59 protein-coding genes and 2 pseudogenes (1 of these 61 only partly in view) are annotated in these 53,040 nt (G+C 71.2%); 36 read left to right on the forward strand and 25 right to left on the reverse strand.

The annotated features are described in order from the left end of the window. From DY218_RS34265 to DY218_RS17385, 6 genes and pseudogenes are all read left to right on the forward strand, one after another. Positions 1–484 (forward strand): annotated as a pseudogene (locus tag DY218_RS34265) (hypothetical protein); the annotation flags it as partial. Next, positions 481–888 (forward strand): roadblock/LC7 domain-containing protein, encoded by a 408-nt coding sequence (locus tag DY218_RS17365; RefSeq protein ID WP_128556967.1) that lies wholly within the window; start codon positions 481–483, stop codon positions 886–888. The pseudogene DY218_RS34265 and the gene DY218_RS17365, both read left to right, overlap by 4 nt. Before the next feature lie 114 nt (positions 889–1,002). After that, entirely contained in the window at positions 1,003–2,226 is a 1,224-nt protein-coding gene (locus tag DY218_RS17370; RefSeq protein ID WP_407703642.1) for an ABC transporter substrate-binding protein, read from the forward strand. A gap of 5 nt (positions 2,227–2,231) precedes the next feature. Beyond that, positions 2,232–4,310, forward strand: a complete 2,079-nt coding sequence (locus DY218_RS17375; protein ID WP_128556968.1) for a branched-chain amino acid ABC transporter permease — start codon at positions 2,232–2,234, stop codon at positions 4,308–4,310. Further along, on the forward strand, positions 4,307–5,086 hold the full coding sequence (locus tag DY218_RS17380; protein ID WP_128556969.1) for an ABC transporter ATP-binding protein: 780 nt from the start codon (positions 4,307–4,309) through the stop codon (positions 5,084–5,086). Before DY218_RS17375 ends, DY218_RS17380 begins: the two co-directional genes overlap by 4 nt. Next, positions 5,086–5,811 carry an ABC transporter ATP-binding protein gene (locus DY218_RS17385; protein WP_128556970.1) on the forward strand — a complete coding sequence of 242 codons (726 nt, stop codon included), beginning with the start codon at positions 5,086–5,088 and terminating at the stop codon, positions 5,809–5,811. Before DY218_RS17380 ends, DY218_RS17385 begins: the two co-directional genes overlap by 1 nt. 92 nt (positions 5,812–5,903) lie before the next feature. Here the strand turns inward: DY218_RS17385 and DY218_RS17390 are convergent, their stop codons facing one another. The 4 genes from DY218_RS17390 to DY218_RS17405 form a co-directional block, all read right to left on the reverse strand. Then, positions 5,904–7,127: an FAD-dependent monooxygenase gene (locus DY218_RS17390; protein WP_128556971.1), complete on the reverse strand. Its 1,224-nt coding sequence runs from the start codon at positions 7,125–7,127 to the stop codon at positions 5,904–5,906. A 75-nt stretch (positions 7,128–7,202) separates the two neighbouring features. Then, complete coding sequence (locus tag DY218_RS17395; protein ID WP_128556972.1) at positions 7,203–8,180, reverse strand: S1C family serine protease; 978 nt, start codon at positions 8,178–8,180, stop codon at positions 7,203–7,205. A gap of 240 nt (positions 8,181–8,420) precedes the next feature. After that, positions 8,421–9,443 carry a LacI family DNA-binding transcriptional regulator gene (locus DY218_RS17400; protein ID WP_128556973.1) on the reverse strand — a complete coding sequence of 341 codons (1,023 nt, stop codon included), beginning with the start codon at positions 9,441–9,443 and terminating at the stop codon, positions 8,421–8,423. A gap of 183 nt (positions 9,444–9,626) precedes the next feature. Continuing rightward, positions 9,627–10,427, reverse strand: coding sequence for a winged helix-turn-helix transcriptional regulator (locus DY218_RS17405; protein WP_128556974.1), 801 nt, complete (start codon positions 10,425–10,427; stop codon positions 9,627–9,629). A 329-nt stretch (positions 10,428–10,756) separates the two neighbouring features. Here DY218_RS17405 and DY218_RS17410 point away from each other — a divergent pair, with 329 nt between their 5' ends. The 8 genes from DY218_RS17410 to DY218_RS17440 all read left to right on the forward strand — a co-directional run bounded on the left by DY218_RS17410 (position 10,757) and on the right by DY218_RS17440 (position 16,160). Further along, a complete protein-coding gene (locus DY218_RS17410; protein WP_128556975.1) occupies positions 10,757–11,635 on the forward strand; it encodes an alpha/beta hydrolase in 879 nt (292 codons plus the stop codon). A gap of 51 nt (positions 11,636–11,686) precedes the next feature. Further along, positions 11,687–11,941 (forward strand): MoaD/ThiS family protein, encoded by a 255-nt coding sequence (locus DY218_RS17415; protein WP_128556976.1) that lies wholly within the window; start codon positions 11,687–11,689, stop codon positions 11,939–11,941. A 10-nt stretch (positions 11,942–11,951) separates the two neighbouring features. Continuing rightward, positions 11,952–13,283 (forward strand): hypothetical protein, encoded by a 1,332-nt coding sequence (locus tag DY218_RS17420; protein ID WP_128556977.1) that lies wholly within the window; start codon positions 11,952–11,954, stop codon positions 13,281–13,283. Positions 13,284–13,399: 116 nt separating this feature from the next. Further along, positions 13,400–14,128: an LmeA family phospholipid-binding protein gene (locus tag DY218_RS17425; protein WP_128556978.1), complete on the forward strand. Its 729-nt coding sequence runs from the start codon at positions 13,400–13,402 to the stop codon at positions 14,126–14,128. A gap of 248 nt (positions 14,129–14,376) precedes the next feature. After that, entirely contained in the window at positions 14,377–14,457 is an 81-nt protein-coding gene (locus DY218_RS35875; protein WP_407703646.1) for a putative leader peptide, read from the forward strand. Positions 14,458–14,622: 165 nt separating this feature from the next. Beyond that, positions 14,623–15,459 carry a sulfurtransferase gene (locus DY218_RS17430; protein ID WP_128556979.1) on the forward strand — a complete coding sequence of 279 codons (837 nt, stop codon included), beginning with the start codon at positions 14,623–14,625 and terminating at the stop codon, positions 15,457–15,459. Positions 15,460–15,487: 28 nt separating this feature from the next. Further along, positions 15,488–15,778 (forward strand): DUF1416 domain-containing protein, encoded by a 291-nt coding sequence (locus tag DY218_RS17435; RefSeq protein WP_128556980.1) that lies wholly within the window; start codon positions 15,488–15,490, stop codon positions 15,776–15,778. A gap of 121 nt (positions 15,779–15,899) precedes the next feature. Continuing rightward, positions 15,900–16,160 carry a DUF3099 domain-containing protein gene (locus tag DY218_RS17440; RefSeq protein WP_128556981.1) on the forward strand — a complete coding sequence of 87 codons (261 nt, stop codon included), beginning with the start codon at positions 15,900–15,902 and terminating at the stop codon, positions 16,158–16,160. 12 nt (positions 16,161–16,172) lie between these two features. On the opposite strand, the gene DY218_RS17445 is transcribed toward DY218_RS17440, so the two are convergent. Together DY218_RS17445 and DY218_RS17450 are read right to left on the reverse strand one after the other, a co-directional pair. Continuing rightward, entirely contained in the window at positions 16,173–16,733 is a 561-nt protein-coding gene (locus tag DY218_RS17445) for a dihydrofolate reductase family protein (RefSeq protein ID WP_128556982.1), read from the reverse strand. A 121-nt stretch (positions 16,734–16,854) separates the two neighbouring features. Beyond that, positions 16,855–17,217, reverse strand: a complete 363-nt coding sequence (locus DY218_RS17450) for a DsrE family protein (RefSeq protein WP_128556983.1) — start codon at positions 17,215–17,217, stop codon at positions 16,855–16,857. Between the two features lie 286 nt (positions 17,218–17,503). Between DY218_RS17450 and DY218_RS17460 the strand changes: the two genes are divergently transcribed. The 3 genes from DY218_RS17460 to ygfZ all read left to right on the forward strand — a co-directional run bounded on the left by DY218_RS17460 (position 17,504) and on the right by ygfZ (position 19,620). Continuing rightward, positions 17,504–18,076, forward strand: coding sequence for an FABP family protein (locus DY218_RS17460; protein WP_128556984.1), 573 nt, complete (start codon positions 17,504–17,506; stop codon positions 18,074–18,076). 51 nt (positions 18,077–18,127) lie between these two features. Continuing rightward, positions 18,128–18,547, forward strand: a complete 420-nt coding sequence (locus tag DY218_RS17465) for a Fur family transcriptional regulator (protein ID WP_128556985.1) — start codon at positions 18,128–18,130, stop codon at positions 18,545–18,547. 86 nt (positions 18,548–18,633) lie between these two features. Then, positions 18,634–19,620, forward strand: coding sequence for a CAF17-like 4Fe-4S cluster assembly/insertion protein YgfZ (ygfZ, locus tag DY218_RS17470; RefSeq protein WP_128556986.1), 987 nt, complete (start codon positions 18,634–18,636; stop codon positions 19,618–19,620). A gap of 75 nt (positions 19,621–19,695) precedes the next feature. On the opposite strand, the gene dtd is transcribed toward ygfZ, so the two are convergent. After that, positions 19,696–20,121, reverse strand: coding sequence for a D-aminoacyl-tRNA deacylase (dtd, locus tag DY218_RS17475; RefSeq protein WP_128556987.1), 426 nt, complete (start codon positions 20,119–20,121; stop codon positions 19,696–19,698). A gap of 177 nt (positions 20,122–20,298) precedes the next feature. Here dtd and DY218_RS17480 point away from each other — a divergent pair, with 177 nt between their 5' ends. The 3 genes from DY218_RS17480 to DY218_RS17490 all read left to right on the forward strand — a co-directional run bounded on the left by DY218_RS17480 (position 20,299) and on the right by DY218_RS17490 (position 23,320). Beyond that, positions 20,299–20,910: an RsiG family protein gene (locus DY218_RS17480; protein WP_128556988.1), complete on the forward strand. Its 612-nt coding sequence runs from the start codon at positions 20,299–20,301 to the stop codon at positions 20,908–20,910. Positions 20,911–20,979: 69 nt separating this feature from the next. Then, positions 20,980–21,990, forward strand: a complete 1,011-nt coding sequence (locus DY218_RS17485; protein ID WP_128556989.1) for an asparaginase — start codon at positions 20,980–20,982, stop codon at positions 21,988–21,990. 73 nt (positions 21,991–22,063) lie between these two features. Further along, positions 22,064–23,320, forward strand: coding sequence for a GNAT family N-acetyltransferase (locus tag DY218_RS17490; protein WP_128556990.1), 1,257 nt, complete (start codon positions 22,064–22,066; stop codon positions 23,318–23,320). 46 nt (positions 23,321–23,366) lie between these two features. On the opposite strand, the gene DY218_RS17495 is transcribed toward DY218_RS17490, so the two are convergent. Then, on the reverse strand, positions 23,367–23,555 hold the full coding sequence (locus tag DY218_RS17495) for a hypothetical protein (RefSeq protein WP_128556991.1): 189 nt from the start codon (positions 23,553–23,555) through the stop codon (positions 23,367–23,369). A 283-nt stretch (positions 23,556–23,838) separates the two neighbouring features. On the opposite strand from DY218_RS17495, the gene DY218_RS17500 reads away from it, so the two are divergent. After that, positions 23,839–24,546, forward strand: a complete 708-nt coding sequence (locus tag DY218_RS17500; protein WP_233521660.1) for an HAD family hydrolase — start codon at positions 23,839–23,841, stop codon at positions 24,544–24,546. 284 nt (positions 24,547–24,830) lie between these two features. Beyond that, a complete protein-coding gene (locus DY218_RS17505; protein WP_128556993.1) occupies positions 24,831–25,751 on the forward strand; it encodes a GntR family transcriptional regulator in 921 nt (306 codons plus the stop codon). A gap of 56 nt (positions 25,752–25,807) precedes the next feature. Here DY218_RS17505 and DY218_RS17510 read toward each other — a convergent pair whose 3' ends face one another. Both DY218_RS17510 and DY218_RS17515 read right to left on the reverse strand, forming a co-directional pair. Further along, entirely contained in the window at positions 25,808–26,554 is a 747-nt protein-coding gene (locus DY218_RS17510) for an ABC transporter permease (protein WP_128556994.1), read from the reverse strand. Continuing rightward, entirely contained in the window at positions 26,544–27,518 is a 975-nt protein-coding gene (locus DY218_RS17515; RefSeq protein WP_128556995.1) for an ATP-binding cassette domain-containing protein, read from the reverse strand. The genes DY218_RS17510 and DY218_RS17515 overlap by 11 nt, the downstream gene beginning before the upstream one ends. 252 nt (positions 27,519–27,770) lie before the next feature. Between DY218_RS17515 and DY218_RS17520 the strand changes: the two genes are divergently transcribed. From DY218_RS17520 to DY218_RS17535, 4 genes are all read left to right on the forward strand, one after another. Next, positions 27,771–28,574, forward strand: a complete 804-nt coding sequence (locus tag DY218_RS17520) for a TetR/AcrR family transcriptional regulator (RefSeq protein ID WP_128556996.1) — start codon at positions 27,771–27,773, stop codon at positions 28,572–28,574. Positions 28,575–28,627: 53 nt separating this feature from the next. Beyond that, positions 28,628–29,194, forward strand: a complete 567-nt coding sequence (locus DY218_RS17525) for a YdeI/OmpD-associated family protein (protein WP_128556997.1) — start codon at positions 28,628–28,630, stop codon at positions 29,192–29,194. A 245-nt stretch (positions 29,195–29,439) separates the two neighbouring features. Then, positions 29,440–29,652 (forward strand): hypothetical protein, encoded by a 213-nt coding sequence (locus DY218_RS35205; protein ID WP_128556998.1) that lies wholly within the window; start codon positions 29,440–29,442, stop codon positions 29,650–29,652. Beyond that, entirely contained in the window at positions 29,642–30,124 is a 483-nt protein-coding gene (locus DY218_RS17535) for a GreA/GreB family elongation factor (RefSeq protein ID WP_128556999.1), read from the forward strand. Before DY218_RS35205 ends, DY218_RS17535 begins: the two co-directional genes overlap by 11 nt. 100 nt (positions 30,125–30,224) lie before the next feature. Here DY218_RS17535 and DY218_RS17540 read toward each other — a convergent pair whose 3' ends face one another. After that, positions 30,225–30,854 carry a TetR/AcrR family transcriptional regulator gene (locus DY218_RS17540; RefSeq protein ID WP_128557000.1) on the reverse strand — a complete coding sequence of 210 codons (630 nt, stop codon included), beginning with the start codon at positions 30,852–30,854 and terminating at the stop codon, positions 30,225–30,227. A 49-nt stretch (positions 30,855–30,903) separates the two neighbouring features. Between DY218_RS17540 and DY218_RS17545 the strand changes: the two genes are divergently transcribed. After that, positions 30,904–31,434, forward strand: a complete 531-nt coding sequence (locus DY218_RS17545) for a GNAT family N-acetyltransferase (RefSeq protein WP_233521661.1) — start codon at positions 30,904–30,906, stop codon at positions 31,432–31,434. A 116-nt stretch (positions 31,435–31,550) separates the two neighbouring features. Here the strand turns inward: DY218_RS17545 and DY218_RS17550 are convergent, their stop codons facing one another. Both DY218_RS17550 and DY218_RS17555 read right to left on the reverse strand, forming a co-directional pair. After that, positions 31,551–32,336, reverse strand: a complete 786-nt coding sequence (locus tag DY218_RS17550; RefSeq protein ID WP_128557001.1) for an SGNH/GDSL hydrolase family protein — start codon at positions 32,334–32,336, stop codon at positions 31,551–31,553. Continuing rightward, positions 32,323–32,937 (reverse strand): PadR family transcriptional regulator, encoded by a 615-nt coding sequence (locus DY218_RS17555; RefSeq protein WP_128557002.1) that lies wholly within the window; start codon positions 32,935–32,937, stop codon positions 32,323–32,325. The genes DY218_RS17550 and DY218_RS17555 overlap by 14 nt, the downstream gene beginning before the upstream one ends. 166 nt (positions 32,938–33,103) lie before the next feature. Here DY218_RS17555 and DY218_RS17560 point away from each other — a divergent pair, with 166 nt between their 5' ends. Next, entirely contained in the window at positions 33,104–33,550 is a 447-nt protein-coding gene (locus DY218_RS17560) for a nuclear transport factor 2 family protein (RefSeq protein ID WP_128557003.1), read from the forward strand. 5 nt (positions 33,551–33,555) lie between these two features. On the opposite strand, the gene DY218_RS17565 is transcribed toward DY218_RS17560, so the two are convergent. From DY218_RS17565 to DY218_RS17570, 3 genes and pseudogenes are all read right to left on the reverse strand, one after another. Beyond that, a complete protein-coding gene (locus DY218_RS17565) occupies positions 33,556–35,955 on the reverse strand; it encodes an ATP-binding cassette domain-containing protein (protein ID WP_128557019.1) in 2,400 nt (799 codons plus the stop codon). 237 nt (positions 35,956–36,192) lie between these two features. Beyond that, a pseudogene (locus DY218_RS35210) lies at positions 36,193–36,594 on the reverse strand (DUF6069 family protein); the annotation flags it as partial. After that, positions 36,591–37,220 carry a TetR/AcrR family transcriptional regulator gene (locus DY218_RS17570; protein ID WP_128557004.1) on the reverse strand — a complete coding sequence of 210 codons (630 nt, stop codon included), beginning with the start codon at positions 37,218–37,220 and terminating at the stop codon, positions 36,591–36,593. The gene DY218_RS17570 and the pseudogene DY218_RS35210, both read right to left, overlap by 4 nt. Positions 37,221–37,321: 101 nt before the next feature. Between DY218_RS17570 and DY218_RS17575 the strand changes: the two genes are divergently transcribed. Further along, a complete protein-coding gene (locus DY218_RS17575) occupies positions 37,322–38,185 on the forward strand; it encodes a class I SAM-dependent methyltransferase (protein ID WP_128557005.1) in 864 nt (287 codons plus the stop codon). A gap of 24 nt (positions 38,186–38,209) precedes the next feature. On the opposite strand, the gene DY218_RS17580 is transcribed toward DY218_RS17575, so the two are convergent. Together DY218_RS17580 and DY218_RS17585 are read right to left on the reverse strand one after the other, a co-directional pair. After that, positions 38,210–39,280, reverse strand: coding sequence for a protein phosphatase 2C domain-containing protein (locus DY218_RS17580; RefSeq protein WP_128557006.1), 1,071 nt, complete (start codon positions 39,278–39,280; stop codon positions 38,210–38,212). Between the two features lie 353 nt (positions 39,281–39,633). Next, positions 39,634–40,125, reverse strand: coding sequence for an NUDIX domain-containing protein (locus DY218_RS17585; RefSeq protein ID WP_128557020.1), 492 nt, complete (start codon positions 40,123–40,125; stop codon positions 39,634–39,636). A gap of 124 nt (positions 40,126–40,249) precedes the next feature. On the opposite strand from DY218_RS17585, the gene DY218_RS17590 reads away from it, so the two are divergent. Then, positions 40,250–40,621, forward strand: a complete 372-nt coding sequence (locus tag DY218_RS17590; protein ID WP_128557007.1) for a VOC family protein — start codon at positions 40,250–40,252, stop codon at positions 40,619–40,621. 33 nt (positions 40,622–40,654) lie between these two features. Here DY218_RS17590 and DY218_RS17595 read toward each other — a convergent pair whose 3' ends face one another. Both DY218_RS17595 and DY218_RS17600 read right to left on the reverse strand, forming a co-directional pair. Continuing rightward, entirely contained in the window at positions 40,655–41,188 is a 534-nt protein-coding gene (locus DY218_RS17595) for an SMI1/KNR4 family protein (protein ID WP_128557008.1), read from the reverse strand. Positions 41,189–41,294: 106 nt separating this feature from the next. Further along, a complete protein-coding gene (locus DY218_RS17600) occupies positions 41,295–41,993 on the reverse strand; it encodes a Clp protease N-terminal domain-containing protein (protein WP_233521662.1) in 699 nt (232 codons plus the stop codon). A gap of 246 nt (positions 41,994–42,239) precedes the next feature. Between DY218_RS17600 and DY218_RS17605 the strand changes: the two genes are divergently transcribed. The 3 genes from DY218_RS17605 (at position 42,240) to DY218_RS17615 (ending at position 43,988) form a co-directional block, all read left to right on the forward strand. Then, positions 42,240–42,767, forward strand: coding sequence for a helix-turn-helix domain-containing protein (locus DY218_RS17605; protein ID WP_128557009.1), 528 nt, complete (start codon positions 42,240–42,242; stop codon positions 42,765–42,767). A 17-nt stretch (positions 42,768–42,784) separates the two neighbouring features. After that, positions 42,785–43,417 (forward strand): hypothetical protein, encoded by a 633-nt coding sequence (locus tag DY218_RS17610; RefSeq protein ID WP_128557010.1) that lies wholly within the window; start codon positions 42,785–42,787, stop codon positions 43,415–43,417. A 241-nt stretch (positions 43,418–43,658) separates the two neighbouring features. Further along, positions 43,659–43,988, forward strand: a complete 330-nt coding sequence (locus tag DY218_RS17615) for a DUF2516 family protein (RefSeq protein WP_407703643.1) — start codon at positions 43,659–43,661, stop codon at positions 43,986–43,988. A gap of 202 nt (positions 43,989–44,190) precedes the next feature. Here the strand turns inward: DY218_RS17615 and DY218_RS17620 are convergent, their stop codons facing one another. The 3 genes from DY218_RS17620 to DY218_RS17630 form a co-directional block, all read right to left on the reverse strand. Then, positions 44,191–45,708, reverse strand: a complete 1,518-nt coding sequence (locus tag DY218_RS17620; protein WP_407703644.1) for a PP2C family protein-serine/threonine phosphatase — start codon at positions 45,706–45,708, stop codon at positions 44,191–44,193. A 208-nt stretch (positions 45,709–45,916) separates the two neighbouring features. Beyond that, the gene (locus DY218_RS17625) at positions 45,917–46,966 is read right to left on the reverse strand and encodes a C40 family peptidase (protein ID WP_128557024.1); all 1,050 of its coding nucleotides are present in this window, start codon (positions 46,964–46,966) and stop codon (positions 45,917–45,919) included. Positions 46,967–47,251: 285 nt separating this feature from the next. Further along, positions 47,252–48,037 (reverse strand): class I SAM-dependent methyltransferase, encoded by a 786-nt coding sequence (locus DY218_RS17630; RefSeq protein WP_128557011.1) that lies wholly within the window; start codon positions 48,035–48,037, stop codon positions 47,252–47,254. Between the two features lie 190 nt (positions 48,038–48,227). On the opposite strand from DY218_RS17630, the gene mshA reads away from it, so the two are divergent. Further along, positions 48,228–49,598 carry a D-inositol-3-phosphate glycosyltransferase gene (gene mshA, locus DY218_RS17635; RefSeq protein ID WP_233521663.1) on the forward strand — a complete coding sequence of 457 codons (1,371 nt, stop codon included), beginning with the start codon at positions 48,228–48,230 and terminating at the stop codon, positions 49,596–49,598. Then, positions 49,591–50,124, forward strand: coding sequence for a type III secretion system chaperone family protein (locus DY218_RS17640; protein ID WP_128557012.1), 534 nt, complete (start codon positions 49,591–49,593; stop codon positions 50,122–50,124). Before mshA ends, DY218_RS17640 begins: the two co-directional genes overlap by 8 nt. Before the next feature lie 22 nt (positions 50,125–50,146). On the opposite strand, the gene DY218_RS17645 is transcribed toward DY218_RS17640, so the two are convergent. Further along, positions 50,147–51,427, reverse strand: a complete 1,281-nt coding sequence (locus DY218_RS17645) for an MDR family MFS transporter (RefSeq protein WP_128557013.1) — start codon at positions 51,425–51,427, stop codon at positions 50,147–50,149. A 140-nt stretch (positions 51,428–51,567) separates the two neighbouring features. Here DY218_RS17645 and DY218_RS17650 point away from each other — a divergent pair, with 140 nt between their 5' ends. Beyond that, positions 51,568–52,329: a phosphoglyceromutase gene (locus DY218_RS17650; protein ID WP_128557014.1), complete on the forward strand. Its 762-nt coding sequence runs from the start codon at positions 51,568–51,570 to the stop codon at positions 52,327–52,329. A 432-nt stretch (positions 52,330–52,761) separates the two neighbouring features. Here DY218_RS17650 and DY218_RS17655 read toward each other — a convergent pair whose 3' ends face one another. Further along, positions 52,762–53,040, reverse strand: partial view of a TerD family protein gene (locus tag DY218_RS17655; protein ID WP_128557015.1) — the 3' end only. It continues 1,026 nt past the right edge of the window; the window shows 279 of its 1,305 coding nt (coding positions 1,027–1,305); its start codon lies off the right edge, out of view — the gene reads right to left on this strand; the stop codon is at positions 52,762–52,764.

Below are 53,040 nucleotides of genomic sequence, written 5' to 3' on the forward strand. Positions count from 1 at the left end.
GGGTGCGCGCCTCGGCGCCGCACTGCAGCCGCTGAGCAGCTACGCGCCGGGCAGGCCTGCGCCCGGGCGCGCACGGCCCGACGACGAGCCCGCCCCGGACGACCGGGCCCCGGCCGAGCACTCCCGGGACCACGACGAGGCGGACCGCACCCTGGTGACGACCGCACCCCCACCCGCCCCCGACCGGCGCATCCCGGCGAAGCCGCAGGTCGCAGGGGTCAGCGCCGCTGGGCTTCCGGTACGCAAGCGCCGCAACCCGGCCGAAGGAACCACCCCGGGCCGGCCCGAGCCCCGACGCCCCGCAGCCCCCGCGAAGAAGGCGCCCACCCGCCGCGACTCGCGCCAGGTGTCCGACGTACTGGCCGCCTACGCCCAGGGGATCAGCAGGAGCGCCGACAACCGCGGCCCCGACGCCACGGCCGCCAAGGGGCGCACCCCAAGGATCGCACCGGCCGACGACACGACACAACGGAGCACGTCATGACCACCCCACCGACGGCCAGTTCACTGAGCTGGCTGCTGAGCGACTTCGCTCGCCGCACCCCGGAAGTCACCCAGGTGATCGCCATCTCCGTGGACGGGCTCGCGCTCGCCTACGCCGGTCTGGAGCGCGACGACGCCGACCGGCTCGCGGCCATCGCGTCGGGCGTGGTCAATCTGCTCTCCGGCGCGGCCCAGCAGCTCGGCAGCGACCCCGTCGAGCACAGCCTGACCGCGATGGAGGGCGGCTATCTGTTCTCCATGGCGGTCTCCAGCGGCGCCTCGCTGCTCGTCGCCACCACCAGGGACGCGGACATCGGCGAGGTCAGCTACATGATGTCCGAGCTGATCAACCAGGTCGGCGACGCGCTCACCCCCGAGGCCCGCGACGCGACGCCGACCTCGTGACAGCGACGCCGACCTCGTGACCGCGCCGCGGTCCTCGCGCCCGGCGCAGCCCCCGCGCCCGGCCCCCGTCATCCCGGACAAGTCCCCCTTCTAGCCCTCGAGTTGGAGCACTTCGTGACAGTCAGTACCGCACGCATACGGCCGGCCGCCCTGCCCGGAAGACACCGGGCCGTCGGCGCCACCGCACTGACGCTCGCCCTGGTCGGGGTCAGTGCCTGCGGCGGCGGAGGGGGCGCGGGAAGCGGTGGCGACGACACCGTCAGCATCGGCTTCCTCGCCTCCCTGTCGGGCACCTACAAGCCCGTCGGCACCGACATGCGCAAGGGCTTCGAGCTCTACCTGGACACGCACGGCAACAAGCTCGGCGGCAAGAAGGTCAAGCTGACCGTCGGCGACGAGGGCGACGGCCCGCCCACCGCCGTACCGGCCGCCACCAAGCTGCTCAAGAAGGACAAGGTCGACGTGCTCACCGGCATCGTCGCCAACGGCTCGTACAACGCCGTCCTGCCGCTGGTGAAGAAGGCCAAGGTCCCGCTGGTCTCCACCGGCGGCCGCCCCGAGGTCAAGGACCTCGACGGCCTCTGGCACACCTCGTTCCTCTCCGACGAGCCGGGCGCCGCCATCGCCCCGTACGTCAAGAAGCAGGTCGACGGCCCGGTCTACGCGATCGGTCCGGACTACCAGGGCGGATACGACGAACTCCGCGGCTTCACCGAGACGTTCAAGAAGGAGGGCGGCAAGCTCGCCAACCCGGACGGCAAGACCACCTGGACGCCGTTCCCCAAGACCACCAACTTCCTGCCGTACTTCTCGAAGATCGCCAAGACCGACGCCAAGGCGGTCTACTGCTTCTACGCCGGCAAGGCGGCGATCGACTTCGCCAAGCAGTACGCCCAGTCCGACGTCTCGCACCTGCCGCTGTACTCCGCGTTCCTCACCGAGGGCAGCGTCCTCGACGCCCAGGGCAAGGCGGCCAAGGACATCTACTCGGTGATGAACTACGCGGCCGACCTGGACAACGAGGCCAACCGGAAGTTCACCGCCGACTGGACGGCCAAGCACGACAGCCAGCCCACCACGTACTCGATGTCCGGCTACGACGCCGCCGCCGTCCTCGACAAGGCGATCACGAGCCTCGACAAGGACGGCAAGGACATCACCCCGGACAACATCAACAAGGCCATCGACGGCCTCGGCCAGATCGAAAGCCCGCGCGGCACCTGGGAGTTCACCAAGGACCACGCGCCGGTGCAGAAGTGGTACCTGCGCCAGGTCCGGCCCGACGGCAAGAAGCTCACCAACGTCATGGTCCAGGACCTGGCCACGCTCGGAGGCTGACACCCTTGCCGGTCCTCGACGCCCATCTGGTGCCCGCGATCGACGGCGTGGCCTACGGGCTGCTGCTCTTCGTCGTCGCCGCGGGCCTCAGCCTCGCCTTCGGCACGGCCGGGGTGCTCAATCTGTCGCACGGTGCGCTCTACGCCATCGGGGCCTATCTGGGCGCCGAGTTGAGCGACGGCACCTGGGGCGGGCTGCTGCTCGGCCTGGTCGTGGGCACCGCCGCGGCCTGCGCCGCGGGCGTACTGCTCGCCGCGGCCACCGCACCGCTGGCCGGACGCGGGCATCTCGCACAGGCGCTGCTGACCTTCGGGCTCGCGCTGGTGGTGGGCGACCTCCTGGTGGAGATCTTCGGGGCCGACGAACTGCCGGTGCACGTGCCCGGTGCGCTCGACGCCTCGGTCTCGGTGCTCGGACACCGCTATCCCGCGTACCGCCTCACCTTCATCGGCATGGCCGTGGCCCTCGCGCTCGCCGGCACCTGGGTGCTGACCCGCACCCGGGCGGGCGCCGCGGTCCGCGCCTCCGCCGACGACCCGCAGATGCTCGCGGCGACCGGCATCAACCCGCGGGCCGTGCACACCGGCGTGCTCGCCGCGGCCGGTGCGCTCGCGGGAGCGGCCGGTGTGCTCGGTGCGCCGATCATCGGGCCGGGACCCGACGCCCCCGACACCGTCCTGATGCTGTCCCTGGTCATCGTGGTGCTCGGCGGGCTCCGTTCGCTGTGGGGCGTGCTGCTCGCGGCGATCGGCGTCGGACAGGTGCAGACCCTCGGGGTGTCGGTGGCACCGGACTTGGCGCCCTATCTGCTCTTCGCGTCGATGGCCGCGGTGCTCGTACTGCGCCGGGGCGGGGCGATGGCCGCGGAGGGCGGCGCCGGACCGGAACTCGGGGGCGGTGACCGGTCGGTGTCGCTGCGCCGGGTGCGCGACCGGATCGGTGCGGGCGTCGCACGGGCCGGTGCGGTGCTGCGGCCGGTCGCGGGGCGGCGCGGGGCGCAGGTCCGTGCGGTGCGGCGGATCCTGCCGTACGCGGTGCTGGTCGGGCTGCTCGCCGCCGTGCCGTCGCTGCTCGACGCGTACAGCGTCTCGCTCGTCGGGTACGGGCTCGCGCTCGGCCTGGTCGCGGTGAGCGTCACCGTGCTGACCGGCTATGCCGGGCTGCCGACCCTCGGCCAGACCGCGCCGTTCGCCGTCGGTGCCTACACCACGGCGCTGCTCGCCGACGAGGGCATCACCGTCGGGCCGCTCCAGGTGCTGCTCGCGGCACTCGCGGCGGCCGTCTTCGCGCTGGTCACCGGGCCCGCGGTGATCCGGGCCCGGGGCACCACGGTGCTGATGATCACGCTCGCCGTCGGTGAACTCACCAGCACCGTCATCGGCCAGGCCAAATCCCTCACCGGCGGCACCGACGGCCTCTACGGCTTCCCGTCGACCGAGCCCTTCTGGGGCAGCGAGCCGCTGGCCGACGAACGCAGCGCCTACGTCTACGTGTTGACCGTCGCCGCCCTCGCCGTCGCCGCGACCTGGCTGTTCCTGCGCTCGTCCGCCGGGAGACTGCTCACCGGCACCCGGGGCGCGGAGGAGCGGATGCGCGCCTCCGGCCACCCGGTGGCCCGGTATCTGATGGTCGCGTACGTCGGTGCGGGCGCCCTCGCGGGCATCGGCGGCGCGCTGCTCGTCACCGTGCAGGAGTACGTCTCGCCGGCCGACGCGGGCTTCGAGATCGCCGCGCTCGCGCTGCTCGCGGTGGTCATCGGCGGGGCCACCTCGGTGGTGGGCACGCTGTTCGGCGTCGGCCTCATCGTCGTCACCCGGGACTGGCTGGCCGGCATCTGGCCCGGTCACGGCCAGTTGCTGCTCGGCATCCTGTTCGTACTCGCCGTGTATCTCCTGCCGCGCGGCCTCGCGGGACTGCGGCTGCCGCGTGCGCCGGGCGCCGCGGACGGTCCGTCGGGCGACACTCCGTACGGCCGGCCTCCGGCGCAGCGCACGGCGGGCGCAGGCGCGACAGAGAAGACGGGCGGCGCCGCGACCGAGGAGCAGGACGACGCGAAGGACCGGACGATCGAGGCCACTTCATGACCCCCACTCCGTCCGCGCCCGCGGACCGCGCGCCCGCGGACCCCGTGCTCGCGCTCACCGGCCTCACCCGCCGCTACGGCAGCCTCACCGCGCTCGACGACGTCGGCCTCACCCTCGGCGCCGGCGCACGGCACGCCGTCATCGGCCCCAACGGCGCCGGCAAGACCACCCTGCTCAACCTGATCGCCGGCACCGAACGCCCCGACGGCGGCAGCGTCGTCCTCGACGGCCGCGACCTCACCCGCACCGCGCCCGCCCGCCGCGCCCGCCGCGGAATCGCCCGCAGCTTCCAACAGCCTTCTGTGATCCCCGAGTTGACCGTCCTGGACAACCTCGTCCTTGCGGGCTGGCGCCACCAGGAGCGGCTCCCCCTGCTGGGAGGAGGCCGAGCCCGCCACCGTACCGCCGTCGCACACGAGCAACTGGCCGAGGTCGGCCTCGCGGACGTCGCCCATGAGCCGGCCGCCCGGCTGTCCCACGGCCGGCGCAGGCTCCTCGACATCGCCGCCGCGCTCGCCGCACGCCCCCGCGTCCTGCTGCTCGACGAACCCGCCGCGGGTCTGACCGACCGGGACATCGTGCGGCTCCTCGACGTGCTCGACGGCGTCGACGCCACGGTCGCACTGCTCCTGGTCGAGCACCACACCGAGGTCGTCGCGCGGGTCGCCGACGAGGTGACCGTCCTGGTGGAGGGCCGGACCCTGGTCACAGGGCCGGTACGCACTGCCCTCGACCACCCCGCCGTACGCGAGGCCTACCTGGGGGTGTCCGACTGATGCTCGAACTCGAAGGCCTGACCGCCGGATACCACGGCGGCACCGTCCTGCACGGCGTCGACCTCACCGTGCCGCCCGGCACCGTGCACGCGGTCGTCGGCCACAACGGCGCCGGCAAGAGCACCCTGGTGCACTCCGTCGCCGGACTGCTGCGGCCCACGGCCGGCTCCGTACGCCTCGACGGCACCGAGGTCGCGGGGCGGGCCGCGCACCGGATCGCGCGGGCGGGGGTCGGTCTTGTGCCGCAGGGGCGGCGGGTGTTCGCGGGGCTCACCGTGGAGGAACATCTGCGGCTCTCGTACCGGGCGCCGTCCGGCGGGGCGGGCAGTGTGCCGTCGTGGACCCCGGCACGGGTCCTGGAGCTGCTGCCCCGGCTCGCGGAGCGGCGCGGCCACCGCGGTGCGGATCTGTCCGGGGGCGAACAGCAGATGCTGGCGCTGGCGCGTGCGCTGCTCAGCACGCCGCGGGTGCTGCTGCTCGACGAGCCGACGGAGGGCCTTGCACCCGTACTGGTACGTCAGATCCACGAATTGATCGGCGCGCTCGCCGGCGACGGGATCGCCGTGCTTCTGGTCTCCCCGAGCCCTTCGCTGGCCGCGAGCTGTGCGGACGAGATCTCCGTCCTCACCTCGGGCCGCATCACGACCCGGCTCAGCGGCTCTTCGGCCCGCGAGGACCCCGCACCCCTCCACGAGGCCCTGTCCCTCAGCCGGACGGGCACATAGAGCCCGTCTGGGGGTCCCCCGGACGAAGTCCGGGGGAGATTGAGGACATCTTCGAAAGCAAGGCGCCCCAGCGCCGAGGCTGAAAACCCCGATCAACCGGCGGAACGCCGCAACGCGTGCCCACCAAACCCGCTGTCCCCCTCAGGACTCTGAGTCTGCTCGCGCCACCAGGACTCGAACTCGGGCTGGCCCATCGCAGCCCAGTCCGGCGTCCGCTCGACCTGCGCCCGCCCGAAGCGCCGCCCGAGGCCGACCATCGCCGAGCCGACCGCCGTCCGGTCCCGCTCGTACGCGTCCGCGATCTCCTCCCAGCTGTCTGCCGCCCGCCACGCACCCTCCAACACCAGCGCGTCCTGCAGGGCCTTCACCGCGCCCCCGCCGACATGCGGACGTACCACCGTCGCCGCGTCACCGGCGAGCAGCAGCCGGCCCGTGGCGTAGTGCGGCACCTCGAGGTCGTAGATGGGTTGCATCAGCGTCTCGTCCGGCGGCGTGCTCAGGACGGCCTCCGCCCAGTACGGCGGAAAGTGCTTGGCCACCAACGACCGCAGCGACTCGGTGAGTTCGGGCGTGAGCTCGGCGGGCGGACCGCTCCGGGGGCCGTCCGGGGCGTCGTCGGGCGGCACGGTGTAGAGCACCCAGTTCGTCCGGTGCCCGCCCGAGCCGTCGGGGATCGTGTAGATCATGCAGTGGCCGCCGGGGAACCCCACCACCGTGCCGGCCTCGCTGAACTCCGCCGGTGCGGCCGCCTCCATCAGCGCGCCGGGCGAGGTGCCGCGCCAGCCGAGATAACCCGCGTACGTGGGGCTGAGGTCGGGGAACATCGTGTCCCGCACCAGGGAGCGGTAGCCGTCCGCGCCGATCACGGCGTCGAATCGTTCGCGCCGGCCGTCCGCCAGGCCGAGTACGACGCCGTCGTCGGCCGGCTCCACCGAGGTGACGACCGCGCCCGAGCGGTAGTCGACCTCTTCCGGTACCCGGCGCCGCAGTTCGCTCCAGAGCGAGCCCCAGCCGTAGCCGCGGAAGTCGAAGGGCCGCTGTTCCGCGATGGTCCGGCCGCGCTCGGACTCGCCGTCGGCCACCACCCAGTCGCGCCGGCTCATCCGCGTCCACGGCATGTCCGCGTGGACGTACCCGGCGGCCTCCAGCTCCGTGTAGCGGTCGCTCTGCATGGCGATCCCCACGCCGCGCGACCGCAGTTCACCCGTGGTCCGCTCCAGGACGCTCACCTTGTCGGCGCCTCCGCGTAAGGCCGCGAGGGCCACTGCGCATCCCGCGATGCTGCCGCCCACTACGGCGACATTGCCTCCCTGCATGAACTCCGCTCCTCCGGCCCGCAGTTGAACTCTTTTCCGCTGTCGGGGCACATTGTTCCAGAGGTGTTCGAACGGTCAGCCACGGAGGTCGTCGAGGACGGACTTGACCGTGTCGACCGGGATGGCGAAGCCGAGGCCGACGCTGCCCGCGGTGGAGCCGGTGGCCGAACTGGGGGAGTACATCGCGGAGTTGATGCCGATGATCTCGCCGTTCATATTGATCAGGGCGCCGCCGGAGTTGCCCGGGTTGAGCGAGGCGTCCGTCTGGATGGCCTTGTACGTGGTCTTCGACGAGCCGGTGTCGCCGTTGAACTGCCGCCCGTCGAACTCGAACGGCCAGTCACCGCGGCCCTGCCCGCCCTGCCCGCCGTCCTGCCCCTGACCCTGCTGCTGATCCTGGTCGCCGTCCGTGGAGACCGTCACGTCGCGGTCGAGTGCGGAGACGATGCCGCTGGTGACGGTGCCGGTCAGGCCCTCGGGCGAGCCGATCGCGACGACCTCGTCGCCGACACCGACCTTGCTCGAGTCGCCGAGCGAGGCGGCCTGCAGGCCCGAGGCGTTCTTCAGCTTGATCAGGGCCAGGTCCTTGGAGGCGTCGGTGCCGAGCACCTCGGCGGTGTGGCTCTTGCCGTCGTCGGTGGTCACCTTGACCGTGGAGGCGCCGGACACCACGTGGTTGTTGGTGATGATCTCGCCGTCCTTGCTGATGATGACGCCGGATCCGGTGGACTGGCCGGCGGACGAGGTGGCGCTGATCTCCACGATGCTCGGGCTGACGGCATTGGCCACGCCGCGCACGGTGCCGGTGCCGGCCGCGGAGGCGTTCGTCCCGCTCACGCCGGCCGACGCGCCGGTCTCCTGGCCGCCGAACAACTCCTGTGCCGCGTACGCCGTACCGCCACCGACCGCTGCCGCGACCAGGGCGACGGTGGCGAGCAGCGCGACGGGCCGCTTGGCCCGCCGGCGCGGGGCGGCCGGGGGTTCGCTCGGCGGGGGCGGGTAGGCCATCGGCTGGGGCTGCGGGTCGCCGTACTGGCGGAAGGTGTCGGTCATACGTACAGCGTTGCCACGCTGGATGAGAGGGGCCTGAGCGGCCCCTGAAAACCGTCGCAATCTTTGCCCCGGGCGCCCTTCAGCCCGTCATCTCTCAGCCCGTCATCTCTCAGCCCGTCCGGCGTTTGAGGACATCCTTCAGCCGGTCCGGCGTTTGAGGACGAGCCCGCCAGGGCGAAAATCAAGCCCGTCCGGCGATTGAGGACAAGGCGCCCCAGCGCCGGGGCTGGAGACGGAACGCTAAGCGCATCCGCAGGATTGACGCAGAACCAGCCGGGACGGAAACAGCCGCAACCGCTCTCGTCGGGACCCGACGACCCGCAGCCCGTCGTCAAGGACGAGGTCGACCGCCGCCCGAGCCATCGCCGGCCGATCCGACGACACCGTCGTCAGCGGCGGATCCGTGAGCGCCGCCTCCTTCACATCGTCGAAGCCCGCGACGGCCAGCTCGCCCGGCACATCGATCCGCAGCTCCCGCGCGGCCCGCAGCACCCCGATCGCCTGGTCGTCCGTCGCGCAGACGATCGCCGGCGGCCGGTCGGGCCCGGACAGCAGCCCCAGGGCGACCTGGTACGCGTCGTAGCGGTTGTACGGCGCGGAGAAGACCCGCCCCTCCGTCGGCCGCCCCGACTCGCTCATCGCGCGCCGCCAGCCCTCGACATGGTCGTGCACGGGGTCACCGGAGGTCGGCGTGGACTCGACGCCGCCCAGGCAGGCCACGTACTCGTGACCGTGCTCGAGGAGATGCCGGGTGGCGAGCTGGGAGCCGCCGATGTCGTCCGTGACGACCGCGACGTCCTCGATGGCGTCGGGCCGCCGGTGCAGCAGTACGACGCGGGCGTCCCACGCGTCTATCTCCGCGGCAGCGTGCTCGCTCGGCCCCTGGCTGACCAGGATCAGGCCGGAGACCCGCATCCCGAGGAAGGCCCGCAGATAGTGCACCTCGCGCTCGTCCAGATAGTCCGAGTTCCCGACCAGGACCATCTTGCCGCGCTCGGCCGCAGCCTGTTCGACCGCGTGCGCCATCTCCGCGAAGAACGGCTGCCGGGCGTCCGGCACGATCATGCCGATCAGATCGGTACGCCGCGAGGCCATCGCCTGCGCGACCCGGTCGGGCCGGTACCCGAGCTCCTTGATCGCGGCGAGTACCCGCTCGCGCGTGGCCGGGGCGACCGGCCGGGGTCCGTTGTTGATGACGTAGCTGACGACCGCGGTCGAAGTACCCGCCAGCCGCGCCACATCGTCCCGCGTCACCTTGGCCACGCGCGAAGTCTACGCGTGCAGAGCGCCCCCTGAGCAGGCCCTACGAGACGTTCTTCGGCCCGGGTGGCCGAAGTGTTATGTGCGGCGCCGGGCGACGCGGCCGTCCCGCCGCGACCACCACGGCGGGACGAACCGGTACCGGCCGGTGCAGTACCGCCGGTACCGGACCGCCCGGCACCACGGCTACGCGCGCGTGGCTCCCGATCGCGTGTCCGCGCCCGCCGTGCCCTCGGCGCCCTCCGTCGCGCGGGCCCGCTCGCGCTCCGCCTCCGAGCGCTCCGCCTTGGCCTTCGCCTCCGAGGGCCGCTCGGACTTCTCGGGCATCACGAAGCGGTAGCCGACGTTGCGCACCGTGCCGATCAGCGCCTCGTGCTCGGGCCCGAGCTTGGCGCGCAGCCGTCGTACGTGCACATCGACCGTGCGCGTACCGCCGAAGTAGTCGTACCCCCAGACCTCCTGCAGGAGCTGCGCGCGCGTGAAGACCCGGCCGGGGTGCTGCGCCAGGTACTTCAGGAGCTCGAACTCCTTGAAGGTCAGGTCCAGGACCCGGCCCTTGAGCTTCGCGCTGTAGGTCGCCTCGTCCACCGACAGATCGCCGTTGCGGATCTCCATGGGGGAGTCGTCGCCGGTGATCTCCTTGCGGCCCATCGCGAGCCGGAGACGGGCCTCGACCTCGGCGGGACCCGCGGTGTCGAGCAGGACGTCGTCGATGCCCCAGTCGGCGGTGACGGCGGCCAGGCCGCCCTCCGTGACCACCAGGACCAGCGGGCAGCCGGGCCCGGTGGAGCGGAGCAGCTGACAGAGGCTGCGGACCTGCGGCAGGTCGCGGCGGCCGTCGATGAGGATGACGTCTGCGCCGGGGGTGTCGACGAGGGCGGGGCCCTCGGCCGGTGCCACCCGGACGTTGTGGAGCAGAAGGCCGAGCGCGGGCAGCACCTCCGTCGACGGCTGGAGGGCGTTGGTGAGGAGCAGCAGAGAACTCATCGCCGCCCACCTGCCCGGGTCGGCCTGTGCTTCTTCGTGTTTCGCTCGCCCATGACGTCGGTTCCTCCTCGGTCCCTGCGTGGGGCACCTCCCGCGTCCGTGCGGCGGATCGCGGGAGTCTGCGGCACTGCTTCGTACGGTGCGGATCCCCGCGCCCCGGGGGTCCGCGGGTGTCCGGGGGACACCCTCTGCGCCTGCCACCCGGGCTCGCACACGAACCTCGCGGTATACGAACGGGCCGCGACCGCTCGTATACGAACCCTGCCGGAAAGCACAAAAGGACCCGGGGGCTGCGTCGCCCGGATCCTTCACCGAGGAGAATAGCCCACATGACTTTCCGTGCGGCAGGCCGCGAGCCGGGTTCTTCTGTGCAGCCGATCACGCAGGTGGTCACCACAGGTGCCCGCCGCACCACGCTGTGTACGGCGGACGGGGTGCGGATCGACGCCTCGTACGAGCCGGGGACGCAGGGCACGGACGGGCCCGTGGTCGTGCTCGCGCACGGGTTCACCGGAGACCTGGAGCGGCCTCATGTGCGCCGGGCCGCTGAGGCGTTCGCCCAGCGTGCGGCCGTGATCACCTTCTCCTTCCGCGGGCACGGACGGTCCTCGGGGCACTCGACCGTGGGGGACCGTGAGGTGCTCGATCTGGCCGCGGCGGTGGCGTGGGCGCGCAGCCTCGGCCACGCGCGCGTGGTCACCGTCGGGTTCTCGATGGGCGGTTCGGTGGTGCTGCGGCACGGCGCCCTGCACCGGCCCGGACCCGATGGGGTGCACGAGGGGCGCACCGGCGAACAGGGGCGCACGGAGGCGTGGGCGGATGCCGTGGTGGCGGTGAGCGCCCCCGCCCGCTGGTACTACCGGGGCACGGCGCCGATGCGCCGGCTGCACTGGCTGGTCACGCGGCCGGTGGGACGGGCGGTGGGGCGGCATGTGATGCGGACCCGGATCCACCACCGGGACTGGGACCCGGTGCCGCTCTCGCCGGTGGAGGCGGTGCCGCTGATCGCGCCGACGCCGCTCCTGATCGTGCACGGCGACCGCGATCCGTACTTCCCGCTCGACCACCCGCGGATGCTGGCCGCCGCCGGTGGCGAGGACACGGAGCTGTGGCTGGAGCAGGGCATGGGCCACGCGGAGCACGCGGCGGACGACGGCCTGCTTGCACGGATCGCCGACTGGGCGGTGAGCGGACGCCGGGCCGGGTGACGTGCGGTCCCGGCTAACCTGAGGCAGCGGAGTCGAGGAAGGGAGCCGCAGATGGCAGCGGGCACGATCCGCTACTGGGCGGCGGCCAAGTCCGCCGCGGGCGTGGCCGAGGAGCGCTACGAGGCGGCGAGCCTCGCCGAGGCGCTGGACGCGGCGCGTGAGCGGCACCCCGGTGAGCTGGTGCGCGTCCTCGAGCGCTGCTCCTTCCTCGTCGACGGTGACCCCGTGGGGACCCGCGGGCATGAGACCGTACGGCTGGCCGAGGGCGGCACGGTCGAGGTGCTCCCGCCGTTCGCAGGAGGGTGACCGCACAGCGATGAGCAACGATCCGCACCAGCAGCCGTACGACCCGGACGATCCGTACCGCTCGAGCGATCCGTACCGTTCGAGCGATCCGTACCAGCAGCAGCCCTACGACCCGAATCAGCCGTATCCGAATCAGCCGTATCCGTACGGGGATCCTCACGGGTCCTATGGATCGGGTTCCTATGAGTCGGGTTCCTACGGATCGGGTTCCTACGGGCAGCCCGCGCCCGAGCCGTATGGGCAGGACCCGTACGGGCAGCAACCCCAACCCCAACCCCAGCCCCAGCCCCAGCCCCACCCCCACCAGTGGCCGCAGGGCTCGCACGTCCCCGAGGACCCGCAGCAGTTCACCCAGACCTGGCACGGGCAGACCTGGGACACCCAGGTGCACTCGGTGCAGTCGGTGCCCAGCACCACCGAGACCGCGTACCTGCCGCAGCAGAGCTTCGACGGCCCGCCCGAGCAGTACGGAGCCCCCGGGAGTGCGCACCACGCGCCGTCCCCCGAGCCCTCCGCACCCGCGGAGCCCGCACCCGCGGAGCCCGCTCCCGCCTACGGCCCCGCCACCACCACCGGCAACGCGCGGATCACCGACGCCCAGCGCGCCCGCGCCGAAGGACGGTCGCCGGTGATAGCGCCCGGCATGCAGCCCGCCCTGCTCACCGCGGGCCTCGGCGCGCTCCTGGCCGGTGGCGCCGCGATCGGCACGTACGGGCTGCTCGTCCCGCTGGTCGTGCTGCAGGCGCTCACGGCGGCGGGCTGGTTCCGGCTGAATGGCATGTGGCCCGCGCGCCAGGGCATCGCCCTCGCCTTCGCGGGCGGACTGGCCGCCGACGCCGCACTCCTCGCGGCAGGCCGCGACCACGGCCCTGCCGCGATCCTCGGCACCCTCGGCGTCTGGGTCCTGCTCACCCTCGTACTCCAGCTCCGCAGCCGTGCCGACGCCGACGACCGGATGGCCGGTCTGATGGCGACCGTCGCCTCCGCGGCGCTCGCGATCATGGCGGCGGGCCATCTCGCCGCGCTGCCGGCCGCCGTGTCCGTCGGCGGTGTCGCGGTGGCCGCCGCCGTGGTGGCCAGGGCGCTGCCGCTGCCCGAGGCGGGCTCGCTGCTCGCGGGGGCCGTCGCCGCCGCCGGCGCGGGGCTCGTGGTGGGGCTGCTCACCGACATCGGGTCCGGGGGCGCGCTGCTCGGCGTCGGTGCCGGTGTCTGCGCACTGATCGGACTGCGGGTGGCGAGCTACGACTATCCGTCCCGTTTCGTACACATGACCGCGGGCGTCGCCCTGCCGCTCACCGCGGCCGCTCCGGCCGTGTACCTCCTGGGCCGCGTGGTCGGCTGACCTGGGTGAACCGACTGTCACAGCTGGTCGACGGTTCCCCCGCCGCTCACCGTGGCGGGGGAACCGTCGTTTAGGCTCGCGATCGTCGACCGCTGAGGTGGGGGGAATTTCCGAGCATGCGCGCGTTGCGAATAATCCTGATCATTGCCGTGATCCTGGGCGGCCTGTTCGTGCTCGCCGACCGGCTCCTGGTCGGCTTCGCCGAGGACAAGGCCGCGGACCAACTGCGCAGCAGCGAGGGCCTGGACAAGACGCCGGACGTCTCCATCAACGGATTCCCCTTCCTCACCCAGGTCGTCGGCGGTGAACTGGACGAGGTCGAGGTCGGCATCGACGGCCTGAACGCCACACAGGACGGCGAGTCCGTCCGTATCGCGGAGCTGAAGGCCCGGATGACCGGAGTCGAGTTCTCCAGCGACTTCAGCTCGGCGACCGCCGCCGAGGCCTCGGGCTCCGCGCGGATCACCTACGAGGAGCTCCTGAAGGCGGCGAAGGTCAAGCCGGTGGAGCTGGCTCCCGGGGTGACCGCCCAGGTGGTCGGCCTCTCCGACGGCGGCGACGGCAAGATCAAGGTGTCCGTCGAGGCGACCGTGCTCGGCCAGAAGGTCCCGGCCGAGGTACTCAGCACGGCGGACGTCAAGGGCGGCAACACGGTGCGGGTGCACGCCGATGCGCTGCCGAAGCTCGGGGCCGTGCCGATAGCCGACAAGAAGATGCGCGAGATCACCGACTTCGAGCAGAAGATCGACGAGCTGCCCGCCGGGATCGACCTGGACAAGGTCGAGGCGGAGGCGGACGGCGTCTCGATCGCGGTGAAGGGGCAGGACGTCAAGCTCGCCGGGTAGCGGGTAGCGGGTAGCGGGCGGCGGGACCCGCCGGGACCGGCCAGGACCCGTGCCGAGTCCGCGTGAACGGCAGTGGTCCGAGGGGCGAGACAGGCCGTCCGGACTGTAGATGCACGGCTCCCCTCATCCGCCCGCGTGCCCCGCACCACGGCGTCCGAGCCGTACACATTCCCGTAATGCGGACGATCCCGTCTCAGAATACGACACGCCGGTGACAGCCCCGGCGATCCGTCCTTACGATCGGTGCCATGAAGCGACAGGCGGATCTCACGAAGCGGCGGGCAGTGGACCTGTGCCGCGTCGCCGCCATGCTCTGTCGCGCCTGCTGAGCGGGATCCCGACACCCCCGCATCCCCCAGGCCCGTGACGCCCCCGGGCGACATCCCGGCCCGTCCCCCCTTCTCGCGCCGAGTACGCATCGGCATCCGACGCGTACCCGCACGCCCCTTTGCCTGGCGCCATCCCCGCCGAAACTGCCCCGGAGGAGAAACAGCATGAGCCGCAGCGACGTCCTGGTCGACGCAGACTGGGTCGAGGCCAACCTCGACAACCCGAAGGTCGTCATCGTCGAGGTCGACGAGGACACCTCGGCGTACGACAAGAACCACATCAAGAACGCCGTCAAGATCGACTGGAAGACCGACCTGCAGGACCCGGTCCGCCGCGACTTCGTCGACCAGGAGGGCTTCGAGAAGCTGCTCTCCGAGCGCGGCATCGCCAACGACGACACCGTGATCCTCTACGGCGGCAACAACAACTGGTTCGCGTCCTACGCCTACTGGTACTTCAAGCTCTACGGCCACGACTCCGTGAAGCTCCTGGACGGCGGCCGCAAGAAGTGGGAGCTCGACTCCCGCGACCTGGTCGGCGAGGTTCCGCAGCGCCCCGCCACCCAGTACAAGGCCAAGGCGCAGAACACCGCGATCCGCGCCTTCCGCGACGACGTGGTCAACGCCATCGGCAGCGACAACCTGGTCGACGTGCGCTCCCCCGACGAGTTCAGCGGCAAGCTGCTCGCCCCGGCGCACCTGCCGCAGGAGCAGTCGCAGCGCCCCGGCCACGTGCCGAGCGCCCGCAACATCCCGTGGTCCAAGAACGCCAACGACGACGGCACCTTCAAGTCGGACGAGCAGCTCAAGGAGCTCTACGCCGACGAGCAGGTGGACCTCGCCAAGGACACCATCGCGTACTGCAGGATCGGCGAGCGCTCCGCGCTGACCTGGTTCGTCCTGCACGAGCTGCTCGGCGTGGAGAACGTGAAGAACTACGACGGCTCGTGGACCGAGTACGGCTCCCTGGTCGGCGTCCCGATCGAGCTCGGCTCGAACTGAACACCCCGACCATCAGGAGGACTTGACCATGTGTGGAGCGAAGACCGGCGGACCGGACCTGGCAGGGGTCGACGTGGCGAGCGAGACGATCATCCAGGGTTCCGTGACACGTGACGGCGAGCCCGTCTCCGGTTACGTGCGGCTGCTCGACGGCGGTGGCGAGTTCACCGCCGAGGTGCCGACGTCCGCGACCGGTCAGTTCCGGTTCTTCGCGGCGCCGGGTACGTGGACGCTGCGGGCCCTTGTGCCGGGTGCGACCGCCGACCGGACGGTCGTCGCGCAGCAGGGCTCGGCCGCGGACGTGGCCATCGCCGTCTGACCGACGGCACCCGACCGTTCCGTACGGTCAGAGACGGCCGGAGGGCCGTGCCCCTGGGGGTTGGACGCTTACCAGGACGCGGGCACGGTCCTCCGGCTTTTTCCGGATCTACCCTTGAGGTATGTACGCCCATCGGCGGCACGTGTACTTCGTGATGATGGGCACCTGCCTGGTGCTCTTCGTGGTCGGTTGCGCCGTGGTGCGGCTGTGGTCCGTGCCGGCGGCCGTGGGGATGTGCGTGGTCGCCATGGTCATCCCGCCGATCGCCGCGATCGTCGCCAACCGCCGTGGCCCGGACGACCGTTGGTGGGACGATCCCTCCGGGGATCCCAAATCCGACGAGTGGTGGGACGAGCTTGACGGGAAGCGGCGCAGGCGGTGACCGCAGAGTGCATCAGGCGGGGGCGTAGCGCTGCAGGGTCACCCCACTGTGGAACGCCTTGCTGTCCAGCAGCCGCAATTGCGGGATCTCGTACCCGTCGGGGAAGAGCCGCCGGCCGCGGCCCTGCACCGCCGGATACACGAAGAGGCGGTACTCGTCGACGAGGCCGGCCTCGATCAGCGCGTGCGACAGCGAGATGCTGCCGGTGAGGACGATGTCCTTGCCCTCCTGCGCCTTGAGCGCGGCCACCTCCTTCGCCGGGTCACCGGTCAGGACCGTGGAGTTCTCCCAGGCCGGGTCGTCCAGAGTGGCGGACACCACGTACTTCTGGACCTGGTTCAGATAGGCCGTGATGCCGGTGGTGTCGTCGGTCTGTGCAGGCCAGTAGCCGCGGAAGTCCATGAAGGTCTGCCGGCCCAGGAGCAGGGCGTCGGCCTCGCGGTCCTGGCGGTGGCTCTCGGCCAGTACGTCGGATCGGTCCACGCCGTCCTGGGGCGCCGGGTCGAACCAATCGGTGAGCATCTCGACGGAGCCGTCGACGGTGATGTTCTGGGTGATGGCGAGGGTGCGCATGGCGCTGCCTCCCGTACGGGTACCGGGTCACCTCTTACGACCGCGCCCGGACCCCGAACTCATCGGTGCGCCGGACTCATCGGTGGGCCGGACTGATCGGTACCGCCGCCCCGAGGGCGGCTCAGTACACGAGCGCCTGTACGCCGTCCCCCGTGACCTCGCCGACGAAGACCTGCGCGCCCGCGATGCGGACACCGTCCAGGACGTCGTCCTCGCCGATGTCGCGGCGGGCCGCGCACTGCGTGCACAGCGTGACCGTACCGGCCGCCAGGATCGACTCCAGGAGGTCGGGCAGCGGCGCCGCGTGCGGTAGTTCGAACTCGGCCGCCCGGCCCGGCAGCGCGAACCAGGCGGACTCGCCGGTCAGCCACAGCGAGATCTCCACCCCGCTGGCGGCGGCCACGGCCGCCACCGTGAAGGCCTGCGAGCAGCGCTCGGGTGCGTCGGCCCCGGCAGTCACCTTGATCACGAGCTTCTTCGCCATGCCCGCACTGTAATCAACACCGCCCGCGGGCAACGCGGCCGTCGCCCACCTCGCCGAGAACGGTGCGGCGGCACCCTCTAAGGTGGTAGACGGTCCGTTTCGCCGTCCCAGCTCATCGAAGGGCAATCCCGTGCTCGAGGCATTCTTCTCAGCTCTGCTGGTTCTCGTCTGCGTCGGCGTTCTCGCCTTCACCGGACTGGCCGTGAAGAAGCTGTACCAGGGCCAGCGCTGACCGAGCGCGCCGGCTCCGACCCCCACCGCCTAGTACAGATCGACTGAGTCGCTGATGATCGAGATCCCGTCCGACCTCAATCCGGCCCTCGTACCGCTCGCCTTCCTGCTTGGCGACTGGGCGGGCGCGGGCGTATCGGACTTCCCCGGTGCCGAGAAGTGCAACTTCGGGCAGGAGGTCAGCTTCAGCCACGACGGACGCGACTTCCTCGAGTACCGCTCCCGCACCTGGGTCCTCGACTCCGAGGGCAACAAGGTCAAGCCGCTGGAGACCGAGTCCGGCTTCTGGCGCATCGACGACGAGCGCAAGGTCGAGGTCGTCATGGTCCGCGACGACGGCGTGGTCGAGGTCTGGTACGGCGAGCTGGCGGACCAGAAGCCGCAGATCGACCTGGCCACGGACGCGGTCGCACGGACCGCCGCCTCCGGCCCGTACAGCGGTGGCAAGCGGCTCTACGGGTACGTGAAGGGCGACCTGATGTGGGTCGGCGAGAAGCAGACGCCCGAGGTGCCGCTGCGGCCGTACATGTCCGCGCAGCTCAAGAAGGTCGTCTCGCCCGAGGACGTGCAGTCCTGGGCCAAGGACCTGGGTGATCTGCCCGACGACGGTATCGCCTTCTTCAAGTAGGCGGCCCGATCGGCGGGCGGTACGCGCGCGGGGTCGGCTTACACTGGCCCCGTGGTGGGCACCGACTGGAAAAGTGATCTGCGGCAGCGCGGTTACCGGCTGACGCCGCAGCGGCAGCTCGTGCTCGAGGCCGTCGACACCCTCGAGCACGCGACCCCCGACGACATCCTCGGCGAGGTCCGCAAGACGGCATCAGGGATCAACATCTCGACCGTCTACCGGACCCTGGAGCTCCTCGAGGAGCTCGGCCTGGTCTCGCACGCCCACCTCGGGCACGGCGCGCCCACGTACCACCTCGCCGACCGGCACCACCATCTGCACCTGGTCTGCCGGGACTGCACGGGCGTCATCGAGGCCGATGTGGAGGTGGCGGCCGAGTTCCGGGCCAAGCTCCTCGACACCTTCGGCTTCGACACCGACATGAAGCACTTCGCGATCTTCGGGCGCTGTGAGAAGTGCTCGGGGTCGTGAAGCGGTCATCCGGGTCGTGAAGTACTCAGTCGTGAAGTACTCAGGGGAATAAGGGGATCCGTCCGCGGGTCGTACTGTGAGTGGATATGCAGCAGCAGTCGAAGCACAGCAGCAGCCCATTGCTGACCCTGCCGGGCGCCGTGCCGGCCGAGGGCGCGGACGACGGTGTCGCCGCGCACTACGGCGAGCTCTTCCGCGAGCAGCGGGCCCTGGCCGACGGCACCGGATTCGTCGACCTCTCGCACCGCGGGGTCGTCACGGTCAGCGGTGACGACCGGCTGAGCTGGCTGCACCTGCTGCTCACCCAGCACGTCAGCGAGCTGCCGGCCGGGCAGGCCACCGAGGCCCTGGTGCTCTCGGCGAACGGCCACATCGAGCACGCGCTCTACCTCGTCGACGACGGCGAGACGGTCTGGGTGCATGTCGAGCCCGGCACCCAGGAGGCGCTGATCGCGTACCTGGAGTCCATGAAGTTCTTCTACCGGGTCGAAGTCGCCGACCGTACGGCCGAGTTCGCCGTGGTGCACCTGCCGGCCGGTTCCATCACGACGGTCCCGGACGGTGTCGCCGTACGGGAGACCGCGCACGGCCGTGACGTGTTCCTGCCCCGGAAGGACCTGGAGTCCTTCGCCTCGGCGAACGGCCCGGCGGCCGGCATCCTCGCCCATGAGGCGCTGCGCGTGGAGGCACACCGGCCGCGGCTGGGCTTCGAGACGGACCACCGTACGATTCCGCACGAGCTGGGCTGGATCGGGACCGCGGTCCATCTGCAGAAGGGCTGCTACCGGGGCCAGGAGACGGTCGCCCGGGTGCACAACCTGGGCAAGCCCCCACGGCGCCTGGTCTTCCTCCACCTGGACGGCAGCGAGGTCCACCTGCCCGCGCACGGCACGGAGATCCGGCTGGCGGCGGACGGCCCCGAGGGCCGCAAGCTCGGCACGGTCACCACGTCCGCCCGCCACCACGAACTGGGCCCCATCGCCCTCGCCGTCATCAAGCGAAACGTCCCCCTGGACGCACAACTCCTGGCGGGCACGACCGCCGCCGCGCAGGAGACGGTCGTCGAGCCCTGAGGCTCTATCAGAGCCCCTCCGGCGATTGAGGAGGCCCGTCCGGCAGGACTTTCGGGAAGGGGCGGGCCTGGGGACTCACACCTCCACCAGCACGGTGAACGGCCCGTCGTTCGTGAGCGAGACCCGCATCCGAGCCCCGAAGCGCCCAGCCGCCACCACCGCTCCGAGCGACCGAAGCTGCGACACCACCTCATCCACCAAGGGCTCCGCGAGCCCGCCCGGCGCCGCCGCGTTCCACGTGGGCCGACGCCCCTTCCGCGCATCCCCGTACAGCGTGAACTGACTCACCACCAGCAGCGGCGCCCCCGCATCGGAGCAGGACCGCTCCCCGGACAGGACCCGAAGGGTCCACAGTTTCCGAGCCAGTTGAGCCGCCTTCTCCTTGTTGTCGTCGTGCGTCACGCCCACCAGGACGCACAGACCCTCACCCGCGATCTCACCCACGACCTCGTCGTCCACGACGACACTCGCGCCGTCCACTCGCTGTACCACCGCTCGCATGGGAGCCATCATGCCGTGCCCCGCCGTGGCCCCGGGATCCGCGCCCCGGAGGAATCCGCCACCTAACGCCATGCCCTGTTCGGGCGCAGATCGTGTGCACTACGCCACATCCCGGGCAGATGGGGTGGCACGATGCAGGTATGCCGTGCGCCGCACGGGCCGAGGGGACGGTTCCAGATGAGCAGCACACCCAGCACCGGGCAACCCCCGGGCTCCGTACCGGTGGTCACGGGGGCGGTCACCGGCGCCGCGCGGCCGCCCGCGCAGCGGACCGACAGCCCGCTGCCCGAGGTGCCCGAGCACGATCTCGGGCTGCTCCGGCTGCCCGAACTGCGCGCCCTGCGCCGCACCTCGCAGCAGGACGAGGCCGATCTGAGCTATGTGCGCCGGCTGATCCAGGGCCGGGTCGACATCCTCCGGGCCGAGCTGGCCAGGCGCCGCGACCCCGCCTCGCCGCTGCCCGAGGAGGACCTGGTGGAGCGGCTCCCCGAGATCCTCACCGACGGGCCGTCCCGGCACCGCAGTTCCGCCCGGCACGTCACCCTGGGTACGCCGCACGGCGAGCAGTACCGGCTGCTCGCCGCCGAGATGCTCGCCGAGATCCAGCTCTCCGACCTCGCGGCCCGCACCGATGACGAGCTGCACGCCGCGATGGGCCGGCTCGCGTCGTACGAGAAGCATGTCTCGCGCAATCGGCAGCTGCTGCAGCGCACGGCCGACGATTGCAGTGCGGAGATCGCCCGCAGGTACCGTGAAGGCGAAGCACAAGTAGACGACCTGCTCGCCTGACGCCCCTGCCGCGGTCCACCGCGGGCCCCGTGGCGCGGCGCGGTCGCCGCACCACGGAAGGCCCGCCCCATGACGTCCACCGCCGCCGGCAGCAACGACGCCTCGCCCGCGATATCCCACGGCCCCGCCGAGACTCCGGACCCGGCCCCGGTGCTCGCCGAGGTCGTACGGTCCGGTTTCGTCGAGGGACGGCACCGGGGATCGCTGGTGCTGCTCGCGGCGGACGGCGGCGTCCAGGCCGCGTACGGCGATGTGCAGGCGCCGGTCTTCCCGCGCTCCTCGAACAAGCCGCTGCAGGCCGCGGCCGTGCTGCGCAGCGGACTCGAGCTGGCCGGCGAGCGGCTCGCGCTCGCCGCGGCCAGCCACTCCGGCGAGGCCTTCCAGCTCGATCTCGTACGCAAGATGCTCGCCGAGTACGGGATCGACGAATCTGCCCTGCAGTGCCCGGCCGATCTGCCGCTCGACCCGGTGGAGAGCGAGGCGCGGCTCGTCGCCGGGGGCGGCCGCGACCGCATCACCATGAACTGCTCCGGCAAGCACGCCGCGATGCTCGGCGCCTGCCTGCGGGCCGGCTGGTCCACCGGTGACTACCTGGACCCGGCGCACCCGCTGCAGCGACTGGTGCACGAGACGGTCGAGGAGACCGCGGGCGAGCGGGTGGTGGCGACGGGCGTCGACGGCTGCGGTGCACCGCTGATGGCGATCCCGCTGGTCGGGCTCGCACGGGCCTTCCGGCAGCTGGTGCTCGCGGAGCCCGGCTCGGCCGAGCGCCGGGTCGCCGATGCGATGCGCGCCCACCCCGAGTACGTGGCGGGCACCCGGCGGCCGGACACCTGGCTGATGCGGGAGGTCCCGGGCGCGCTGTCCAAGATGGGCGCGGAGGCGGTGCAGGCCGTCGCGCTCCCGGACGGGCGCGCGCTCGCGTTCAAGGTCGACGACGGCGGCCTGCGCACGCTCGGCCCGGTGCTGGCCCGCGCCCTCGCCCTGCTCGGTGTCGATTCGCCGGTACTCGACCGGATCGGCCGGGCGCCGCTGCTCGGCGGCGGGCACGAGGTGGGCGAGGTGCGGGCGGCCTTCTGAGGCCGCGCCGCCGCCTCCACGGGCGCCGCGAAATTGCGGTGCGGGCGGGGTGGGCCGCGCCTAGCGTGACCGTATGACCGTCGATGTCGATGTCCGTACGCTCACCGAAGCCGACTACCCCGACTGGCTGCGCACCCTGCACACCGGGTTTCTGCGCCCTCCGGTGGCGACCGACGAGGATGTCGCGGACCGCCTCTCGTACACGCTGCTCGACCGCACGCTCGGCGCCTTCGACGACGGGCGGTGCGTGGCCACCTTCCGTACGTTCCCGCAGCAGCTGACCGCCGTCGGCGGGCGCGCGGTCGCGGCCGATGCGATCTCGAACGTCACGGTGCTGCCCACGCACCGGCGCCGCGGCCTGCTCGGCCGCATGATGGCCGCCGATCTCGCGGCCGCCAAGGAGCGCGGCGAGATCGTGGCCACGCTGATCGCCGCCGAGTACCCGATCTACGGGCGGTACGGGTTCGGGCCCGGCGCCTGGGCCGCGGAGTGGGAGATCGACGTACCGCGCACCGGGCTCGACCCGCGCTGGTCGGGGCCGGGCGACGGCGGCCGGATCGACCTGGTGGACGGCGCCGAGGTGCGCCGGATCGGCCCGGCGCTGCACGAGCGGCTGCGCGGCCGGCAGCACGGCTGCGTGGACCGGTCCGAGCGCGGCTGGCGGGTGGCCACCGGGGTGGAGGGCGTCCGCGCGCCCGGCAGCTGGACCGAGCCGTACTACGCGGTGTACCGCTCGGCGGACGGGGAGGCGGAGGGCCTCGCCGTGTACTCCGCGGAGGGCGAGTGGTGGGGCGACACCGCGCAGCCGCACTGCACGGCCCGGGTGCGCGATCTGATCGCGACGAGTCCGGCGGCCGAGCGGGCCCTGTGGCGCTATCTGTGCTCGGTCGACTGGATCACCAAGGTCCGCAGCGGGCCGCGGGCGCCGGACGATCTGCTGCCGTACGCCTTTCCCGATGTGCGGGCCGCGCGGATCGTGACGCTCGCGGACTGGCTGTGGGTGCGGCTCCTCGACGTGCCGGCGGCTCTGGAGGGGCGTACGTATCCGGTGGCGGGGACGCTGGTGCTTGAGGTGGCGGACCGGCAGGGGCTGGCCGGCGGGCGGTTCCGGCTGGATGCGAAGCCGGCGGGTGCGCAGTGCGTGCCGACCGAGGAGCCGGCCGAACTCTCCCTGGGCATCGGCGAGTTGAGCACGCTGTGGCTGGGGGACGAGTCGGTGGGGCGGCTCGTCGATCTGGGGAAGGCGGTGGAGCTGCGGTCGGGCGCCGCCGCCGTTGCCGACGCCCTGTTCCGTGCGCCCAGGCGGGCCTGGTGTCCGGATCTGTTCTGACGGTCTGTTCTGACGGGGTGCGTGCGGGCGGCCGGGGCCGCCACGGTCAGAGGGTGGGGCGGGCCACCAGCAGGGTGAGGACGATCGCACCCATCGAACTGCAGGTCGCACTGCGGGTCTTGACCCCGATGCTGAGCAGCAGCAGGCCCACGACGCCCATGGGGCCGTAGTGCCACTGCACGAGCTCTTCGAACCCGATCACCAGGACGGCGGCGAGGAAGGCGATGACGGTCATGGCGGTCTCCTTGCAGGTGGGGGGGGGAGGGGAGCGGGGTGCGTGCTCGATGAAGTCCGTTCGTCGGTACGGGTGTTCGGGGCGTGCGTCGGTCGGGTGGCCGTGCGTGGCTGTGGCCGGCCGCGGCGGGGGACCGTGCGTCGGGGCGCGGAGGAACTGGTTCAATACGCGGTGGCGGCAGGCCAGTAGCAGGCCATTAGCAGACAAGTTGCAGACCAGTAGCCTCGATACGCGGCTCCTCCGGGCGGTCCGGAGTGGGCAGCGGGACCTATGGACGGCCCCAGTGGAAGACGTTCTCCGGAACTTGGTCGGCGGTGCGCAGAGCGTCCTCTTCGACTTCGACGGACCGCTCTGCCGGCTCTTCGCGGGGCACCCCGCCGAGGACGTCGCGGACGGTCTCCTGGACTGGCTCGACGATCGCGGACAGTCCGGATTCCTGACCGCGGCGGAACGCCTGGCGCGCGATCCGCACGCGATCCTGGCCGCGGCCGGCCGCGCCTTTCCGGGCAGCGCCCTGGTGGCGTCGCTCGAGGGCCGGCTCTCCGACGAGGAGGCGCTCGCCGCGAAGTCGGCCGCGCCGACTCCGGGCGCCGAGAGCCTGGTCAGGGAGTGGCACGCCGCCGGGGTGCGGCTCGCCGTCGCCAGCAACAACTGCGCGGAGGCGGTCTTCCGCCACCTGGAGGGCCGGGACCTGCTTGAGTGCTTCGTCGGCGGCCTGCACGGCCGGGCGGGCGACCCGCAGCTGCTCAAGCCGCACCCGGACTGTGTGCACCGGGCGCTGGCCGCACTCGGGCAGCGGGCCGGCACCGCCCTGATGATCGGCGACTCCCCGAACGACCTGCTTGCGGCCCGGTCGGCCGGTGTCGCCTTCCTCGGCTACGGCCGGGACGAGCGGCACGAGCGCCGGCTGCGGGAGGCCGGTGCCGGGTGCGTGGTGAGCTCGCCGGCGCCGGTGCTCGAGGTGCTGCGGGAGCTGCGGGTGCGGCTGTGACGGCGGCTGCGGGTGTGGTCGCGGGGGCGGCGGTGGCTGCGTCCGGTACGACATCGTGCTCTCCNTGGTCGCGGGGGCGGCGGTGGCTGCGTCCGGTACGACATCGTGCTCTCCTCTGCCAATCACCTTCAAGTACCCAACTGCTCTGCCAATTGGGCTGGTTGACGTGAATTGGTTGTCCCCGCGATGGGTGATCGCTTAACCACCTGCCCTCAACTCGTTTCCGGCCGACCAATGTGACTGAAACCGGTTTGCCGTCGCGTGTACGGCGGTACGGTCGCGGTGTGTCCAAGGGAAGAGCCGGGGACGGCGGCGGCAAGGAGTTCCAGCGCGTGTCCGACGCGCTGCGGGCCAGGCTCGCCGACGGCACGTACCGCTCGGGCGCACGCCTTCCGGGTCAGCGCGAGCTGGCCGACGAGTTCGGCGTCAGCCGCGACACGGTGCAGCGCGTGCTGCGCGACATGGCGGACGAGGGCCTGATCGAGTCCCGGCAGGGCAGCGGCTCGCGGGTGGTCGGCGGCCGCCGGATCCCCGCACCCAGCGCACCGCGGCAGCCGGGCGGCACCGGACGGGTCACGCTCGGTTCGCTCGTCGCGGACGCCTTCGCGCAGCCCGAAGTGACCCTGGACGTCTTCACGTTGACATCCGAATCGCTCGACGCGCACATCAGGATCCAGGCGGAGAACATCCGGGCGGGCGTCGTCACCGCCCCCGAGCGGATCGCCGTACGCCTGCTGCTTCCGGCGCACGACCTGCGCCTGCCCTACCCCCGCCCCCTCGGCGACGCGGACGACCTGCGCCTCCAGGAGCGACTGCACACCATCAGCCGCCGGTACCTGGTGACGCTGCGCGACGCGCTCGAGAATCTGCAGGCCCAGGGCTTCGTGCCGACCGTGCGGATGGAGGTGCGCCGGGTCCAGCTGGCGCCGACGTTCAAGGTGTACCTGTTCAACGGCACGCAGGCGCTCCAGGGGCCGTACGAGGTGGTGGAGCGGCCGATCCGGCTCGATTCGGGGGAGCAGATCGAGGCCCTCGACGTGCTGGGCGTGGGCTCCACCCTGACGCACTACGTGATCGACGACGATCCCCAGTCCGGGGGTTCGGTGTTCGTCCGCAGCACGCAGGCCTGGTTCGACTCGCTGTGGCGGTATGTGTCCGTGCAGGAGGACGCGGACCGGCCGCCGCAGTCGGTCCAATTGGGCTGATTGCGGCGGCCGTCGGGGAGCCTGCGGGCGTGTAGTGGCTCGGTCGGCGCGGCGGCTCAGTCGGTGCGGCGACTGAAGAGGGCGGCCGCGATCAGGATCGAGACCGTGGCGATGCCCGCGCACCAGGCGAGTGCCACCCAGGCTGTGTGGCCGATCGATTCGCCGAGCAGCAGCCCGCGCAGCGAGGTGATCACGGGGGCGACCGGCTGATGCTCGGCGAACCCCTGCAGCCAGGACGGCATCGTGTCGGTCGGCACGAACGCGGGGCTCGGATACGGCAGGAAGCTGACGAAGAAGCTGAACCCGCCTGCCGCCTCGGGCGACTTGGCGATCAGGCCGACCGCCGCCGCCAGCCAGGAGATCGCCAGGATGTACGCGATCAGGATGCCGAGTGCGGCGAACCAGCCGGCGGCCGAGGCGCCGGGGCGGAAGCCGATCGCGAAGGCGAGGGCGAACACCAGCGAGGTGGCGGCCAGATTGCGGGCGGTCGATGCGAGCACGTGCCCGGTGAGGATCGCCGTACCGCCGATGTCCATGGAGCGGAAGCGGTCGATGATGCCGCCCTTGAGGTCCTCGGTGACCGCCATCGCGGTGTTCGCCGATCCGAAGCCGGCGCAGAGCAGCAGCACGCCCGGCACGACGTAAGTCACGTACTCCGTACCGGTGTTGATGGCTCCGCCGAAGAAGTAGACGAAGACGAGGAGGAGGATCACCGGGAGGGCGATCGCGGTGATGAGCGCGTCGATGTTGCGCCGGCTCAGGCGGATCGAGCGGCCGGTGAGGGTGAGGGCGTCAGCGGACATGGGCGGCCGCCTCCTTGGGCTCCGGGCGGGGTGTGGGGGTGCCGGTGAGGGCGAGGAAGACGTCGTCGAGCGTCGCGGTGTGCAGGCTGAACCGCTCCACCGCCGTGCCGTCCGGGTCGAGTTCGTCCAGCAGGGCACGGACGTGGCGGGCGGTGCCGTCGGTCGGGATGCCGAGGGTGAGGGTGTCCGGTGCGTGGTGGACGGCGTGAGGGGTGAGGCGCAGATAGTCGGCGCGGTCGTGCAGTACGAGGTCGAGGCGGTGGTCCGCGACTGTGCTCTTGAGTGACTGTGCGGTGCCTTCGGCGACGAGCCGGCCGGTGTGCAGGACGCCGATGCGGTCGGCGAGCCGGTCGGCCTCCTCCAGGTACTGGGTGGTGAGGAACACCGTGGTGCCCTGCACGGCCAACTCCCTGACCACCGACCAGAGTTCGCGGCGGCTGCGCGGGTCGAGTCCGGTGGTCGGCTCGTCCAGGAAGATCACGTCCGGGTCGCCGACCAGGGAGGCCGCGAGGTCGAGGCGGCGGCGCATACCGCCGGAGTAGGTGGCGACCAGGCGGTCCGCGGCGTGGCTGAGCTCGAAGCGTTCGAGCAGGTGGTGGGCGCGGTCGCGGGCCGAGGCACGGGAGTGGCGCGCGAGGCGGGCCATCATCCGCAGGTTCTCGGCGCCGGTCTGGCGCTCGTCGACGGCGGCGAACTGGCCCGTGAGGCTGATCGCCCGGCGTACGGCGGTGCGTTCGGTGCGGACGTCGTGGCCGGCGACCTGTGCGGTGCCGGCGTCCGCGGTGGTGAGGGTGGCCAGGATGCGTACGGCCGTGGTCTTGCCGGCGCCGTTCGGTCCGAGCAGCGCGTGCACGGTGCCGGGCGGCACGGTGAGGTCCACGCCGCGCAGGACTTCCACGGCGCGGGCGCCGCTGCCGTAGGTCTTGCGCAGACCGGTGGCCGCGATCGCGGGTTGCTCGGGCATGGAGGCTTCCCCTCTACTGCGTATGGCTCTATTGCGTATGGCTCTACTGCGTATGGGCTACTGCGCACGGCTCTATTGCGTACGGACTACTGCGCACGACTTACTGCGTAAGGTTTACGCGCTTCTGTTTAAGGGTTACGCAGAAAGGGGTGGGCGTCAAGCGGATCGGCGTGGATGCGGGCCGCTTCTGCTTATGGGGTACGCATCACTAGGCTGGTCGACGGGTCGTACATGTGAAGGAGGCGGTGGGGCGTGGCGCGCAGGGAGTCCGGGGCCGGCGGTGGCGGCGAGGAGACCGCGAGCGGTCTGCCGGTGAGTCTCGAACGGGCCTGGGGCCTGCGGGAACGCCCGGTCAAGGGCCCCAAACCCGGGCTGACACAGGACCGCATCGTGGACGCGGCGGTCTCACTCGCGGAGGCGGAAGGCCTCGCCGCGGTCTCCATGGGCCGGGTCGCCAAGGAACTCGGCGCCTCCACGATGTCCCTGTACCGCTATGTGGCCACCAAGAACGAGCTCTACCTGCTCATGCAGGACGCGGCCTCCGACGATCCGCCGTCCATTCCGCCCACCGACGGCGGCTGGCGGGCCGGCCTCACCCGCTGGGCGCTGGGCCTGCGGGCGATGTACCACAGCCACCTCTGGATGCTGCGGATCCCGCTCTCCGGACCACCGGCCAGCCCGAAGTCGGTGGCATGGATGGAGTACGCGCTCGCGGCCCTGGAGGGCACGGGGCTCGACGCCGGTGAGCAGCTGGGCACGGTCACCCTGCTCAGCGGCTACGTCCGCCATGAGGCGACGCTGATGTCCGACCTGGACGCGGCGTACGCGGCCGAGGGCCGCACGCCCGACGAGGTGATGAGCCGCTACGTCCGCACGCTCACCCACCTCACCACCCCCGAGCGCCACCCGGCGGTGACCCGCCTCCTCGCCACCAATGTCTTCGCCTACACCGAAGGACCCGAAGAGGAGGCCGACTTCGACTTCCACTTCGGCCTGGAGCGCGTGCTCGACGGCGTCTCCGCACTGGTGGACCGGCGGGCCGGAGCGGGGAGTTGAGCTCTGGCGGGGTCAGTCGGTGCTCGGGCGGCGGTGCCCCATAGGCTGGGGTGATGGATGAGATCGACGGGGTGGAGGTCATCGGGTTTTCGGATGCCGAGGCGTTCGAGGAGTGGATCGACCGGAACCACACGCGGCAGGAAGGCCTGTGGATCCGGATGGCGAAGAAGAAGTCCGGGATTCCGTCGGTCACGGAGGACGAGCTGGTCGACATCGGGCTCTGCTACGGCTGGATCTCCGGCCAGCGGCGAGGGCTCGACGACCGGTACTACCTGCAGAAGTACGTGCCGCGCCGGCGCCGCAGCCTCTGGTCGCAGGTCAATGTGGACAAGGTCGCGATGCTGACGGCCGCGGGCCGGATGCGGGAGCCGGGGCTCGCCGAGGTGCGCAGGGCGCAGGAGGACGGCCGATGGGACGCGGCCTACGAGTCCCAGGCCAAGGCGACGACGCCGCCCGATCTGGCGGCGGAGCTGGCGGGCGACCCCGCGGCGGCGGAGGCGTTCGAGCGCCTCGACCGGACGGGTCGGTACCTCGTGATGCTGCCGCTGCTGCAAGCCCTGAATCCCGATGCGCGCAGCGCCCGGCTGGCGAAGATCCTCGAACTGCTCCGCAACGCCTGACGGTCGATCCTCGGGGCTGACTCCCCTGACTCCCCTGACTCCCCTGACTCCCCTGACTCCTCTGATCCCTCCGACTCCTCCGATTTCTCCGATTTCTCGGACGGGGCGGTGCTCCTGTTGCGGCGGCCCGGGCATCGCGTTTGAGTGGGAGGGTCTCCGTTCCTCGGGATCCCCGGGTACCCGGACGGCTCCGAGGGCCAGCGAGGATCGCCTGCCGTGGCCGGCAGGTCCGTCAGGGAGCAGCCATGGGGCATCACCACAAGTCGAATCAGGCCGTCGAAGGCGATCCGGAAACGGGTCACGGACGGGGCATGCCCCGTCGCCCCGACGAGCGCGAACTCGAGAGGCGTACGGAGGAGGACCGCCGGGAAGCGGGGCTGGTCGCAGCGGCGGACGAAGCGGATCCCTGGGGCTCGGGAGGTTCGTCCCCGTACTCGGGAGGTCCGTATGAGCGGTGAATCCGTGCCCGCGGAGGGCCCCGCACCGATCAGTGAGGCGGCCCGCCGAGGCCTCGAGCAGGAGGTCGCCGGACTTCGCGAGGAGCGCGCGAAGGTCGCGGCGACCCTGGAGGACTCGGACGACGCGGTCGGCGATCGGGGCGACGCGGCGGACGAGGTGCAGCGGGCGGACGAGCTGGACCGCCTGGACAATCGCATCGGCGAACTCATCCGTCGGCTGAGCGAGGGCGCCGCCCAAGGGCCGCCGCCCACCGAGGAGGTGGGGGTGGGCAGCACGGTCACGGTCCGGTTCGAGGACGGGGCGGAGGAAACGCTTCAGGTCGCGGAGGTGGCGGAGGCGGGGACCCCCGATCTGGTCACTGCGGACAGCCCGTTGGGCCGGGCTCTGATCGGCGGTCATACCGGCGACACGGTCAACTACCGGAGCCCGGCGGGCCGTTCGACGGTCACCGTCGTGGCCGTCGGGGGGTGAGCCGGGCCCGATATCAGCCCGTCCGGCGTCTGAGGACAAGGCCCGTTCAGGCCGTGCCGGTTCCAGGCCCGGCGGCCTCGCCCCGGACCCCGGGGCGGGCTCACAGCCCGCCCCGTAGCAGCGCCGCCTGCCGCCGAACCGCGTCCGTCGTACGGACCTGGTCATCCGTGGCGAGCAGATCGAGCAACGCACCCCGCAGCACCGCGAGCGCCACCGTCCGGTCCGCGGCGCCCGCCGCACCGTCCCGCTCCCGCGCAGGCTGGTGGGAGGCGAGCACGGCGAGCCAGTCGTCGACCGTGGCGCGGGCGAACCCCGCCCAGGCGCCGTCCGGTTCGACCAGGGAGCGAGCGTATGCCTCGGCCCACAGACGCAGCAGCGGCCGGTGCTCCGCGGCGGCGAGCCAGGACCACACGTGCTCGACGGTGTCGGCGAGCCGGTGGTCGTCCTCGCCGGGACCCGGGTGCTCGCCGAGACGGTCGAGGAAGGCCAGTTCGTCCCGGCGGGCCCGGGCGAGCAGGGCCCGTACCAGGCCGTCCTTGTTCCCGAACAGGAACATCAGAACCCGCGGACTGGACCCGATCGCGGTGGCCAGCGGCCGCAGGGACAGATCGGCGAGGCCGTGCTCGAGCGCGTACCCGTAGGCGGCCTCGAGGAGCTCGGTGTGGCGGGCCGACGGGGCGGGGGCAGTGCTGGACGCCGGGTCGGTCGGGGTTGTCGGTTCCTCGGGCATGGGGCTAGCCTAAAGCTACTGAAACAGTCGTGTCAGCGAGGGCCGCACAGTGTCACAGCATGTACGCACCCACACGACCGCGTCGTCGAACAACCCGCGGATCAGCCTGCGCCGCGCCGATCGCGCGGGCGATCTGGGCTGGGTGGTGATGGCCCACGGGGAGGTCTACGACCGGCAGTTCGGCTGGAACACCGACTTCGAGGCACTCGTCGCGCGCATCGTCGCCGACTACGCGGACGCACACGACCCGGCCGCCGAGGCGGGCTGGATCGCCGAGGTCGACGGCCGGCGCGCGGGCTGCGTGTTCCTGGTGTCCGGCGACGAGCCCGGCGTCGCCAAGCTGCGCATCCTGCTCGTCACCCCTGAGGCCCGCGGCCTCGGCCTGGGGGACCGCCTGGTGACCGAGTGCCTCGACTTCGCACGAGCGGCCGGCCATCGGAGCGTGACCCTGTGGACGAACAGCGTCCTGACCTCCGCCCGCCGCATCTACGAGGCGCACGGCTTCACCCTCACCGCCGAGCACCCACACGACAGCTTCGGCACCCACCTCACGGGCCAGACATGGACGTTGACGCTGTGAACCAGCGAGTGCCGGCTGTGAATCGCTGTGAACCAGCGAGTGCCGGCTGTGAATCACCGAGTACCAGTTGTGAAGCAGCGAGTGCCGGCTGTGAATCATCGAATACCAGCTGTGGACTAGCGCGTACCGCAGCTCATCGGCAGCAGCTCCGGGCGTTTCGCGACGCGTGTGTCGCCGGAGGAGCGGCCTCGTATCCGCCGCCCCAGCCAAGGCCCGAGGAACGTGGCGGCCCATCGCAGCTCCGCCGCCGCGACCTGGCGTGCCGCGGGTGCCGGCAGCGGCGGCAGCGGTCGGGTCCAGGAGTCGTCGCTGCCGGGGAGGCCGAGGGCGTGAGCCGCAGCGGCGGCGATCCGCTCGTGGCCCAGTGGCCCCGCGTGCAGACGGTCCGAGCTCCACAGCCTCCGATCCGTGGCCACGGGGTGCAGGGCGGTCTCGGCGACCACGACCCCGTGGCGGGCGGCCGCGGCCCGTATCCGGTCGTTGAGCTCGAACACCCGGGACCGTACGGGCCGGGCCAGCGGCGCGATCCGTGCCACATCGGGAGTCGTCAGGGTCACCACCTGTGCCCCTGCCGCGGTCAGCGCGGCGAACATCTCCTCCAGATGCCCGGCCACCTCGGCCGCGTCGAAGCGGGGCCGCAGCAGGTCGTTCACCCCCGCGACCACGGTCGCGAGATCGGGCCGCAGGGCCAGGGCCGGCGCGAGCTGCTCGGCGCGGACCTGGGCGGCGAGCCGTCCCCGTACGGCCAGATTCGCGTACTGCAGGCCGGGACTTGCGGCGGCGACGTGCTCGGCGAGCCGGTCGGCCCAGCCGCGCAGGCCGGTGCCGTCGTCCCCGTCGCCGACGCCCTCGGTCTGGCTGTCGCCCAGGGCGACGAAACGGTGGTACTCAGCTCTCGGCACGGGCCGTGCCCCCTTCCTCGGTGCGGACCGACCGCTGCTCGGTACGGGCCGCCCCCCGCTCGCGCAGCACCGCGGCGGTGCGCAGACACCAGTCGCGGTGCTCCCGCTCGAAGGCGAGGCCGCGCAGACAGGTCAGATACGGGCCGATGCGCGTCCCGGAGCGCAGGAACTCGTCCTCGTCGAGGGCGCCGCGCATCTTCACCAGCAGGGAGTCGAGCAGAGCGGTCTTCGCCTCGGCGGCGGACGCCCGGTCCGTCAGTTGCTCGATGAGCGTGCCGCTGTCGATGCGATCGGCGGCGTGGATCTTGACGAGCAGATCGTCGCGGATGAACGAGGGCTTCGACGTCGCCGTGGCGAACGCCTCGAGCTCGGCGAAGCCGGCGTCGGTGACGTGGAAGAGGCGCTTGTTGGGCCGGGTCTCCTGGACGACCTGGCGGCCGGCGATCAGGCCCTCGCGCTCCAGCTTGGCCAGCTCGGCGTACAGCTGCTGGGGCAGGGCGTGCCAGAAGTTCGCGACGCCGATGTCGAAGGCCTTGGCCAGCTGGTATCCGCTGTACTCGCCGTCGACGAGCGCGGCCAGTACCGCATGTCGCAGGGCCATCGGCGGGCTCCTCGGTGTCGGTGGCGGGCCCTTCCACTTTCGGGCCGTCGGGTGCATCATCGTACTCAAGAATCTGACTAGTCAATTTATTGAGTACGAGTGTGAGGGCAAGGGCGAGGACGAGTACGAGCCGTGCTCGGAGTGCCTGACCGGAGAGCGGGAGACCATGGACGACAGCGCAAGGACGACGGCCGCACGTTTCCGCACCGCCGTCGAGAAGCGTGAACTCGGCGCGCTGGACGAGCTGTTCACCGAGGACGTCCGGCTCTACAGTCCGGTGAAGTTCACGCCGTTCGACGGCCGCCCCGCGGTACTCGGCCTCTTCGGCGTGCTGCTGCGCACCTTCGAGGACTTCCGCTACGTAGGGGAGTTCGAGGGCGCCGCGGAGACCGGCCGCGACGGCAGCCGGGCGGAGTCGGAGATCCTGATCTTCCGGGCCAGGGTGGACGGGAAGGAGATCCACGGCATGGATCTGCTCCAGTTCGACGAGGCGGGCCTGATCAAGGAGTTCACGGTGATGGTCCGCCCGCAGTCCGCCGTACAGGCGCTGGGCCAGGCCGTCCTCACGGGGCTGATCGCGGACGGCCTGGCACCGGAGCCCGGCACCGCGTAGGGCGCTCAGCCCTTCACGTACTCGGCGAGATGCTCACCCGTCAGCGTCGAGCCCGCCTCGACGAGCTCCGCCGGTGTGCCCTCGAAGACGATCTTGCCGCCGTCGTGCCCCGCACCGGGCCCGAGGTCGATGATCCAGTCGGCGTGGGCCATCACGGCCTGGTGGTGCTCCACCACGATCACCGACTTCCCGGAGTCGACGAGCCGGTCCAGGAGCCCGAGCAGCTGCTCGACATCGGCGAGATGCAGACCGGTCGTCGGCTCGTCCAGGATGTACACGCCGCCCTTCTCGCCCATGTGCGTGGCCAGCTTCAGACGCTGGCGCTCGCCGCCGGAGAGCGTGGTGAGCGGCTGCCCGAGCGTCAGATAGCCGAGTCCGACGTCGGAGAGGCGCTGCAGGATCCGGTGCGCGGCGGGGATGCGCGCCTCGCCGGTGGCGAAGAACTCCTCCGCCTCGTCCACCGACATCGTGAGTACCTCACTGATGTCCCGCCCGCCGAGGTGGTACTCGAGGACCGAGGCCTGGAACCGCTTCCCCTCGCACTCCTCACAGGGACTGGACACGCTCTGCATGAACCCGAGGTCGGTGAACGTGACCCCGGCGCCGTTGCAATTGGGGCACGCCCCCTCGGAGTTGGCACTGAACAGCGCCGGCTTCACGCCGTTGACCTTGGCGAACGCCTTGCGAATCGGCTCCAGCAACCCCGTGTACGTGGCCGGATTGCTGCGCCGCGACCCGCGGATCGTGCTCTGGTCGATCGACACCACACCCGCCTCGGCCGCCGCCGGGTCGTTCACGAGGGAGCCGTGCACGAGCGAGCTCTTGCCGGAACCCGCGACTCCGGTGACCACGCACAGCACGCCGAGCGGGATGTCCACGTTCACGTTCCGCAGGTTGTGGGTCTTCGCCCCGCGGATCGGCAGCTTCCCCTCCGCCTTGCGCACGGTGTCCTTGAGCGTGGCCCGGTCGTCGAGATGCCGGCCGGTGACCGTGTCCGCCTTCCGCATCCCCTCGAGCGTGCCCTCGTAGCAGACCGTCCCGCCCGCCGTACCGGCGCCGGGTCCGAGATCCACCACGTGGTCGGCGATCGCGATCGTCTCCGGCTTGTGCTCGACCACCAGGACCGTGTTGCCCTTGTCCCGCAGGCGGAGCAGCAGGCTGTTCATCCGCTGGATGTCGTGCGGGTGCAGACCGATCGTCGGCTCGTCGAAGACGTACGTGACATCCGTGAGCGAGGAGCCCAGGTGCTGGATCAGCTTGACGCGCTGCGCCTCACCGCCGGAGAGCGTGCCGGTCGGCCGGTCGAGGGAGAGATAGCCGAGCCCGATCTCCACGAACGAGTCGAGGCTGTGCCGCAGCGCCGTGAGCAGCGGCGCCACCGAGGGCTCGTCGAGTCCGCGCACCCACTCCGCCAGGTCCCGGATCTCCATCCGGCACAGGTCCGCGATGCTCTTCCGCTTGATCTTCGAGGACCTGGCGCCCTCGGCGAGCCGGGTGCCCTCGCACTCGGGACAGTCGGTGAAGGTCGCCGCCCGGTCCACGAACGCCCGGATGTGCGGCTGCAGAGCATCACGGTCCTTGGAGAAGAACGACTTCTGCACCTTCGGGATCAGGCCTTCGTACGTCAGATTGACGCCGTCCACCTTGACCTTGACCGCCTCGTGGTACAGGAAGTCCTGCATCTCCTGCTTGGTGTACTTGCGGATCGGCTTGTCCGGGTCCACGAAGCCCGACTCGGCATAGACCCGCACGGTCCAGAAACTGTCCGACTTCCAGCCCGGGATGGTGAAAGCGCCCTCGGACAGCGACTTGGAGTCGTCGTAGAGCTGGGAGAGGTCGATGTCGGAGACCGAGCCGCGGCCCTCGCAGCGCGGACACATGCCGCCGGTGCGCGAGAAGGTCGCCTTGACCGCCTTCTTGTTGCCCTTCTCGACGGTGATCGCGCCGGCCGCCTTCACCGACGGGACATTGAAGGCGAAGGCGGCCGGACCGCCGATGTGCGGCTTGCCGAGCCGGCTGTAGAGGACGCGCAGCATCGCGTTGGTGTCGGTGGCGGTGCCGACGGTGGAGCGCGGGTCGGCGCCCATCGGCTGCTGGTCGACGACGATCGCGGTGGTCAGGCCGTCGAGTACGTCCACCTCGGGGCGCCCGACATTCGGCATGAAGCCCTGCACGAAGCTGCTGTACGTCTCATTGATCAACCGCTGCGACTCGGCGGCGACCGTGTCGAACACCAGCGAGCTCTTGCCCGAGCCGGAGACGCCCGTGAACACCGTGAGCCGGCGCTTCGGGAGCTCGATGCTCACGTCCTTCAGGTTGTTCTCGCGCGCCCCGTGCACGCGGATCAGGTCGTGGCGGTCGGCGGCGTGCGTCGCGGGCGACTGGGTGTCCGTCCTCTTGGCCATGCGCGTTGTCTCTCCCTGTGATCGTGCGGTCCGCGTGATCGTGCGGACCGCGCTCGCGGACGCATCGCCGGGCCCCGCGGCGCATGGATCGCGGCGCGGCTGCGTCGTGCGGCCCGTGCCCCACACGGTATGCGGGCCCGGGCAGCGCGCGCTTCTCGAATCCTGATCCTTGGGGAGGGGGGTGGAGGGGCGGAGGGGGAGCGTACGGGTCCGTCGGGCCGGGGTGCGGCGGCCGAGCAGCCCCGGTACGAGTACGGCGGGCACCGCGAGATGCATCAGAGCCAGGGCGGTACGGGTGCCGCCGGACATACCCGCGCCGGTGAGCGGGAGGAACGAGACGGCCAGCACGAGCAGAGCCGCGGCGACCCACACCTGACGGGATCGCCGGGTGAACCGCTCGAGGACCGCGAGGACCGCCCATCCCGCCGCGCCGATGGACAGGGACACCATGGCCACCGGTAACAGGCCTATCTCCAGGGTCTGTCGGGAAGATCCGTCGCCCTCGGTGATACGCAGGTCCTGCCCGAGGAGCGGGTCGGCGACAAGCCAGACGGCCAGGGCGGCGCCCGCGGCACCGAGCACCGATGCGGTCCTGCGCCGGCGCCGGGTGGGCGCGAGGTCTTGCGTCGCGGCCGTCATGCGGACTCCGCCGGGGGCGGGGTGGTCAGGGCGCCGTGGAGGAAGACGTCCACCAGTTCCGCCGCGGTGAGCTGGGGCTCGTCGTCCTTGCGGGGCTGAGTGAACAGCAGCCCCAGGAAGAGCGCGGCGATCTGCTCGGCGGGCAGACGCAGCGAGCCGTTGTCGGGCGCGAGGAGCTCCGCCACCGAGGCGCGGAGGGTGGCCAGGGACTCGTCGCGGCCCGCCCCCCTGGGCTGTTCGCCGGATCGCCCCTCGCGTCTGCGGTGACCGGACGCGTGCAGCGAACCGACCACCATGCCGATGCGGGCGAGGTGGGCCTGCAGGGCTTCCGCGGCCTCCGACAGGCGGCCGGCCAGAGGCTGTTCGAGCGAGATCGAGCCCAGCTCACGGACCGCGTGATCCGGTCGTACGGCCTCGGCGACGCAGGCCGCGAGCAGCTCATCCTTGTCCGCGAACACCCGGAAGACCGTGGCCTCGCCGATCCCCGCGGCGGCCGCGATCTTGCTGGTGGTGACGGCCGCTCCGTACTCGCCGATCAGCGGGATCGCGGCCTTGATGATCATCTCGCGCCGCTGCTCGGGGCTCATGCCGGGGGCTCGGCGGCGGGGGGTGGGTGATGTTGTCATGGCTCGACAGTACGGAGTGAGTACTCACTCCGTCACGGCTGGAGTGAGTGCTCACTCCAGCCCTCCATGCGACGCTGAGTCCACCGGGAAGGAGAACCGACATGGCCACGCACCCGACGGCAGCGGAGCAGCCCGACAACACCGCGGTACGGACCGCCCTGTGGCGCGCCGCCCACCTCCGGCTCGACCCGCCGCCGCACGTACTCGAGGACGAGATCGGGCTCAGGATCGCGGACCCCGGGGACGACTGGCTGCGACGGCCGGACATGGACCCGGACACCACCCGCGGCTTCCGGGCGTCCATCGTGGCCCGCGCCCGTTTCATCGAGGATCTGATCGCCGAGCAGGCCGGCCGCGGCATCACGCAGTACGTCATCCTGGGCGCAGGCCTCGACACCTTCGCCCAGCGGCGGCCCGAGGTCGCCTGCCGCCTGCAGATCTTCGAGATCGACCAGCCGGGCCCGCAGGCCTGGAAGCGCCGTCGCCTCGCCGAGCTCGGCCTCGGCATCCCGGACGGACTGCACCTGGTGCCGGTCGACTTCGAGGCGCACGAGGACTGGCTGCAGAAGTTGACGGAATCCGGCTTCGACCCGGGCCGGCCGGCGGTCGTCGTCTCGACCGGCGTCACCATGTACCTCACCAAGGAGGCCACCGCGGCGACGCTCCGCCAGGTCGCCGGACTCGCGCCCGGCTCGCTGCTCGCGCTGACCTTCCTGCTGCCGCCCGAACTCATCGACGCCGCCGACCGCCCCGGCCTGCGCAGGAGCAAGGAGGGCGCGCAGGCATCGGGCACGCCGTTCATCAGCTTCTACGCGCCGGACGAGATGCTCGCTGCGACCCGCGAAGCAGGCTTCGCGGACGTGCGGCACGTGTCGGGCGCCTCGCTCGCCGACCGCTACTTCGCCGACCGGCCGGACGGCCTGCGCCCTTCGAGCGGCGAGGATCTGGTGCTTGCGACCGCCTGAAGGGGCACGGCGCCACCGGGCTGTCTACGGCTCCGTCACGTCGGCGACGACGCAGCTGATGTTGTCGGGGCCGCCGGAACCGTTGGCCAGGGTGATCAGTTCGCGTACAGCCTGGCGGGGGTCGTCGGTGTCGGTGAGTACCTGCCGGATCTCGTCGGCCGGGACGACCGTCGACAGGCCGTCCGAGCAGAGCAGGTGGCGGTCTCCCGGCCGGGCGTCGTACAGGCGCATGTCGGGCGTGGCATCCGCTCCGGGGCCCAACGCCCGTATCAGGAGCGACCGCTGGGGGTGTGAAGCGGCTTCCTCCGGGGTGAGGCGGCCTGCGTCCACCATCGCCTGCACTCTGGTGTGATCGTGCGTGATCTGGAACAGCTCTCCGTCGCGCAGGAGATGGACGCTGGTGTCTCCGATGTGGACGAGTGCCAACTGCGAACCGGTCCAGAGCATCGCGGTGAGCGTCGTACCCGCGTCATCGGGCGCGGAGGCGGCGGCGATGCCCTGCACGGCCTGCTTGGCCTGTTCGACTGCCTCCTCCAGGACGTTGAGCAGGTTGCCCGCAGGGATGCCGTCGGCGTCCAGCTGCTTCAGCGCATCGACCGCCGCCGCGCTCGCGGGGGCGCCTGCGCTGCCGAAGCCGTCGGCGACGGCGAGCAGTCGGGCGCCGGCGTACGCGGTGTCCTGGTTGCTCTCGCGCACCAGGCCCTGGTCGGACAGGGCGGCGTAACGGATGGCCAGGGGCTGTGCGTTCGAGGACATGGTCGGGTCCTTCCGTGACAGATGGTCGATGAGGAAGCCGGCCAGATCCCGCCGGGCGGCGGTGTCGGCCTCGACCTGCGCCCAGAACGCACGGATCTCCCGAGCTGCCGGGCCCGCCTCCAGCGCGCAGACGTGCCGGATACGCGACAGGGGCATGCCGAGGCGCCGGAGCCAGGCGACGAGCCGGGCCTGTTCCAGCTGTTCCGGTGCGTACAGGCGATATCCGGTCACGGGGTCGACGCGGGCGGGGGTCAGCAGCCCGAGCTCGTCGTACAGCCGCAGCGCCTTCGGCGAGAGCCGGGACGCCGCCGCGAACCTCCCGATGGTCAGCAACTCCATGCCCACTCCTCCTCATACCGGACGCTCCGCCCGGCCCCTCCGATGCTGCGGCCTCCCCCAAGGTGAAGGTCAACGAGCTCGAACGGGCCGATCAGGCCGACGAGATCACCCAGGTCGGCCCGTCCACGATCCCTTGCTGAAGCGCCGCCCCGACCCCGGCTCGGTCCCATCTGCCGCAGCACCACACCCCGGCGGACATGACGCCCGCCTTCGCAGCAGATGATCACGTCCCGCTGCCCGTACAGGTCACCGGTCGCAGAAGCCATGATCCGGACGCCGGGCCAACGCCACGCTCGCCGCCACGAGTTGCCCGGCCTCGAGCGAACTTCGTGTGTCGTACGACCGCTTCGCCGTCAGGACCGCGTCGTGCGGAACGTGAGGTACCGGTCGAAGGTTTCGTGGCTGTCCGGGGTGAAGCGCCACTCGAGCAGCGCCGACCGCAACTCCGGCTCGGTGAGCCGGCCGTGCCAGGCGACCTCATCGGGATCGGCGGTCACCTTGTCCGGTACGACGGCTTCGTGCACGCCGAGCCAGTGCGGGCTCAGACCGCTGCGATTGAGGTACGTGAACAGCAGACGCGGCAGCACCCGGATGCCCAACTCCTCGGCCAACTCCCGTGCGGCGGCCCGTTCATAGGACTCGCCGACCCCCACGGCGCCACCGACCACAACCTCATGGAGCCCGGGGAAGCGCGACAGCCGCTCCGCCCGCCGGTGAACGACGTACCGCCCACGCTCATCACGACACACCGTCACGGCAACCCTGTGCAGCCACCCCTCCCGTACGGCCTGCCGGCGGCTGACCACCCCCACCACCCGATCTCGCCCATCGACACGCTCCACCATCTCCTCCGCCTCCGCACCCACACTCCGCACCCTGCCAGAGCCCTCTGACAACGCCACCTCCCGCCGATTCGTGGGACCTCTAGGATCTTCGTTCCGGAACTCCACTCGTCGGCCCGGAGGTGCGATGTCTCTGCAGATGAAGTTGGGCGCGATAACGCTCGACTGCTTCGACCCGTCGGCTCTGGCGGCGTTCTATCAGCAGGCCACCGGCCTTGCGCCCCATCCGAAGTCGAACGCCGATTTCGCCGCTCTCACCTGCGAGGACGGACTCTTCATCGGCTTTCAGCGGGTCGACGGCTACCGGGCTCCGTGCTGGCCCGGACAGAGCGTTCCCCAGCAACTGCACCTCTGCTTCGACGTGGAGGATCTGGACGAGGCAGAGGCCCGGCTGCTGGAGTTGGGCGCGGGCAAGCCGGATCACCAGCCGCATGAGGCCGCCAGGGCGCGGGTCCTCACCGATCCGGCTGGTCATCCCTTCTGTATCTGCCGACGTTGACAGGGTCGTCCTCGTCGTGCTCCCGGGGTCGATTCAGCGGCAGAGTTCCATCATGGCGTCGTCGAAGCCGGGGAACTCCTGTGTGGCCTGCTCGATGATGGTCACTGCCGGTGCGCGCCGGTCTGGTGCGAACTGCTCGGCGACAGCTGCCAGTTCATGATCGCGGCGGGGGACCCAGCCGGGTTCGGGATCGTGTGCGGTCGCGGCCTCCCATGGCCCGAAGCCGTCGGCCAGCAGCCACAGGAAGGCGGCGAGATTCCGGGCGACGACGCCGGTCTCGCCTTCGGAGCCGAGGAAGACGATGGGCTGCTCGACCAGTGGCCGACCTGGGCGGATCAGCCAGACTGTGGCGTATCCGCCGGTGCCGTCCTGGCCGAACACGCGGAAGTCGTCGCCGTTCAGCGCGCCATTGCCGGTCCAGGCCCGGAACCAGTCGGTCGTCTCGTCAGCGGTCAGGAATGATTCGAAGGGTTCGAAGTCGACTCCGTCAGCGCCGATGCGGTCGAGTCGGACCGCCATGGCAGCCGCCAGTGCCGCCGGGAAATGGAGGTCCTCATCCGCTGCCATGCGAGCAGGTTAGCGAGGCAGGTCGTCCTGTCTCGGATACGTCCGGGCATCATGCGGTGCCGACCTCCGGTGCTGACCTGCGGTGCCGACCTGCGGTGCCGGGAACTCAGGTTTCGGCAGGCGCGGGGTCGAGCGTTGCCGGGTCGAAGCCGGCGTCGGTCAGGACGGCTGCTGCCACTCCGCGGCCGACCCGGGCAAGACCGATCAGCAGGTCCTCGCAGTCGATGCGGTCGGATCCGTGCTGCTCGGACCGTGCCTCCGCGATGTCGACGGCCTTGCGGGAGTAGGGGGTCCAGGCGATCCGTTCGGCCGCCTGGGAAGCCCCCATGCTCAGCCGGGTTCCGACGGACTGGTGGACCGTTTCCGGTGAGACGCCGGCGGTTCCCAGGAGCCGAGTGGCGCTGTTGTCCTCCGCGGTCAGCCCCCAGAGCAGGTGCTCGGTGCCGATGTAGTTGTTGCGGTGGTGCACCGCCGCCTGCTTGACGTGGACCATCGCCTGGCGGAGGTCGTCGGTCATCTTCTCGGGGCTGTAGCGCTTGTGCGGGGCGTGGAAGCGTTGCTGGACCGCTTGCCGGGTCACCCCCAGGGACGCGCCGATGTCCGTCCATGAGTTGCCGTGCATCCGGCAGTGCTCGACGTAGTCCTCGACCAGGTCGTCTGCCATGGCTTGTAGTTCGCCTGCGAGTTCGGCGGCGACCGTGAGCAGGGCGAGCCAGTCGGGCTGTTCCTGTCCGCCGGGGCGGTGTGCGGTGTCGCATCTCCGGTCGACTTCCGCGATGAGATCGTCCAGGTCTGGAAGAGTCATGAGGCAAGTACGTCTTGACAGTTTTGAATTGTCAAGACGTACTTGCCTCAATTGGATGTGCCGGAGTGCGTGCTCTTCGGGAGGGCTGGAGGGTTGGAGGGCTGCAGGACTGGAGGGCTGGAGAGCTCCGGGGCTCCGATCCGCTCACCCCGGGCGCACGTCCACCACGGTCGTCGTGAGTGGCGTGTAGCACTATTGCAAGCGTCTGCTTGCAATAGTTAGCGAGGGTGCGGCACCATCGGGGCCATGGCATCGCTCAACGTCGGCAATCTCGGTGAGTATCTGCGCGAGCAGCGGCGCAATGCGCAGCTGTCGCTGCGGCAGCTCGCCGATGCCGCCGGGGTGTCCAACCCGTATCTGAGCCAGATCGAGCGCGGCCTGCGCAAGCCGAGTGCCGAGATCCTGCAGCAGCTGGCGAAGGCGCTGCGGATCTCCGCGGAGACGCTGTACGTGCAGGCCGGGATCCTCGACGAGCGTGAGCGTGACGAGGTGGAGACCCGTGCCGCGATCGTCGCCGATCCGACGATCAACGAGCAGCAGAAGCAGGTGCTGCTGCAGGTGTACGAGTCGTTCCGCAAGGAGAACGGCTTCGGTCCCGACCAAGGGGCCCGCCGCAAGGACACCGCCGACACGGCTGGCATCACCGACACCGCCTACACGGCTGGCATCAACGACACCACCGACACCACCGGGCCGACCGCCGGCGACGACGCCGGCCGTTCCGGAAGCGGCCCCCGCACGGCCGACGGCAGCGATGCCGAACCCTCGAACTGACCAGGAGGAACACTGCCATGGCCATCAAGGAAGACATCCGCAAGACGCTCAGCGACCCGACCCCGCTGTACTTCGCGGCCGGCACCGCCGACCTCGCGGTGCAGCAGGCCCGCCGGGTGCCGGAGCTGATCGAGAAGATCCAGGCCGAGGCGCCCGCGCGGATCGACGCGGTGCGTCAGACCGACCCCAAGGACGTCCAGGAGAAGGCCGCGGCCCGCGCCAAGGAGGCGCAGGAGCAGCTGCAGAACCGGGTGAACGAGGTGTTCGGCAGCTTCGACACCGACCTGCGCAAGCTCGGTGAGACCGCCCAGGACCTGGCCCTGCGCGGCGTCGGAGTCGCCGCCGAGTACGTGATCAAGGCCCGTGAGACGTACGAGAAGGTCGCCGAGCACGGCGAGCAGACCGTACGGACCTGGCGTGGCGAGGCGGCGGACGAGATCGCCGAGGCGGCCGTGGTGGTCGAGCCCGAGCCGAAGCAGGTGCCTTCGCCGAAGGCGGCGCCGGCCGCGGAGTCGAAGCCGGCTGCGAAGGCCGAGGCGCCCGTGAAGAAGGCGGAGGCGCCGGCCGCACCTGCGAAGAAGGCCCCGGCGAAGAAGCCGGCGGCCAAGAAGACCACGGCGAAGAAGAGCACTCCGCCGGCCGGAAAGTGATTCCCGCGGCGGCCGTGCGGCGGTGACGCCGGGCGGCCGCCGGGCCGGAGCCCTTGCCACCGGCCCCGTGTCGGGCTCGGGCACCATCGGCGTGCGTGGGGCGTTGTACGGGTACGGTGACGGCGTAGAGACGTGTATCGAGACCTGCGCCGAGACGTGGCGCAGTAGCAGCGCACACGTGGTGCACACGTGGCGAAGACGCCCGACGACGTAGAGAAATCAGGTGGTGGGTACCGTGTTGATGACCGGTTTCAGCAGCCTCATGTCGCTGATCTTCCTCGCCATTCTGGTGCTGGCAGTGGTGGCCCTGGTGATGGCGGCACTCGCCCGCCCGGACGCCTACTTGGCGGCGAACAAGCAGAACAAGAACTTCTGGCTGATCATCCTCGGCATCACGGTGCTGGTGAATCTGGTCGTGCCGATGATCTTCCTGCAGATCATCGGGCTCATCGCCACCATCGTCTTCATGGTGGACGTGCGCCCGGCACTCAAGGAGGTCTCCGGAGGCCCCCGCCGAGGTGGCGGCAGCAGCAGCGACGGCCCGTACGGTCCGTACAACGGCGGCCGTTGACTCCCTCGACGCTTGCGCACCAGCGCTTGCAGGCCGGCCCTAGAAGACAAGCATTCGAACCTTAGAAGATGAGCATTCGAACCCTAGAAGATCAGCTTTCGAATACCCCGCCCGCGGCCCGGTTCTGCCGGGCCGCTCGGCGTTTCTCGGGAAGGATTCCGGCGGCGATGGGCCACCGGGATCCCCGGCCGGCCCGGCCGGATCAGCGGCCGTTCCGGTCGAGGAGGAGTACGGCGACGTCGTCGGTGAGCTCGCCGCCGTTGAGGTCGCGGACCTCGTTCACCGCCGCTTCGAGCAGATCGTCCCCGCGCAGGCCCTCGGCCAGCTGACGGCGGACCATGGCGACCATGCCGTCCTGGCCGAGGCGCTGATTCCCCCGGCCGATACGGCCCTCGATCAGGCCGTCGGTGTACAGCATCAGATTCCAGGCGCCGCCGAGCTCGACCTGCTGGCGCGGCCAGCGGGCGTTCGGCAGCAGTCCGAGGGCCGGGCCGCCGTTCTCGTACGGCAGGAGCTCGGCCCGCCGGCCGGCGCGGGCGATCAGCGGTGAGGGGTGGCCCGCCAGGCACAGGCCCGCGCGGCGTCCGTCGGGGGAGATGTCGACGGTGCACAGGGTCGCGAATATCTCGTCGTCCGGCCGCTCGTGCTCGAGGACCTGCTGCAGTGTGGACAGCAGTTCGTCGCCGCACAGGCCCGCGAAGGTCAGGGCCCGCCAGGCGATCCGTAGCTCCACGCCGAGCGCAGCCTCGTCCGGGCCGTGCCCGCAGACGTCGCCGATCATGGCGTGCACGGTGCCGTCCGGGGTGCGCACCGTGTCGTAGAAGTCGCCGCCGAGCAGCGCCCGGGAGCGTCCTGGCCGGTAGCGCGCGGCGAACCGCAGCGGCGAACCCTCGAGCAGCGGCGTGGGCAGCAGACCGCGTTCCAGGCGGGCGTTCTCCTGCGCGCGCAGCCGGGACTCGGTGAGCTGGCGCTGGGCCATGTCCGCGCGCTTGCGTTCCACGGCGTACCGGATCGCGCGGCTCAGGAGACGGGCGTCCAGCTCCTCTCGGAACAGGTAGTCCTGCGCGCCCACACGTACGGCCTCGGCGGCCCGCTCCACGTCACCGGAAGCGGTGAGCGCCAGGACGGCGTGCCGTGGCGCCAGGCGCAGCACGTGCCGGAGCGTCTCCAGCTCGTCCCGGTCGTCGTCGGCCTCGGCGCCCGGAGCTTTGGCCGCCGCCGTACGGCTGCTGCCGCCCGCACCGCCCGGTGCGGGCAGGGCCAGATCGAGAATGATGCAGTGCACGTCGTCCGTGAGCAGCCGCTCGGCCTCGGTGAGGTTGCGTGCGGTGCGGATACGGATCGGCTTGCCCGCGGTGTCGAGCAGCTCGGGCACGCGCAGTGCCTCGGCCGGGTCGTCCTCGATGACCAGCAGGGTCAGTCCGGTACTTGTGCTGCTTGTGGTGGTGCTCGTCGCGCTGTCGGTGCTCCCGTTGTCCTCAGTTTTTGTCGTGCTTGTCGTGCTTGTCGTGCTTGTCGTGCTCGGTGTGCTTCTTGCGGTTCCGTCGCCTGTGGTGCTGGTCTCGGCACCCGGCGGCGATGCGGGCACGGATTGAGCCTGACCACCTTCCGCGGCCGGGATCGCTCTCTGCCGCGGTATGGGTACGGGCATCGGCTGGTCCTTCCCTCCCCCCGAGGGCACGGTGGAACGACGTTCGACGCTCCACCCGACGGGGACCATAGCGGTAGCCGCCGCCGGTAGGGAATGGCGCGCCCAGAAGAGCCGGTGTCATATGCCGCATCCCGTACCGCAATTGGCCACTGCGGGCCCCTGCCAGGGATGACGAACATCACGCCGCGCAGGTTGTCCGGGTGGGGCAGGTCACGTGACACGGGCCACGCGGTGGTCGGTCGACGCCCGGCCCGCGATCACTCCGGCCCCGTACGACCTATTTGTCCGGCCGGACCACGCCCAGGATCGGCATCGAGCCCGCTCCCGCCATCGTCACGTCACGGCCGGGGCGCGGAGCGTGCACCATGGCGCCCTCTCCTATGTAGAGCCCGACGTGGCTGGCGTCCTTCTGATAGATGATCAGGTCGCCCGGGCGCATGTCCTTGATGTCGATACGGGGCAGCTGCTTCCACTGCTCCTGGGAGGTCCGCGGGATCACGCGCCCTCCGGCCACCCAGGCCTGAGAGGTGAGCCCGGAGCAGTCGAACGAGTCCGGACCCTCTGCGCCCCAGACGTACGGCTTGCCGATCTGTCCCGTGGCGTACTCGATGGCCTTCTTGCCCGCGGCGGTCGCCCGGCCGTCGATCTCCTTGAGGATGCCCGAGTCGAGCCAGGCGGTCTGCGCCTCGAGCTGCGCGGCCTCCTCCATCTCGCGGAGCCGCTTGCGCTCGTCCTTCGCCAGCTTCTCCTCGAGCTTCTCGGCCGCCGCGATCCGTTCCTTGATGCGCTTCTTGGCGGTGGCCTTCTTCTTGCGGTTCTTCTCGAGCTTCTTCCACTGTGCGGTCGCGCTCTTGGCGTAGGACTCCAGATCCTCCTGGGTCCTGGTCAGTTCGCCCATCAGGCCCTTGGTGGCCTTCTGGCCCTGGCGCAGCCGGCCCGCGCTCTCCATGAACTGCTGTGGATCGTCGCTGAGCATCAACTGCGCCTGCGGCGGCATCCCGCCGCCCCGATACTGCGCGCGGGCCGCGGCCCCGGCGCGCTGCTTCAGGCTGCTGAGCTTCTTGCGGCCCTTCTCCAGGTCCTTGGCGAGGCGGACGATCTCGGCCGACTGCTTGTCGGCCTTCTCCTCCGCCAAGTTGTACGCGTCGGTGGCCACGGCCGCCTGGTGGTAGAGCCGCTCGACCTCTTTGTGGACTTCCTCAAGTGTCTTGGGAGTGGCCGGAGTCCGCGGCTCCGGCTCGGCGACAGGTCTGCCCCGGGGGTCGGCCGAGACCGGGCCGGACGCGGCCAGTACCGTCGCCGCGCACAGGAGCGCGGCGGCCGTCATGGTCGATGAACGCCTGCCGATCACGCTGTCCCCCTAAAACTGATGTCGCGTCAGTAACATCCGTCATTCCCCGGGATGGTGCCACGCTCCGGTCCAAATCGACAGACCGGCACACGGCTCCGAACCCCCGTCCGCCACTTCTGACGTACGACCCCGGACAGACGTTCCCCGCTTTCGGGCTGCCACTCGTGTGGGTTACGTGAAGTACGGGGCGGGCGTGGCTCATGGGATGCCGTCGGGCCGCATTCACGGGGTGACGGGCGTCAACCCGGCGCCGACGAAGCGTCAACCTCGGGGCGCCAACGCCGCCCACGCCACCGTGACTTCCCCCTGCCGCCACCGCGAACTCCGGTCCACCACCGGCCAGTCGGCGGCCAGTTCCGTCACCGCCCGCACCCAGCGCTGCCGCGCCCCGTACGCCGCGTACGGCGCCGCACCGGCCCAGGCCCGGTCGAAATCGCGCAGGAACGCATGCACCGGCTCGCCCGGCACGTTGCGGTGGATCAGCGCCTTCGGCAGCCGTTCGGCGAGGTCGGAGGGGCGCTCGAGCGAGCCGAGCCGGGTCGCGAAGGTCACCGTGCGCGGGCCCTCCGGCCCGAGTGCCACCCAGACGTGCCGCCGCCCGATCTCGTCGCAGGTCCCCTCGACCAGGAGTCCGCCGGGCGCGAGCCGCCCGCGCAGCCGTTCCCAGACGCCGGCGACCTGCTCCTCGTCGTACTGGCGCAGCACGTTCGCGGCGCGGATCAGCAGCGGCCGGCGTTCCGTCGGCACCTCGAAGCCCCCGTGCCGGAAGGCCAGCCCTTCGGTCGCGTACGGCTGGGCCGCCTCGACCCGGGCGGGGTCGATCTCCAGGCCGACGACCTCGACCGCGGGGGCGGTGCCCCGCAGCCGGTGCAGGAGCTCCACCGCCGTCCACGGGGCGGCGCCGTAGCCGAGATCGACCGCGAGCGGGTCGCCGGCCCGGTGCAGCGCCGAGCCGTGGACGGCTGCGATCCAGCGGTCCATGCGGCGCAGGCGATTGGGGTTGGTGGTCCCGCGCGTGACGGTCCCTACCGGACGGGTGCGGGCCATGCGTCCCAGTATCCGGGCGGTCCGAGGCCGATCCGCAGCCGGCCGGGGTGCCGCCCGTCAGGCGTGCGTCCTCAGTGGGGCCGGAATGGTTGACAAGAAAAGGCAATGATTTGGCAAAGCGGAAATGGAGCGGCGGGCTCCGGTGTTCCCGCCTTGAAGAGTGCCTCACGTCCGCAAGGAGGACCGCCACGTGGGCCAGTACGGGACCGGGCTCGGCGAACGTCTCGGCGTCAGCACACCCTCACGGCTCCGCATTCCGGGCGGCCACCGAAGGCCACGCCGGGTCGCCATGCTCAGTGTGCACACCTCCCCGCTGCACCAGCCGGGCACCGGCGACGCGGGCGGGATGAACGTCTACATCGTCGAGCTGGCCAAGCGGCTCGCCGCGATCGACATCGAGGTCGAGATCTTCACGCGTGCGACCACGGGCGGCCTCCCCGCGCGCGTGGAGCTCGCTCCGGGGGTGCTGGTCCGGCACATCGACGCCGGTCCCTATGAGGGCCTCGCCAAGGAGGAGCTCCCGGCCCAGCTGTGCGCCTTCACGCACGGCGTCATGCAGGCGTGGGCAGGGCACCGCCCCGGCCATTACGACCTGGTCCACTCGCACTACTGGCTGAGCGGCCATGTCGGCTGGCTCGCCGCCGACCGCTGGGGCGTCCCCCTGGTGCACGCCATGCACACCATGGCCAAGGTCAAGAACGCCGCACTCGCCGAGGGCGACACTCCCGAACCGGCCGCGCGCGTGATCGGCGAGACACAGATCGTCGACGCCGCGAACCGACTCGTCGCGAACACCGACGAGGAGGCCGACGAGCTCGTACGCCACTACGCGGCCGACCCGTCGAAGGTCGCCGTCGTGCACCCCGGCGTCAATCTCGACCTGTTCCGCCCCGCCGACGGCCGCCGAGCCGCCCGGCAGCGGCTCGGACTGCCGCAGGACGCCGTCATCCCGCTGTTCGCCGGCCGCATCCAGCCGCTCAAGGCCCCCGACGTCCTGCTGCGCGCCGTGGCGGAGCTGCTCGGCCACCGGCCCGAGCTGCGCAAGCGACTCGTCGTCCCCGTCGTGGGCGGGCCGAGCGGCAGCGGGCTCGCCAAGCCGGAGGGCCTGCAGAAGCTCGCCGCACGCCTCGGTATCGCCGATGTCGTGCAGTTCCGGCCGCCGGTCGGCCAGGCGCAGCTCGCGGACTGGTTCCGCGCCGCGTCCGTCCTCGTGATGCCTTCGTACAACGAATCGTTCGGCCTTGTCGCGATAGAGGCGCAGGCGGCCGGCACGCCGGTGCTCGCCGCCTCGGTCGGCGGTCTGCCGGTGGCCGTACGGGACGGCGCAAGCGGGTTCCTCGTGGAGGGCCACGAACCGGCTTCCTACGCGCGCGTGCTGGAGCGTTTCGCCGACGACGAGCACCTCACCGACCGGATGGGCGAGGCCGCGGCCCGGCACGCGCAGTCCTTCGGCTGGGGCACCGCGGCCTCGGCCACGGCCGACGTCTACACGGCGGCGATGCACGAGTTCGCGGCCGCCAGGACGGGCCGGCTCCGTCGCGTACGCTCGCAGCATGGCTGAGACAGCGGCGGACGCACGGGGCACGACGGACCTCGAGAACGCGGCCCGCAGAACCGTGGAAGCGGCACTCACCGACGCAGACGTCGAGTGGGAGAGCCCGGAGCCCGGCTCCTACGTCGCGAAACTCCCCGGCACCCGCAAGCTGTCCACCACGGTCTCGCTGCTCGTCGGCCGCCACTCCCTGTCGGTGAACGCCTTCGTGATCAGGCACCCCGACGAGAACGCCGAGGGCGTCCACCGCTGGCTCCTGGAGCGCAACCTCAAGCTCTACGGCGTCAGTTACGCCATCGACCCCCTCGGCGACATCTACCTGGCCGGCAAACTGCCGCTGGCCGCCGTCGCACCCGACGAGGTCGACCGCCTGCTCGGCTCCGTCCTGGAGGCCGCCGACGGCGCCTTCAACACCCTCCTGGAGCTCGGCTTCGCCTCCGCGATCCGCCGCGAGTACGAATGGCGCGTCTCCCGCGGCGAATCCACCCGCAATCTGGATGCGTTCAGCCACCTCACGGAGCCTCGGCAGCGGTAGCAGCAGCTCCCGTGGCCGGCGATCAGGCGGCCCGCTCCACCGCATCGGCATCGGCCGGTTCCTGCGGCTCCCGGGGCGGCCGCACCGGCGCCACCGGCTCCGGCAATCCCCGCATCAGCAGCCAGTAGCCGAGGGCGGCCAGGGATCCGAGGGCCGCGCAGCCGGCCCAGAGCCAGTCGGCGCCGAAGCGGTCGATGACCGTACCGGCGAGCAGGGGTGCCGCGAGGGCCGCCACCGCCCAGGAGAGCGAGTAGACGCCCTGGTAGCGCCCGCGGCCGTGCAGCGGCGAGAGGCGGACCACGAGGCCCATCTGGGTGGGGGCGTTGACGATCTCGGCCAGTGTCCAGACGACCACCGTCAGGGCGTAGACCGCGACCGAGCCGGCGAAGGCGGTGAGCCCGAAGCCGTAGCCCGCGAGCAGTGCGGAGATGATCAGCAGCTTCTGCGGGTCGCGGTGTTCGATGAACCGGGTCACCGGGATCTGCAGGGCCACGATCAGCAGGCCGTTGACGGCCATCGCGAGACCGAAGTCCGAGGACGAGAAGCCCGCGTGACCCATCGCCACCGGCAGACCCACATGGGCCTGCATGAAGATCAGAGAGATCAGGAACGACAGGCCGACGACGCCCATGAAACGGCCGTCCTTGAGGACCGTGCCCAGACCGACCGGCGGTTCGTCCGGGCCGTCGTCCGCCCCGCCCGTCCGCGCCGGCCGGGATTCCGGCAGCTTCAGGAAGACCAGCACCGCGCAGATCAGGGTGAGTACGGCCTCACCCAGGAAGCCCGCCAGATAGCTGTACTCGGCGACGAAGCCGGCGCCGACCGAGGACAGCGCGAACCCGAGGTTGATCGCCCAGTAGTTGAGCGCGAATGCCCGGACCCGGTCCTCGGGCCTGACGATGTCCGCCATCATCGCCTGCACCGCGGGACGCGAGGCGTTGGAGGCCATGCCCACCAGGAAGGCCACGGCGGCGATCGACAGCGGCTCCGTCATGAAGCCGAGGAGCGCCACGGACAGGGCCGTGGACACCTGGGCGATCAGCATGGTCGGGCGCCGTCCGAGCCGGTCGGTGAGCACACCGGCGCCGACGGAGGAGACCACCCCGCCGAGGCCGTGCAAGGCCGCCACCAGACCCGCGTACGAGGCCGAGTAGCCACGGTCGACGGTCAGGTACAGCGCCATGAAGGTGGCGACGAAGGCGCCGAGGCGGTTGACGAGGGTGCTCGCCCACAGCCACCAGAACTCCCGGGGCAATCCCGAGACGCTCTCTCTCGTGGCTCGTCTGAGAGATGCGACGGACAACTGTGTTCTCCCGGAAGCCGGCGGACGGAACAGGCCTGGTCACGCGACAGCGGCACGCGCGCGTAACAGGTGATTCGGACCCGCGCAGCTTACGGTCACTCGGCGCGGCGCACCAAGGGATTTCCATTAGGCTCGGACGTATGGCCGACGCACCGTACAAGCTGATCCTCCTCCGCCACGGCGAGAGCGAGTGGAACGCGAAGAACCTGTTCACCGGCTGGGTGGACGTCAATCTCAACGAGAAGGGCGAGAAGGAGGCGGTCCGCGGCGGCGAACTCCTCGCGGACGCGGGCCTGCTGCCCGATGTCGTGCACACCTCGCTCCAGAAGCGCGCGATCCGCACCGCGCAGCTGTCCCTCGAGGCCGCCGACCGCCACTGGATCCCGGTCAATCGCTCCTGGCGCCTGAACGAGCGTCACTACGGCGCTCTGCAGGGCAAGGACAAGGCACAGACCCTCGCGGAGTTCGGCGAGGAGCAGTTCATGCTGTGGCGCCGCTCGTACGACACCCCGCCGCCGCCGCTCGAGGACGGCGCGGAGTTCTCGCAGAGCGACGACCCGCGCTACGCGGACATCCCGCCGGAGCTGCGCCCGCGCACCGAGTGCCTCAAGGACGTCGTCACGCGCATGCTGCCGTACTGGTACGACGGCATCGTCCCGGACCTGCTCGCGGGCCGTACGGTCCTGGTCGCCGCGCACGGCAACTCGCTGCGCGCCCTGGTCAAGCACCTCGACGGCATCTCCGACGAGGACATCGCGGGCCTGAACATCCCGACCGGCATCCCGCTCGCCTACGAGCTCGACGCCGACTTCAAGCCCGTCAACCCGGGCGGCACCTACCTCGACCCGGACGCCGCAGCGGCGGCCATCGAGGCGGTCAAGAACCAGGGCAAGAAGAAGTAGCCTTCGCGATCGATCATGCCTCCCGTCTGCGCACAGGGCGCGGGCGGGAGGCGTTTTCGTGCGCCGGTCACGCTCCGGAACCGGGGACCTAGGGGGGCGTAGGGGCGTCTCCGTCTGGGGCGGTGCCAATCCGTCTAGGGCCCCGCCAATCCGTTCTCGGGTGTCAGGCCGCTGAGCTTGTCGGGATGCCCGTGTAGCCGGCGCCGAGCACGACAATGCGGTGTTCGTTGCTCATCTCGATCTCCCTGGGTCGGGCACCGGCTTCGGTGCCGGTGACGACCATGGGACAAGCGACCCGCACGGGAAGTGACAGCCGCTCGATGTGACCCGCATCACATCGAGCGTTACGTCGCGTCTGTACCGGCGCGAACGGCGCCCGACGGCAGCCCAGTCGGGGTGCCCACTCCGTCGGCCAGGGACGGAACGGACGGGTCAGCCCGGGCGCTTGAACTCCGCCGGGCCCGCGTTCAGCTCGATGGCCCCGTCCACGTGCAGGACCGGGCGGCGTTCTGCCATACGGCCGCCGTAGGCCTCGATGTGCTGGATCGAGGCGCCCTCGGGGACGGTGAAGTCGACCAGGGCGATGGCGACCCAGTACCTGGTCTTCGCGTTCTCGAACAGCGGCACTGTGACCGTCGAACCACGGCCGTCGGTGACCACCACCTTGGCCCCGAAGCTGCGGAACGAACCGAAGCCGTTGCTCACCGCCGA

Source organism: Streptomyces triticagri, from assembly GCF_003429565.1.
GTDB lineage: Bacteria > Actinomycetota > Actinomycetes > Streptomycetales > Streptomycetaceae > Streptomyces > Streptomyces triticagri.

What these genes read in the sequence shown, in the direction of transcription:
- DY218_RS17365 (WP_128556967.1), top strand. Translation starts at nt 481, where the DNA reads ATGACCACCCCACCGACGGCCAGTTCACTGAGCTGGCTGCTGAGCGAC.
- DY218_RS17380 (WP_128556969.1), top strand. Translation starts at nt 4,307, where the DNA reads ATGACCCCCACTCCGTCCGCGCCCGCGGACCGCGCGCCCGCGGACCCC.
- DY218_RS17385 (WP_128556970.1), top strand. Translation starts at nt 5,086, where the DNA reads ATGCTCGAACTCGAAGGCCTGACCGCCGGATACCACGGCGGCACCGTC.
- DY218_RS17390 (WP_128556971.1), bottom strand. Translation starts at nt 7,127, where the DNA reads ATGCAGGGAGGCAATGTCGCCGTAGTGGGCGGCAGCATCGCGGGATGC.
- DY218_RS17395 (WP_128556972.1), bottom strand. Translation starts at nt 8,180, where the DNA reads ATGACCGACACCTTCCGCCAGTACGGCGACCCGCAGCCCCAGCCGATG.
- DY218_RS17405 (WP_128556974.1), bottom strand. Translation starts at nt 10,427, where the DNA reads ATGAGTTCTCTGCTGCTCCTCACCAACGCCCTCCAGCCGTCGACGGAG.
- DY218_RS17410 (WP_128556975.1), top strand. Translation starts at nt 10,757, where the DNA reads ATGACTTTCCGTGCGGCAGGCCGCGAGCCGGGTTCTTCTGTGCAGCCG.
- DY218_RS17415 (WP_128556976.1), top strand. Translation starts at nt 11,687, where the DNA reads ATGGCAGCGGGCACGATCCGCTACTGGGCGGCGGCCAAGTCCGCCGCG.
- DY218_RS17420 (WP_128556977.1), top strand. Translation starts at nt 11,952, where the DNA reads ATGAGCAACGATCCGCACCAGCAGCCGTACGACCCGGACGATCCGTAC.
- DY218_RS17425 (WP_128556978.1), top strand. Translation starts at nt 13,400, where the DNA reads ATGCGCGCGTTGCGAATAATCCTGATCATTGCCGTGATCCTGGGCGGC.
- DY218_RS35875 (WP_407703646.1), top strand. Translation starts at nt 14,377, where the DNA reads ATGAAGCGACAGGCGGATCTCACGAAGCGGCGGGCAGTGGACCTGTGC.
- DY218_RS17430 (WP_128556979.1), top strand. Translation starts at nt 14,623, where the DNA reads ATGAGCCGCAGCGACGTCCTGGTCGACGCAGACTGGGTCGAGGCCAAC.
- DY218_RS17435 (WP_128556980.1), top strand. Translation starts at nt 15,488, where the DNA reads ATGTGTGGAGCGAAGACCGGCGGACCGGACCTGGCAGGGGTCGACGTG.
- DY218_RS17440 (WP_128556981.1), top strand. Translation starts at nt 15,900, where the DNA reads ATGTACGCCCATCGGCGGCACGTGTACTTCGTGATGATGGGCACCTGC.
- DY218_RS17445 (WP_128556982.1), bottom strand. Translation starts at nt 16,733, where the DNA reads ATGCGCACCCTCGCCATCACCCAGAACATCACCGTCGACGGCTCCGTC.
- DY218_RS17450 (WP_128556983.1), bottom strand. Translation starts at nt 17,217, where the DNA reads ATGGCGAAGAAGCTCGTGATCAAGGTGACTGCCGGGGCCGACGCACCC.
- DY218_RS17460 (WP_128556984.1), top strand. Translation starts at nt 17,504, where the DNA reads ATGATCGAGATCCCGTCCGACCTCAATCCGGCCCTCGTACCGCTCGCC.
- ygfZ (WP_128556986.1), top strand. Translation starts at nt 18,634, where the DNA reads ATGCAGCAGCAGTCGAAGCACAGCAGCAGCCCATTGCTGACCCTGCCG.
- dtd (WP_128556987.1), bottom strand. Translation starts at nt 20,121, where the DNA reads ATGCGAGCGGTGGTACAGCGAGTGGACGGCGCGAGTGTCGTCGTGGAC.
- DY218_RS17480 (WP_128556988.1), top strand. Translation starts at nt 20,299, where the DNA reads ATGAGCAGCACACCCAGCACCGGGCAACCCCCGGGCTCCGTACCGGTG.
- DY218_RS17485 (WP_128556989.1), top strand. Translation starts at nt 20,980, where the DNA reads ATGACGTCCACCGCCGCCGGCAGCAACGACGCCTCGCCCGCGATATCC.
- DY218_RS17490 (WP_128556990.1), top strand. Translation starts at nt 22,064, where the DNA reads ATGACCGTCGATGTCGATGTCCGTACGCTCACCGAAGCCGACTACCCC.
- DY218_RS17495 (WP_128556991.1), bottom strand. Translation starts at nt 23,555, where the DNA reads ATGACCGTCATCGCCTTCCTCGCCGCCGTCCTGGTGATCGGGTTCGAA.
- DY218_RS17510 (WP_128556994.1), bottom strand. Translation starts at nt 26,554, where the DNA reads ATGTCCGCTGACGCCCTCACCCTCACCGGCCGCTCGATCCGCCTGAGC.
- DY218_RS17515 (WP_128556995.1), bottom strand. Translation starts at nt 27,518, where the DNA reads ATGCCCGAGCAACCCGCGATCGCGGCCACCGGTCTGCGCAAGACCTAC.
- DY218_RS17525 (WP_128556997.1), top strand. Translation starts at nt 28,628, where the DNA reads ATGGATGAGATCGACGGGGTGGAGGTCATCGGGTTTTCGGATGCCGAG.
- DY218_RS35205 (WP_128556998.1), top strand. Translation starts at nt 29,440, where the DNA reads ATGGGGCATCACCACAAGTCGAATCAGGCCGTCGAAGGCGATCCGGAA.
- DY218_RS17535 (WP_128556999.1), top strand. Translation starts at nt 29,642, where the DNA reads ATGAGCGGTGAATCCGTGCCCGCGGAGGGCCCCGCACCGATCAGTGAG.
- DY218_RS17540 (WP_128557000.1), bottom strand. Translation starts at nt 30,854, where the DNA reads ATGCCCGAGGAACCGACAACCCCGACCGACCCGGCGTCCAGCACTGCC.
- DY218_RS17555 (WP_128557002.1), bottom strand. Translation starts at nt 32,937, where the DNA reads ATGGCCCTGCGACATGCGGTACTGGCCGCGCTCGTCGACGGCGAGTAC.
- DY218_RS17560 (WP_128557003.1), top strand. Translation starts at nt 33,104, where the DNA reads ATGGACGACAGCGCAAGGACGACGGCCGCACGTTTCCGCACCGCCGTC.
- DY218_RS17565 (WP_128557019.1), bottom strand. Translation starts at nt 35,955, where the DNA reads ATGGCCAAGAGGACGGACACCCAGTCGCCCGCGACGCACGCCGCCGAC.
- DY218_RS17570 (WP_128557004.1), bottom strand. Translation starts at nt 37,220, where the DNA reads ATGACAACATCACCCACCCCCCGCCGCCGAGCCCCCGGCATGAGCCCC.
- DY218_RS17575 (WP_128557005.1), top strand. Translation starts at nt 37,322, where the DNA reads ATGGCCACGCACCCGACGGCAGCGGAGCAGCCCGACAACACCGCGGTA.
- DY218_RS17580 (WP_128557006.1), bottom strand. Translation starts at nt 39,280, where the DNA reads ATGGAGTTGCTGACCATCGGGAGGTTCGCGGCGGCGTCCCGGCTCTCG.
- DY218_RS17585 (WP_128557020.1), bottom strand. Translation starts at nt 40,125, where the DNA reads ATGGTGGAGCGTGTCGATGGGCGAGATCGGGTGGTGGGGGTGGTCAGC.
- DY218_RS17590 (WP_128557007.1), top strand. Translation starts at nt 40,250, where the DNA reads ATGTCTCTGCAGATGAAGTTGGGCGCGATAACGCTCGACTGCTTCGAC.
- DY218_RS17595 (WP_128557008.1), bottom strand. Translation starts at nt 41,188, where the DNA reads ATGGCAGCGGATGAGGACCTCCATTTCCCGGCGGCACTGGCGGCTGCC.
- DY218_RS17600 (WP_233521662.1), bottom strand. Translation starts at nt 41,993, where the DNA reads ATGACTCTTCCAGACCTGGACGATCTCATCGCGGAAGTCGACCGGAGA.
- DY218_RS17605 (WP_128557009.1), top strand. Translation starts at nt 42,240, where the DNA reads ATGGCATCGCTCAACGTCGGCAATCTCGGTGAGTATCTGCGCGAGCAG.
- DY218_RS17610 (WP_128557010.1), top strand. Translation starts at nt 42,785, where the DNA reads ATGGCCATCAAGGAAGACATCCGCAAGACGCTCAGCGACCCGACCCCG.
- DY218_RS17615 (WP_407703643.1), top strand. Translation starts at nt 43,659, where the DNA reads ATGACCGGTTTCAGCAGCCTCATGTCGCTGATCTTCCTCGCCATTCTG.
- DY218_RS17620 (WP_407703644.1), bottom strand. Translation starts at nt 45,708, where the DNA reads ATGGTCCCCGTCGGGTGGAGCGTCGAACGTCGTTCCACCGTGCCCTCG.
- DY218_RS17625 (WP_128557024.1), bottom strand. Translation starts at nt 46,966, where the DNA reads ATGACGGCCGCCGCGCTCCTGTGCGCGGCGACGGTACTGGCCGCGTCC.
- DY218_RS17630 (WP_128557011.1), bottom strand. Translation starts at nt 48,037, where the DNA reads ATGGCCCGCACCCGTCCGGTAGGGACCGTCACGCGCGGGACCACCAAC.
- DY218_RS17640 (WP_128557012.1), top strand. Translation starts at nt 49,591, where the DNA reads ATGGCTGAGACAGCGGCGGACGCACGGGGCACGACGGACCTCGAGAAC.
- DY218_RS17650 (WP_128557014.1), top strand. Translation starts at nt 51,568, where the DNA reads ATGGCCGACGCACCGTACAAGCTGATCCTCCTCCGCCACGGCGAGAGC.